Raw genomic sequence first — 57671 nt, 5'->3', positions numbered from 1 at the left:
TCTTCCTCACTGACTAAATCATACTTTTTTAGGAGGTGAAAAACATCATTTAATAATTTCTGTGAATGAATACCTTGCAAAAAACTCTTTAACTCTTTAAAGATCCCTTCAGGTAAAAAACTCTTTTGACTTTCAAGCTTATTCATCACATCTTCAATAGAATGATCAATGTTACATGCCATATTAAACTTCCCCCTCTATCCTCTATAAATAATATCCTCAGCTAACGATGTAAACACTTCTCCTACAAGAGAGTCTTCATCATATACAGATGAACCGTTATTTTCTTCTCGTTTTGCAAAAGGTATTTTCGCGATCACTTCTGTTTGCAATTGTTCTGCAAGCATTTCGCCGCCACCTTTTCCGAAGAGATAGTTTTTCGATCCATCTTGCTCTTCATAATAAGCCATATTTTCTACAATCCCTAAAATCTCGTGTTTCGTATGCTTTGCCATAACTCCTACTCTAGATGCTACGAACGAAGCTACATTGTGTGGTGTTGTAACGATAATTTCTTGTGCCTGCGGGATCATTGCTGCAACATCAATAGCAACATCTCCTGTACCAGGTGGTAAATCAAGAAGTAAATAATCTAATTCTCCCCAGTGCGTATTCGCAAGGAAATTTTGAATCCATTTATTTAACATCGGTCCGCGCCACATAACCGGGTTATTTCCTTCCGTAAAAAATCCCATCGACATAATTTTAACACCGTGACTAACGACCGGAATTGCTGTTTGATCAATCATCGTTGGTTTCTTATTCGTTTCCATCATAGCTGGAATACTAAAACCATATATGTCTGCATCTAATATCCCCACTTTTTTGCCCATACGAGCTAGTGCAGTTGCAAGATTAATTGTCACCGTTGATTTTCCAACTCCACCTTTTCCACTCGTTACAGTAATAAACCGTACTCCTGAATCAAGGCGAAGCATGCTCGGCATACCAGTTTCTGTTCTACTATTTTTCTTTAACTTCTCTGTTAAAGCTGCACGTTCTTCTTGTGTCATAGAACCAAATGTTACATCCACTTTAGAGGCACCAATTGCGTGAAGTGATTCTTCAATATCTTGTTGAATTTTTGCTTTTAACGGACAACCTTGTATTGTTAGTACTACTTCAAGTTTAACCTCTGTTCCGTTCATTTGTATATTTCTAACCATATTTAATTCTACAACACTTTTGTGTAACTCTGGATCCTCTACATGTTTTAATGCATTTATTATTTGTTCTTGAGTAAGCATAGAACTCATCCCTTCTCTTATTCTAATTTATATACAACATCTTCTTGGCGCTTCATCTGTTGAAAAAGCTTATTACCCTCCGCTAACGGGCGGGATTAATGCGACTATATCTCCTACTTTTATCATCTCTTCATTCGTTACAAACTCTTCATTAATTGCAACCATTACTGTATCCAAGGATTGCAAATGATAACTATCTTTCAACCATTCTTTTAATTGCCCAACAGTCATTTCTTGTTTTTCTGAAATTATTAATTGATCCAATCCGACTTCCTCACGCAAATTTGCAAACAATAAAATTGTAATCATTTTCTCATTCTTCCTTCTTTGGTTTTCCTTCTGGATATGGTGTGTTTTCAAGTTGATCTCCAACCCACATCGTTCCATCTTCCCGAAATTCTTTTTTCCAAATTGGAACGATTCGTTTTATACGTTCAATCGCGTACTCATTCGCTTCATAAGCTACTTTACGATGCGGTGATGAAACTGCAATGACTACCGCAATATCCATGATTTCTAGCCGCCCTACACGGTGCGTAATTGCTACTTTTGCATCCGGCCATCTTTCACTAATTTCTTCACCAATTCTCATAAGTTGTTTTACTGCCATCGGTTTATATGCTTCATACTCTAAATGTAGCGTTCGTTTTCCTTTTGTAAGTTCTCTCACGGTACCAATAAATGTTGTAATCGCACCCGCTTCCCTTCTTGCGACTTTATTCGTTACTTCTTCAACTAAAATCGGATTATCTACAATCTCAAATAACACTTGTCCCATTAGAACCACCTCTCACTTTATGAAATGTCCAAGGCCATTCACTACCTTCGTTATCTTCTAATAAAAGAACATCGACAAACATATCTTTTTTATATCCTCTTGTCCCGCCCGGCAATACGATAAACACGTTTGATTCTGCCAATGAGGAAACTGAGCTAGATTTATCAAAACCTGATGGATAAGCTATTAATTTCCCCTCATCATATTGCAATTTCGCTCGTACAAATCTTGTAAATGGATTCGGTTTTAGAAAATCTTCTCCTAATAACGCTTTTTCTCTTTTTAAATGTACTTTTTCACTAAACATATACGCCCGAATACACGGTCTTACGAATAATTCAAACCCTACATAACAAGCTGATGGATTTCCTGATAAACCAAATAATAACTTGCCATTTAATTGTGCTACAGTCGTAACACTCCCTGGCCGCATTGCAACTTTATTGAAAAGAACAGAGGCACCTAACTTTTCGTAAATAGCTGGTAAATAATCGTAATCTCCTACTGATACACCGCCCGTTGTAATTAACATATCCACTTGCCCAAGCGCTTCTTTCACAGCTGTAAAACACGTATTAAAATCATCACTAAACTTCCCAAAATATTTTACTCTTCCGCCCGCTCTTCGAATTTGAGACAATATCATGTACGTATTACTGTTTCGGATTTTCCCTGGCTGTAATGAATCATTGACATCCAGTAATTCACTCCCAGTCGCTAACAGTCCAATTACAGGCTTTCTCGCAACTGGCACTTCACTATAACCGAATGTAGCAAGAAGAGCTGAAATACCTGGATTAATGTACGATCCTTTCTTTGCAAGAACCGTTCCTTTACGAGCATCTTCACCTTGAAAAGAAATATTGTCGCCCTTTTTGAATGATCGCTTCACTTCCATATAATTGTTGCCATTCTTCTCATATTGACGAGTCAGCTCTAACATAACAACCGCATCACACCCATTCGGAATTTGTGCTCCCGTCATAATTCGAACTGCTTGAAACGGACCTACTTTCTCATGGAATAGCGATCCTGCACCAATTTCACCCACTACTTCAAATACAATTGGCGTTTCATAACTTGCTAAATTAGTATCTTCTGCTCGAATAGCAAATCCGTCATACGGCGAACGATTAAATGACGGTACATCATGGTCAGCTATTAAATCCTCTGCTAATATACGTCCATAAGCTAATTCAATTGGTAATAGCTCCTTTAAGCCTTTATCAGCAAATCCCATCACTTTACGAACAGCTTCTTCAACCGTAATTGGCACTCTTCTTTCCATTGTTGACACCCTCTCTATTAACCGAATACGCGATAATATAGTTGTTTCGCTTTCGAAATATCATTTGTACCATGAATAAAAACACGACCATCTCGAAAAACAACCACGCGGTAATCATCGAATTGGCAAGATAGTAAATACGGATTCCGATCTACTTTCCCCAGTTTTTGTAATACTTTTTCTATATCATCAAAATTGTATTTCCTATTGTCTACTGTTCTAATTTGAACTGTATTTCTTCCGCATAAAACAGCTGCTTTCGTTTGATTTTCGTATGATAAATAAGGATAAGTTCGATTCAAACCGCATGAGAGACAAGCGTCTGTTTTTATTTTCCCTAATTTTATAAAATGATTTTGATTACTCCATATATCAAACATGAAAAATGTTTTTCTAATTGCTGAGAAATCTTCCACTAAAATTTTGAGTGCTTCTGCCAATTGATATGCTGCGACGATTTGAACAGTCGGGCTAATAATTCCAGCGGTATCACATGTCACACCTGTAACAGGAATATTTTTCAGCATACAATGTAAACACGGTGTCTCTTGCGGAATAATTGTATAACTCATACCATACGATCCAACGCAAGAACCATATACCCAAGGAATATTATGTTTTTGTGATAAATCATTTATTACAAATCGAATATCAAAATTATCTGTTGCATCAATGATTACATCTACATTTTTTAATAGACCTTCCATATTTTCTGAAGTTGCATCCATTACGAAAGCATGTATTTGTACTTCCGAATTAATTTGTTCTAACCGATTTTTTGCAGCAATTGCTTTCGGCATTTTCTCTCTCGCATCTTGTTCAGAGTACAATTGTTGCCTTTGTAAATTACTCCATTCAACGTAGTCACGATCAATAATCGTCAACTTGCCAACACCTGCACGTACGAAACTTTCGGCACTTGCACTTCCTAATGCGCCTGCCCCTACAATTAACACATGTTTATTTCGAATTTTTTCTTGTCCTTTACTCCCAATTGGTTTGAACAACTGTTGTCGTGAATACCGATCAGCCATTACATACCCTTCCTCTCAAGAACTCTATTTCATATTAGAATGTTGTTTCTGATAACAAGCAAAGTAAGCAAAACCAACAAACCCAGCTCCTCCAATTACATTTCCGATAAAAACAGGAACAAAATTTTTAGCCAAATCCATCCACGTTAGATGACCAGCAAAAATAACAGCGGAAATGACAAACATATTTGCTACTACTTGCTGAAATCCAATCACTACAAATGCCATAATTGGAATCCAAATTCCGATGATTTTTCCGACAAAATCACTCGTCCCGTAAGCGAGCCAAAGAGCAAGACAAACGAGCCAATTACAACCAATTGCTAAAATTAAAGTTCTTCCAAATGATTCATGTAACTTCCCTTCCGCTATCGCTACTGTTTTATTTAAATACTCTCCCTCTGTTAATCCGCCAAGATGTCCAAAGCAATACGCAACGAAAATTGCCCCAATAAAATTCATGAGAGTAATCCAAACCCAGTTATTCAGTACACTTATCAATGTAATTTTCTTTGCATAAAGCGCCATAGACAGTGACATCATATTTCCCGTAATTAATTCTCCTCCTGCTAATACTACGAGCATAAGTCCAACAGGAAATACCGCTCCTCCTAAAACATTCACTAGACTCCCCCAGCGCTCAGGTAAATTCCCTAAAACTCGAATGTTAAGTAAAAAACCTATCGCAATAAACGCTCCTCCTAAAAAACCGAGAATAAGCATCGCTGGCAATGTCTGTCTTACTTTTTGAACACCGGCCTCAATGACAAGCTCAGCAATTTGTTCCGGCTTATGAAATGCCATTACCCATTCCTCCATTTTCTCCAAATAAAAAAGCAGCTTCAAAAAACCTCCTCAAAATAAAGGTTTTTGAATGCTGCTTAATTTCTCTGCACATCTTTTACAGAGATATCAATCATCACTTTTACTATAAAATAGAAAATCCACAACTCTTGTAAATTCCCCATTTTTCACTATGACGCTAGCTTTATATATTAACCACCGATATGTGACATTTCAATTTTAGGTATTGTATTCTTATTTTTATGATTTAAGCGTTCATCTGAATAACGATCTTCCCTATTATTCCATATATCGCGTACTACATCTGTAATGTCCTCATCTGTATGTTCAGAACGAAGCAATTCTCTTAAATCATTTCCTTTAGAAGCAAATAAGCAAGTATATAATTTTCCTTCTGCAGAAATACGAGCTCTCGTACATGATGAGCAAAAAGAATCTGTTACCGATGAAATAATACCTATTTCCTCGTCGCTTCCTATATAACGATACCTAGTAGCCACTTCACCAGAATAATTTGCTTCTATCCGTTCTAACGGCATAACTTGATGAATCGTATCTACTATTTCTTGTTTAGAGACGACCTCTTTTAAATCCCAACCATTATAATTTCCAACGTCCATATACTCAATAAAACGAAGAATATGCTTGTTTTCCTTAAAGTATTGCGCCATCTGCAAAATGTCCTGTTCGTTTTTTCCCTTTTGAACGACCATGTTTATTTTAATTTTCATTCCAACTTCAGCTGCAGCCTGTATTCCTTCCAGAACCCTTTGCACTTTGCTCCTATTACCATTTAAATAGAAAAACCGCTCTTCTTCTAAGGAATCTAAGCTAACTGTTACACGTGATAGTCCCGCCTTATATAAATCAGGAGCAAATTTTTTAAGTAACGATCCATTGGTTGTTAAACCGATATCTTCTACACCATCTATTTTATGAAGCCGCTCAATAAGCTTTGGAAGCCCTCTTCTAAGTAACGGTTCTCCGCCTGTAATCCGTAATTTTCTCACACCTAAAGAAACGAAAATACGTGTTATCCTTTCAATTTCATCAAAAGATAAAATTTTGTCATTAGACAAAAACGAGTAATCAGGACCAAATATTTCTTCTGGCATACAATATCGACAGCGAAAATTACAGCGATCAGTAACTGAAATACGTAAATCCTTTAACGGACGTTGCAACTTGTCTAATGTAACTGATTTCATCTTCATTGCCTCACTTTTATTTTATATTTAAAACACGCTCTGGATGGGTATACACATTTAAGGATTGATTACGAATAAATCCTATTGTCGTAATACCTAAATCTTCCGCTAGTTGCAAAGCTAACTCAGTTGGAGCTGATTTTGATAGTATAATTTCACAACCGATTTTTGCAACTTTCAATAATATTTCCGAAGAAATACGACCACTAAAAACAATGATTTTATCTTTTATAGAAATATCGTTTTTTAAACAATAACCGTAAATTTTGTCTAGTGCATTATGCCTACCAATATCCATTCGGCTTAAAATAATACCATTCACATCACATAAAGCTGCATTATGAACCCCGCCAGTATGATGAAACGTATCCGCAGATTGCTGCATTTCTTTCATTAACCGAAAACAATCATCGGCAGCAACCTGTACATGGACACCCTTCATCTTTTTTGCACTTAGTGCATCATTTGCAAAAACAAATCCTTGCCTACTCATACCACAACAAGACGTAATATATCGTTTATTTTGCATTTGTTCATAATACGGATTTACTTTTGTCGTTGTTACATGTACAAATCCTTCTTTCTCCTGCACCCATACACTATCAATATCTTCATACTTTCGAATGATTCCTTCAGATGCTAAGAAGCCTATTACCATATCTTCTATATATTCTGGAGTACTAACCATTGTAACAAACTCCTGTCCGTTCATTTTAATGGTGACAGGAAACTCTGTTACAATGCTGTCCTCTATATGCTTAAATACCTCTTGTTCATAACGAAAGATTTCTCTTTCTACCTGTATCGGTTTCACGATCAGTATCCTTCTCTCACGTTATATTTTTATCAAAAACAAATACCGAAACTGCAATATCTTCTTCTACTTTCATATCTGAAAACAAATTCACTAATTTCGCGCCAACAAGTTCCTCCAAATGTTCACGGGAATTCGCAGCATACACTTCTTGAATCATTTTTGTTCTAGCCATATGAACCATTTCCGCACCGTCCATCGTACTTGAAATAAATTTTTCAGTAGGTGTTAAGTTTCCATAAAGAGTCGCTATAGCCATATTTTCTGCAAAAACAGTATGAATTCGTTCCGGTCCTTTTCCGAAAAGTTCCTTTCGAAGTTTTCGGATCATATCATTAAATTCATGTACTTTTTTTGACATACAATTATACCTCCCAAAAGCCTCATTTTACTTTATTATATATTTTACCAAAATGAGCCTTCCGCCCAAACTATTTCGTACAAATATTTGGGCGAAAAGGTTCACTTCATGAAGTTTATTCGTCTTTTAACCCTTTCCCCATACCTTTTAAGAAATGAAGCCCAAACCCGATCGCACGGTTAATATCTGGGTCTTTCAATACTTTCATAAGATCGAATACCCCTACTTTTTTATTACTTTCTAGATGTTCATTACCTTCTTCTAGCCCGACTAATAAACTACCTATAAGCTTTTTCGTAAGTTCTGGGTCAAGTTCAGTTAACGCACCTGCAGCGCCCATCATATTATTAATTAAATTTGTAACAGGCTCACGAGTTACTTGACCTAGAACAATCTTCGCAATTGGTTCTTTCGCTTTTAGCATAGAATTTGCAGCTTCTAGCATTCCAATGTCATTTAATTCCCCTACTATATTAAACATCTGATTTAGAGCTTCTTCATTATTAGTTAGAAGCTCTTTTAAATCATCTAACTTTTGCTGTTTTATTTCTTCCTCAGTTAATTCTTGTTTTTGAATCATTTTTATAGGTGCAGCCATAGTTTTCTCCTCCTACTTATCCGTTAAATGCACATACCCTGTACGTGCCCACTTACGATGTACCTCAATTCCAGCTTGAGGGTGACGTTTTTTATTGCGTGGGTTCGCTTTTGGCATCGGATTTTCGCCATCAACTTCTAACACTTCCATACGTACTTTCGTTTGTTTATACGCAGGTGTATTCGTACGTACATCCACAGCAGGACCTGTTAAGAAATTAATTGCCGTTTCGTTATCTGTAGAGTTCATCGGTAAATATAACTCATTCGCTTTTACACGATCTGTAACGAGTGCACGTAATTTTAATGCTCCAAAAGGAGAGACAAGACGAACTAACGAACCTGTTTTTACGCCACGTTCTTTTGCAAGGTCTGGAGAGATTTCAACGAAAACACCAGGTACTTTCGTTTGAATACCTGTTGATTTATTTGTCATATTCCCTTCATGGAAATGCTCAAGCATACGACCGTTGTTAATGTGAAGGTCAAACTCGGCTGGAAATTCAGCTGGACGTACCCAGTCAGCAATCGCAAAACGAGCTTTTTTATCTGGGAAGTTAAATCCATCTTGGAACAGAAGTGGTGTATTCGTTCCATCAAAACTTCCCCAATGGAAACTGTTCCATCCTTCAAGTACTTCATAGTTCGCTTGCGAGAACAATGGTGATAAACTTGCCATTTCAGCAAAGATTTCACTTGGGTGGCTATAATTCCAGTTTGCACCTAGTTTATTCGCAACTTCCTGGACGATCCACCAGTCTGGTTTCGCATCTCCTAGCGTAGGAAGAACTTGATATAATCTTTGGACACGGCGCTCTGTATTTGTGAAAGTACCTTCTTTCTCAAGAGATGGCGCTGCTGGTAATACAACATCTGCATATTGAGCAGTTTTAGAAAGGAAAACATCTTGCACAACGAAGAAATCAAGGCTCGTTAACACTTCATGTACATGATTTGCATTAGAATCTACAAGAGCCATATCTTCTCCGACAAGATACATTGCTTTCATTTTTCCTTCGTCAATTGCGTGAAGCATTTCAATATTATTAAGACCTGGTTCACTATCAATTTTCACTCCGTAAGCAGTTTCAAATTTCGCACGCTCCATTTCGTTAGTAACGTGCTGATATCCTGGAAGCCATCCTGGTAAAGTACCCATATCACAAGCACCTTGTACGTTATTGTGACCTCGAAGTGGGTATGCACCTGCTCCTGGACGACGATAGTTCCCTGTTGCAAGAAGTAAGTTTGAAATCGCAGCGGAAGTATCAGAGCCACCTGTATTTTGCGTTACTCCCATCCCCCAAAGGATACATGTACCATCTGCATCACGAATCATTTCAGCCATTTGAATAAGTGTTTCTTTTGAAATACCAGTCATTTCTTCTCCATATTCAAGTGTATATTCTTTCAGGCTCTCTTTGAAATCTTCAAAGAAGTTTACATTCTCATTAATAAATTCTTGATCATGCCAACCTTGATCAATCATATATTTCGTAACAGCCATTAACCATACTTGATCTGTTCCTTGTTTTGGACTAATAAAGACATCTGATCGCTCTGCCATTTCTGTTTTACGAAGATCAGCTACAATTAACTTTTGTCCGTGTAATTTATGTGCACGTTTAATACGTGTAGCTAAAACAGGATGACCTTCTGTCGGATTACATCCTACAATAATAACAAGACCAGATTGCGCAATATCTTTAATCGTTCCTGCATCACCGCCCATACCAATTGTACGGAACAAACCATCCGTTGCTGGTGATTGGCAATAACGTGAGCAGTTATCAATATTATTCGTTTCAAATACTTGTCGGGCTAGTTTTTGAATAACGTAATTGTCTTCATTCGTAATTTTAGATGAAGAAATAAAACCGATAGCATCTTTACCGTACTCTTCTTTAATCGATCCTAATTTACTTGCAACTACATTCAATGCTTCTTCCCATGTAGATTCAACAAACGTTCCATTTTTACGAATTAAAGGTTTTGTAATTCGTTCTTTAGAATTTACGAAATCCCAACCAAATTTCCCTTTTACACAAGTGGAAATTGCGTTAACTGGTGCATCTGAAGATGGCTGTACTTTAAGGATTTTACGCCCCTTCGTCCACACTTCAAACGAACAACCTACACCACAAAATGTACATACTGTTTTCGTTTTCTTCGTACGAGTATCACGCATGGCCGCTTCCGCTTCTGATACCGCAAAAATACCGCTATATCCAGGCTCAACTTCTTTAATTAAATCTACCATCGGTTCAAGAATATCTGGTTTTAATCCAGTCATAAATCCAGCTTCACCGAGCATCGTTTTCTCCATTAAAGCGTTACAAGGGCAAATCGTTACACATTGACCACAGCTAACGCATGAAGAATCATTAATATTTACTCCTTCATCCCAAATAACTCGTGGGCGTTCCGCTTCCCAGTCTATCGATAACGTTTCATTTACTTGTAAGTTTTGACACACCTCAACGCATTGACCGCATGCAATACATTGATTAGGGTCATAGCGATAAAACGGATGCGTCATATCAACTTCACTTACATCTACTTTCGGTTCATAAGGATATTTTTGATGTTCGATTTCCATTAATTCTGCTGTATTATGCAGTTTACAGTTCCCATTGTTATTGTCACATACTGTACAGTATAATAAATGATTTTCTAGTAACCGATCCATCGCCTCTGTTTGTGCTTCTTTTGCGCGAACAGAAGCACGTTCAATGTCCATACCTTCCGTTGCTATCGTCGAACAAGAACGCATTAACTTTCCGTCAACTTCTACAATACAAGTGTCACATGTTTGAATAGGATCTACTTCTGGCACGTAACAAATTTGCGGATGTTCAATCCCGTTCTCATTAATCACACCCAATATCGTTGAACCAGGCTCCGCTGCATACTTTTTTCCGTCAATTGTAATATGAACCATGTTGTCATTCATGGTCTTTCCCCCTTTTTGAGAATAAAAAAACTCCACCACGAAAATATACGCACCACATTTTTGGCACGCTATTATCATGGTGGAGTAGTTTATTAGCACATCTTGCTAAAATACCAATCCATTTATTCATAAATAAAACGATAGATTCATAACAGGTCATATCACGATTCCATCTTTAACACTATAATTATAGCGTTAAATGTACAAATATACAATATAAATTTTAAACTGCGCATATGTCTGTATGTAACTATCCATAATAACCCATATAAAGTTCAACGAGGAATAAGGTGAATATATGGGTTCTTTTCGAAAATGGATAAGGGGCGAAAAATCTTTCTCTACACACGAGCAATCTGAAACTGTATTACATAAAGAAATTTCTTCCTCCATGCCGCTTAATCTTAAACACTTATCCAAATTATTTAGTGGTATTCCAGAATTAATTACACGCACTTTCCCGTTAAAAAACGGAAAAGAAGCTGCTCTTATATATATGGAAGGACTTGTAGATAAAACTGTTATTAATGTAGATATTCTTCGGCCTCTCTTATTTAAAGAATGGAATGAAGACGATTTTTGGGAATCTTCTGTTTCTATAGGGAATATTAAAAAAGTTCAGAAGTGGATAGACATTGAGCAATCTCTCTTACATGGCAAAAGTATTTTATTTATAAACGGTCAATTATCGGCTTTAGAACTAGATACACAAGCGGCGCCAAAAAGGAGTATTGAAGAACCTACAACAGAGACTTCCATAAAAAGCTCACACGAAGGATTTAATGAAGTGGCAAGTGATAGTATCGCACTTATTCGTCGCTATATTCCAAATCGCGAATTAAAAGTGAAGGAATTCACTGTTGGCGAACGAGCAACCTCTAAAGTTTTTTTACTTTATCTTGCAGATGTTGCAAACGAAGATGTTGTACAAGATATGGCATGCCGCATCGAATCAATCAAAGTAGATGCTATTCTTACTACCGATGAATTAGAAGGATTTGTTGAAGATAATTCCTATACTCTCTTCCCACAATTGTCTATCACTGAACGTCCTGACACAACGGCACATCATATTTTGAATGGGCGAATCGCTGTTGTTGTAGATCGCTCACCAGGCGTATTAATAGGACCTATGACCTTTTCATCCTTTTTTCAGACGATAGATGATTACAGCTTCAGACCTATGATTCCATCTTTTATACGACTTCTTCGTTTCACTGGGCTATTTATTGCAATATTTGCTCCTGCTCTTTATATTGCTATGATTTCCTTCCATTATGAAGTAATTCCGCTCAAATTGTTGTTAACGATTGGAGAATCTCGAGCCAAAATTCCTTTCCCCCCCATATTAGAAGCTTTATTAATGGAATTAGTTCTCGAAATGCTCCGAGAAGCAGCGATTCGGCTTCCTGGGCCTGTTGGACAAACAATCGGCGTCGTAGGAGGAATTGTAATTGGACAAGCTGCGGTTCAAGCTGGGATTGTTAGTAACGTTATGGTTATCGTCGTATCAATTACTGCGGTTGCCTCTTTCATTATTCCTAACTTAGAAATGTCAGCAGGAATTCGGCTTCTTCGATTCCCAATGATGATAGCAGCCTCTTTATTTGGCGTCATTGGAATTATGGTTGGAATGGCAATCATTATCATCCATATTCTTTCTATGGAATCACTTGGTGTGCCATATGGTAGTCCTTTTTCTCCGTCATATGCTTCGGACTTAAAAGATACCCTTGTACGTTTCCCATGGAAAATCATGAAGAAACGGCCACTATCTCTACAATTAAAACAAAATAACCGGCAAAGCGATGTTGAGGAAAAGGAGGAGAATAAGTGACAAAACGTGCAAAGAGGGAAATCACTTTATTTCAATACATTTTAACTATTAGTGGTGTTCAAGTCGGATTCGGCGTACTTACACTCCCGCGTGAAGTTGCACAAGGGGCGAATACAGATGGCTGGATGTCTATTATTATCGGATGTGTCATTACTACTTTAGTCAGTCTATGTATTGTAAAAATTATGGAAAAACATCCAGGATATACTTTACTTGATGTGCTGATACGCTATCTTGGAAAATGGCTAGGAAGAGTAGTAATGATTTTTTGGATTTTATATGCTGTACTCGCAGCTGTTTCCTTAATTTTTTCCCTCTTATACGTTATTCACATTTGGATTTTACCTAGATCTCCTATGTCTTTAATTATGATTTTGCTATCTATTCCAATGCTTATGCTTGCATGTAAAGGAGCACTTATTATTAGTCGTTTTGCTGTTTTCACTGTCATCTTTACACTTTGGATGCCATTATTATTATTTATTCCTCTTAAAGATGGGCATTTTATATATCTACTTCCTCTTATCAAGGAAGGATGGCTACCAATTATAAACACCGTGAAATCAACTATCATTGCGTTTCTCGGATTCGAGTTTTCGTTTGTCCTTTATCCTTATTTAACTAACAAAGCATCTGCAAAAAAAGGAATCGTTATTGCGAATTTGATTACGTTATTTATTTATCTTCAAATCACGTTCGTTTCTTTTATTTATTTTAGTCCAGATGGTATAACAAAGTTTTTATGGCCGACACTTTCTCTTGTTACACCGTTTCACTTCTCATTTCTTGAGCGATTTGAAATTATCTTTTTGTCATTTTATCTCTTTATTATTTTTGATTCCTGTATTCCTTATATTTTCACTGCTTCAGATGGAATTAATCAATTACTTAACAAAAAAGGCAGTTCATTACCTATTTATTTTTTATTATTCGGATGTATTTTCATCTTATTCTTTTATATCCCTTCTTCTTATCAGATAAGTGCGTTGCGGGAATTTTGGGGAACTGCTAGTTATTTTATCGTTTTTCTATTCCCAGTGGTATTTCTCTTATACATGACACTTTATCAGCATTGGAAAAGGAGAAAAATTTAAATGAGACGTTGTATTCATTTTATTATATTTTGTTTCCTCATAATTTTTTTAGTAGGCTGTGAAGATCGGCTTGATTTAGAAAAACAATCCATCTCATTAATTTACGGTTTTGACGCAAAACCAAAAGGAAAATTAATTGTGTATCACGTAAACCCTATTTTTAATGAAGATGTAGAGAAAAAGTACGAAATTCATGAAGCGAAAGTACATACACCCCGAGAAGCAAAAGATACGTTTAACAGTTCAAGCAGCGGTTTAGTGTCCACAGAAAAGTTACAGCTCATATTGTTTAGCACAAATTTTTTAAAACAAGAAGGAGCTATGCCTTATCTGGATGTTTGGTATCGCGATCCTAAAAATACAGGAAATATGCGCATGGTTGCAGTAGATGGCCCCATTTCTTCTGTTATATATAATAATTTCAAAGATAAGCCTGCTCTTCCTGAATATTTAACAGATTTAATTAATACGAACAAACTATACAATCGGACCGTGTTTACGACATTCCATGAATTTCATAGACAAACTTTTAATAAAGGCGTAACTCCTGCTATTTCAGAAATAAAAAAAGGGAAGAAAGATGTTATTGTTACCGGTTCGGCACTATTAACTTCTCGTGGAACTTATAAGATGTCTTTAAATCGCTATGAAAGTGCCCTTCTTCTTATGGTGCAAAAGAAAGCTAATATACCCGTTTCACTTACAATGAAAATCCCCTCTAATTTAGTTGAAAGTAATAGCCATCTAAAAGATACAAAAGGCGACGATTTCATAACAATAAACGTTCTTAGTATGAATCATGATATCGATACAGACTATAGCGATAACCGCTTCAAATTTAATATTAAAATGGATTTAAAAATTGCCGTATCTGAACTTACATTCAACATGGATATAGATAAAGATAGAAAGAAATTAACTTCTCTTATTACAAAACAACTAAACAAAGATTTAAACGAATTAATCTACAAAATTCAAAAACAGCAACTCGATCCATTCGGATTTGGTGATTATGCGAGAGCATTTCACTATAAAGAATGGAAACAAGTTGAAGATGATTGGCCACGTGCCTTTTCAAAAGCTAATGTGAAAGTAGCACCAACTATTAAAATTTTAGAAAATGGGATTATTAAATAGAAAAAACACACTACTTGTTCTTATATGAATAAGTAGCGTGTTTTCATTTCCATTACAAGTATTATTTCAATGGACTATACTCTATTTCCATTTCTAACATTACTATGTTTTTTAGCATATACAAAATATATGAAAACGCCTATTATAATCCATGCCACAAAACTAATTAAAGTAAGCTTAGAAAGGTTCAAAGCCAAATATATACAACTTACTATTGAAACAATAGGTAAAAAAGGTACTAGAGGGGCACGGAATGGCCTCTTCATATCAGGATGTGTCTTTCTTAATACAATGACAGCTATAGATACAAACACAAATGCTGTTATCGTTCCCATATTCACTAAATTAGCTAATAAATTCAAATCCACTAATCCCGCTAATAAAGCTGCTAGTATACCTGTAACCCACGTATTAAAAAATGGAGTTTGTAAACGTTTATGGACACTTGAAAGTCTTTTTGGTAACAGTCCATCTCGACTCATCGAATAAGATACACGAACAAATGCAAACATAGCTACTAACAGAACTGTTGTTAGCCCTGCTATCGCTCCCACCGATAACAACCCAGCAATTCTATCTTCTCCTACAGTGCGCAACGCATATGCAACCGGATCAGCAACATTTAATTCCGTAAACGGAACCATTCCAGTTAGCACGAATGAAACACCTACATATAGAACGGTACAAATGAACAAGGAAACAAGTAGCCCAATTGGCACGTTACGTTGTGGACGCTTCACTTCCTCTGCGGCTGTTGCAACTGCATCAAATCCTAAAAAAGCAAAAAATACAGTAGCAGCGCCCCCTACCACACCGTGAAAACCAAACGGTAGAAATGGTTGCCAATTCTCTGGTCTTACATATTGTGTCCCTACAACAATAAATCCTACAATAACAGCCAGTTTAATAATAACCATTATATTATTAATTCGTGCACTTTCTTTTGCACCACGGCTTAATAAAAATGTAACAACTAAAATAATAAGAACTGCTGGTAAATCAATGATTCCACCCTTCTCCATTCCTGGTGCCGAAGCAAAAACCGTAGGAATGTGAATATTAAAACCTAGTAGCAGTGACTGAAAATATGCTGACCAGCCTGCTGCAACCGCAGAAGTCGCTAATAAATACTCCAGCATAACACTCCAGCCAACTATAAATGCAAAAATCTCACCTAGTGTCATATATGTATATGAATATACACTTCCCGAAACTGGAACTGTAGATGCAAATTCAGCATAACAGAAAGCTACACATGCACATATAATTGCCGCTAATACAAAAGATAATACAATCGCCGGACCAGCATGTTTCGCTGCTACAATACCAGTTAATACGAAAATACCTGTACCAATAATTGCTCCAATACCTAAAAGAGTTAAATCAATCGCTCCTAAAGTTTGATTCAATACTTTTTTCTTTTCTTCATCCATTGCTTTCTTTATGAAAAGACTCATTCTTTGAAACCTCTTTTTCAAGTTTATCTCTTACTTGTTACATTCTTTATTACTGTTCTATTTTAAAAATAAAAATATACATAGTTCACTTCCCTTATAGACTTAGTAACCCGTCTCAATAAAAACAGAAAAATCAATCTCTTTATACCGTATTGAATTTTCAAAATATTAATCATACCAAAAAACCATTAAGAATGCTGATTGAATTTATCATACAATTAATTATATTGTCAATAATAAATCACTCAAAAATAATCGGTTGATTATGTATCAAATGTTATTTTTATACATAATCATTTTCTCAAAAACATTGTTGTTTCCCACCTTAATATTCATATTCATTTTATTACATTGATTTTCATACAACCTTCATTACATACAATGTAATGAAAATCATAATAACCTCAAATTAATTATTATTCAAAAATAATAATTAATTTGAGGTTATTTCACCATTTTAATACTAACAAAAAAGTGTAGATTATCATGTAATGAAAATCATAATAACCTCAAATTAATTATTATTCATAATTAATTTGAGGTTATTTCACCATTTTAATACTAACAAAAAAGTGCAGATTTTCATCTGCACTTTTTTTATTCTTCCACTTCAGCTTCTGCACTACTATTTTCAAGATGCTCCTTCTGAGCTTCCTCTTGCAACTCTGCTGAAATCATCCCATAATAAAGTTCCGGATATAACCCAAATATTTGATATACACTTCCTAAAAACGGCATCAGAATCCCTCTTTTCTAAAGTTGTATTGCCACTTTTAAGGATTCCCTTTTCATTCACTATACATTCGTTTTTGGCGTTTCTTCTTCATCTTGAATACTTAATAAATTTTGCCATTTTTTATACGGAGCGCTATTTGGATCTACATATCCTTTCGCATGCGAGCGATCCCACAATTGTTTAATAAACATTTCTTTCTCTTTCTTTGCAACCATATCAGCACCTGTACCGTAATAGTTCTGGAAATACAACTCGATTTCATCAAGGAATAGTCTTAATAATTCATCTGATGTTTCTTCTAACGTCGGATCATACTTCGCTTCACGGTCATACATTAAAATCATGTCTAAAAGATTGTGGACATGTTCTTTTCTAAGCCATCTTACATCTTGGGCTCCTAATACGAACGGATGTGTATATAAATGTCCCCCTTGTATCATCGCCTTTTCTTGCTCTTCTTCAAATCGTGACAAGATGTTTTCATAAATAAACGGATTATGAAGCAATGCTCTGTGTAATTTATAACTTTCGCTTGAAATATTTTTCCCCATCGACTGAATTAAAAAGCTACGTCCCACACCGTTATATTGATACACAAACTGTCCATCAACAGCAACTAAACTAATCCAGCGATACATATATGCGTATAGTAATGCACGATTACATTTATCATAATCTAATTTTGTTTGAGTCGCATTCAAATCTGGCATAAAGGCTGGTAAGTGCCAATACTTATCTAAATGCGGCGTTAAACTAGATTTTTTACTATTTAATTTGTTTACACGGCGATAATACGATTGGAAATAGTCCCCTTTATCATTCATAAATCCGTTTGAAATATGTCCTGATGATAATTTAGGAAAGTCTTGCAGCGATAAGCCGTAATGTGCTCGATAACAGATCACTTCAAATGGCGAAAAGGCTTCATGTACTGTATCTTTTTCTTTAAACATTTCTTGAATTAATTCCTCTTGCAGCTCTTTCTTTAAAGAAGGATGTATACCCCAATATTGTAATTCCCTATGATGAGCAACTTTCGGAACGAATGGACTCGCTAAATGGAACAGGTCTTCAATTTTTTCACGAACGTATTCATCGCGATCACGTTTCTTATAATCCGCTTCTTTTCGCAACGCCTCAATGATATTCAGTTCTAATTTATCACGATAGCGTACTTGCAGTTCGTCATAACAATAGCTCAGTATATGTTCTCGGTAGAAATCCTCTACCTTTTTCGACTGAATCTCTTCTGATTTCGCATCACGACAATATTCCCCGTACAAACTCATATAAATTTCCGCTGATATATCTTTCGGTAGTACACCTAAATTTAAATGTTGCTGCATATCTTGCCATATCTTTTCTTGCAGCTGTTCCTCAGCTAATACATATACATTCGTCGGGTTTGTTTTCCCTTCAAATTCCTTACTGCGCTTTTGGATTTCAAACAATAAATTTTCACGTGTTTCATGTAAATTATCAAAAAACCTTTCCCAATATTGAATCATTTTATTAACTGTTTGATATAGCGATTGATACACAAGTTCTAATAGCATTTCTTTTCGATATTCATTTAATTTGTGTACATATTGCGTTACGATGTCTTCAAATTCTCTTTTGAATAAACGTTGCTGATTATTAATCATTTTTCCAAACCAGCCTTGTTGTTGAGCAATTTCTACTCGGCGTACAGCCGTTACCGTTCCATCGATATTACCCACATTAAATTTTTTATCGTAGTTTTGAATTACATTACGCTTTTGTTCATTATTTTCATGTAGTCGATTCATTTTTTCTACTAACTGCTTTCGAATTTCATATAACATAAAACGTGCTGCTACTGGGTGAACTGGATCTGTTTTCTTTAAAAACCATGTATTTAGTTGATAGGACTGCCCTTCAGAACCACTTGGTGAAAAGCGGTCTGATTCAATCATGTCATATAAAAGTGTCGTTACATGTTCATGTACACGGCTCGGAATCGCATACGCATATAAACGCACCGCATGATCCACTCTTGCCACTTCACCTTTCATTTGTTCCATCATTTTCAGCTTCGCAGCTGAAATTTTACACTCATGTTGCAGACGATTTAATTCCTCATCTTTTTGCACCGTGCGTTGTACATAACTTTCTACAGCTTCTAAAAACAGTTTTGATTTCGCAACTCCGAGCTTACCACCCTCTGCTCCTTCACGCGTTTCATTGTACATTTGTCTATAGAAAATATGAGCTTGCTCTGGACGGGTAGCAAGATGTTCCAAGTCCTCTAAATAACTTTTACCTCTCTCCGGCTTTTCACGCTGCATCCCACGTTTTACATCTTGGTCATATCTTTGCTTCTTCTCTTGAAACAGTTGATCTAAATGAAGCCACGATTCATCTAAACCTTGCACAGCCCATTTTAAAGCACAATATTTTAACACATGCTCATACGGATAAATGAGTTTTGCCGTTCCTGCCCCGCAATATCGTCCTTTTCCGCTTGATTCTGCTAATTGCTGAATTTGATTGTCTTCCTGTGCAAAATGACTTGTAGACATCGGGCTAAATAACTGTAAATAAATTGTATTTGCCATTTGCTCCATATAATCTGATAAATTGTGCAAATGGTGTCCATGTAGGTTTTCGTAGTCGTATAAGAAACAATAATTGTACGGTAAATGATGTTGTTTAATTGTATGATTCGTTCTTCCGTCTTCATCTACTTGATCAGGGCGATACTCTAATTCAATTGTTACCCCGCCGCGTTTTGATAATTCCCCAGTAGAACCGAGCGTAATAGCATGTAATTCTTTTAACGATGCATATCCGTTTGCTTGCACCGTCTCAAACTCTTTCGCACTAACTGTTCTCGTCTTTACTAAAACATCAGGCATTAAAAACGCACCGCGTATTAAAATGTTATGATGCTGCAATTTTTTCCGAAGCATTTCACGTAAATATAATGCAATTTGTAGAAACATCCCCGAACCTGTTCCGCCTGCTAGTGATGTTACTATAATGACACGCACACCATATTCTGTTTGATCACTTGTAACTGGAAAAATTTTCTCAATTTCTTGCCAAAAAGAGGTCAATTTATCTTCTTTCATCGCAGCACGTAATGCTAAACGTGAAATGACGCGTAACTGTCCTGCTCCTTCTGTTAATGGTTTATCAAGTATAGTCGGATCCATCGGAAACCACTCTGGAATCGTTGGATCTCCCGCAATATACTCCCTAGGCGTTTTACTAGAACTTGTTTGTGTCTTAAACTTTCGAATATGATCAAATTTACTCAAAGTATTCACATCTGTATCAAATACGTGCATTGCTACCTTTTTTCGGCGCTCTTCAGGCAGTTTTTCATATATTTGATGCGTCACAGTACTACCGATTCCACCTAAACCAATTAATATTGTTGGAACTTGTAATGTCATGTGAACCACCTTCCTATTCTTGCTTGTTTGAAAAAAGGGAAAGAGAATCAATACTCCATCCCCTTCTTTTCCCTATCTACTATTCACATTCGTATTTGTAAATCTCCTTACCATATCCTCTATCAATTAGTAAAAGTTCATTTGGATATAGTGTCTTATGTTCCATTCCTACTTCATCCTCTGTTATAAACATTCCATCAATAATCATTCCAACTACTTGTGATTCTTTCGCTACAAAGACAGATTTCGAACCTTTCTTCGCTATAAATGTAACAGATTGCACCGTTTTTCTTTCTGCTCTAAATGGGATACCAAAATAATGGTTCCACCATTTATTTCGAAGTAATTCTGGTTCAGATTGATATAGCCAATCTTTCGCTACCTCTTGATCCCATTCATAATACAGTAGTGCCTTCCGGTGAAATCTCGGCCGAACAATCCATCCTAAAACAATGATTCCTACTACTAGCAGTAATAAAGTGATAGGAATGACAAACTTAAAAATGAGCGCATATTTTTCATAAAACGAAGCATCTTGAATATGGAATGTTATGTTTTTCTTTACTTCTTGTAACTTTGAATCCTGCATTACGATGGTAGCTTCTACGGTGCCGGTATCTGTAAAATTAAATGTGTCGGAGTAATAGGGACGAGGATAAACATAGATCTGATTTCCATGTTGCTTTATTTCATAATTGATTGATTGTTTAGATGTGACACCAGTAGATTTTAATAGTTTTTTTACAGCTTCTTCTGTCATCGGCTTACCATCTAACTGTGGTTGTAAAACAAATGGTTTACTCTTCTCTAAATTTGTTACTTTTTCTTTATAATCTTTTGTAACAGTTTGAAGTGATAATTTCGGTTTCTCAGCTGTTTCAATTTTAAATTCTTTCGTCTGTCTATAAAACCCCTTTATATTCATATGAACTTTCCCGCGTACTAACCCTTTACCAAGCTTAGTTTCGTAATAAAACACATGCCTTTTATCGTCCCACTTCATCGGATATTGTTTTCCGTCTATTTCTACTTCTGCCTGAAAGTAAGAAGACTGAACTGGCAACTCCGTAGGCTTCGCTTCAATAACAGCAGTAACCCCTTCGTGCATTTCCTCTACATTTTTTTGACTACTATCATCTTTGTCATAAGTAGAAACCGTATAATTAAGCGCCGGTTCAACTAGTACTTGTAGTCCTTCTTTCTCAATGTCCTGGTCGACTTCTATCGTATAAGTTCCTGGTTTAATAACTTCCTGATTTTCCGTACTTATATGAACTATATTTCCGAACAATTTTGCTTCTCCTGGTGCATGTATGGAAAAAGAAGATTGTAATTGTAATGGTTTAGAAATTTGTGCGACCTGATAATCGGGCAGAGAAGGCGATTGTCGTACAAGCGTCATACGCTTTAACGGAAACGGTGTTGTAATCTCTACTTTTTTCCCCACTACTTTCGTTTTTACAATCGATTCAACAGAGGAGAATGGATCACGATTTGCAACTAATGCTGCCACTTGATTTACACTTTTTACAATGCCATCTTCTCCGCTTGACGGCATCGTAACACCATTTATCTCTTTCTTCCATATTTCCTTGAACGTATTTAATTGTTCTTTTTCTTGTTGTCCTAAATCTTCTTCCATCGTAATTAAGACTGGATGTAACGATATCTTTTTTGCATCCATTTCTTTCTTAAACTGGGCTAATTTCTGTGTAATTTGTTCTTTTCCGCCAATCTTATCTTTCTCTAAATCATTAAATGCCCCGTCAGTTAATACAATAAGCCAAAATTCACGTTTTCCATCTATATCTGCTTCCTTTTTTATAGATTGCATCGCCGTTTCTACCGCGCTAAATGGAGTATTTAAATACGTTTTCCACGCTCCAATTCCCTCAATTTCTGTTTGCCTTTTATCCTTCGTTAACGAAATATTTAATGGATCATTTGGCTTACTCATTGGAATGTAAGAAAATTTATCTTTTTCATCTAATAGCGCAACTAAACTTTGCAAAGCATAATTGGCATATTTCCAGCGATCGTTATTTCTCATGCTGCCCGAATCATCATATACAAGTGAAACGACCCTTTCCTTTGCCTCCTCTCCTTTTGCAAAAGCTGATAAAGGTAAACATATAAATAGAAATAACATGAACGTGGCACAAATTCGGATTTTCATGATGAGGCTTCGCCACCTTTGTAGACAAATTCCTATGTTTAAATTTATGAGAGGAAACAAGATATATGACTTGTATTTTAGGACAACTAACCCACCATAACTTTATTATGTAAACAGATCATACACTTGGTAATATTCCTTCTAGCATTCTCTATCCAATTATATAAGTAAAAAAGCCTGTTTAAGCTCCACACTTAAAACAGACTTTTCCTACTTTTTATTTTAAAAACACATAATAAAAAGTTTGATTTTTGATTTAACACATCACTTCTATTGTAAATCCACCAGGTGCTTCAACGTAAAATGTATATGCATGGGCATGCTTAGGAGGCTCCACCAAAAATCCATCTTTCTTCAATCTTTGATTTATCTTATCTACATGTTCTTCACTTCCTTGTGGAAATCCTACATGAAATGTTTTTGGATACTGAACTTCTTTTCCCTTCATTAAAGTTAGTATAAATCCATCATTATCACGCATAACTGCAAAGGCATTCCCCCTTGTTCCACTACAAATTAAACCAAAATACCTCTCTAAAAACTCTCTAGATGCTGTTACATCTGTAACTGTTAAATTGAGATGTTTAATTCCCAATCCTCCACCTTCTTTCTCAATTTTCTAACATTTTATCATACAAATAAAAAACACGCCTTTCACAGCGTGTTTCATTGCTTTACATACACTTCAACAATCGGATTCTCTTTATTATCCGCATGCAAGCGTATATTCTCTTCACTTGCATTATAAATACTAGCTAGTAACATTATCGTTAACACATTAGGTGTCTTCGCATCACTTCCGTATTTTCTCTCAAGCGCTTCCTTATATTCAAAATCTAAATCCCCCTGCACATATGTATACACTTCAAAACCATCTTCTAAATTGCAAACTACTGTATCAATAATATCTGCTCCTACTTGCTTCTTCATTTCCTCTCGCAACGCTTCAATAAATTCTTCCCACGGTACTTCGTATGTCTGAAACTGATCTGTAGATTTCATGCCTTTTCCTCCTTATATATCCTCTTCTTATATTTCCCCTTTCCTATAACAATTATAATAGATAGGGCATTCGTACAAGCCGCACTTGTCCCCCTTACATATCGTATTACTGTAATGCGGAAGGAGGAAAGAACATGCATAGACAAAAATGTTATGATACATGCCGACGTTACTTCGGAAAAGTTGTTCGGATTGAAGACCGTGATGGCCGTATACATTTAGGTAAAATAATCGATGTGACACAAAGCTCTGTATGGATCGAACCGGTGCAACAGCGCTCATCTTTTGATTCAGGATTCGGATACTACGACGCTTATGCAAACGGTGGTTGTGACCTTTGCGGCGGCCTTAGCAGATGTGATAGTTGCGGATTTGGATGCGGTGGCGGTTGTGGATTCAGCAGCTGCGGCTGTGGTGGGCGTGGTTGTAGTAGTTGTGGTTGCGGCGGCTGGGGTGGCGGCGGTTGTGGCTGGGGTGTTGAACTCGGATTTGGTTTCATCTTCGGAATTGCATTAGCTGCATTATTTTTCATTTAACATAGTAAAGAGTTGACTACCTTTAGCCAACTCTTTTTCTTTATTTTTCACATATAAAAATACGATGCCCTAAAATATGTTGGTACATAAGCCGTACATTTTCATGCTGTACCCATGCCTCATATAACTCATTTGGAATATGTGAGGATACATTCCATTCCGGCTCTTCTACATAGCTAGAGATCGTTTCTGCAATTGTACCACCGCCAGCAATTGTAATTCTTTTAAAATTTGCTTTCTGAAATAATTGTACCCATTCATTCTCAGTTAATAGTTCTTTCATGCCATATAATTGAGCTATTTTTTCTTCCTCACCCTTATCAATGTGCCTATCAATAATCATTTCAATAACAACAAGCTTACCGTCCTGCTGTAATACACGGTAACACTCCGAGATAGCTCTTTCTTTCTCTGTAAAAGCGATGATTGATTCTCCAAGTACGAAATCAAATGAGTTATTCAAACAAGGTAATTGCTCTACATTTCCTTCAATTAATTGTATATCTAATCCTTCAAACAACCATCTATCTTTTGCCTTTTGAATCATAATTTTATTCTTTTCAACCGTTGTTACTTTATAACCAAGTTCCCTTGTCATATACGCCGCTGTTTTCCCTGTTCCACAACCTATCTCAAGAACATTCGATCCATGTCTAAAAGGCAGTTGTGCTAGCAATTGTTTTGTTAACGTAAACCCGCCAGGATGAGCACTTCCTATTCCGTAATAAGCTAGGAAATCGATGTATGTGTTTCGTTTCATGGGATTCTCCCTTTTTTATTTTATATATTCGAGGACGGAAGAAAAGTGCATAGAAAAAGGGGCGTATTGTACGCCCCTCATCTTACTTATCCTCTGTAATATATGCCCATTTATAGCTATAGTCTCCACCAACTGGATGATGAACGATACCTTTTACTTTAGGTCTTTGAACGATAGCATCACCACGTTGATATAATGGTGCAATTGCTGCATCTTCCAGTAACATTTTCTCCGCTTTCAGTAAGCTATCCCAACGATCTTTCGTTTTCGTTAATAGCTCGCCTTTACCTTTTTGCACAATTTCATCATATTTAGGATTTGAATATCCTGTTTGGTTATGAGGACCATTTGTAACGAACATATCAATGAATGTCATTGGATCTAAGTAGTCAGGGCCCCAACCAGCGTAAGATAAATCATAATCTAGATCTGATTCTAATTTTAACTTTTGTTTAAATGGCTGGTTTTTCAAATTCACTGTTAAGCCTGGTAAGTTTTTCTCAAGTTCTCCTTTTAAGAATTCTCCTACTTTTTTCGCACCATCACCATCATAGTTTAATAGTTCTACTGTAATTGCATCTTTTCCAAGTTCTTTTTTCGCTTTTTCCCAATGCTCTTTTGCCTTTTTCACATCTGTTTTTAAAATATCTCCATTTTCTTTACGGAAGTCTTTTCCATCTGGGCTCTTAGCAAATTCTTTTGGTACTAAGTAATCTGCAGGTGTAGAACCATCATTTAAAATTACATTCGTTAAGCCTTTTTTATCATACGCTTTTGCAATCGCTAAACGTAAATCTTTGCTCTTTAGCACTGTATCTTGCCCACCACGTTTTTGGTTTAAGCGTAAGAAGTACGTTGACGGTGTTTTTTGTGTAAAGAAATCGGGGCTTGATTTATATTTGTCAACAAATTCAGATGTAAGTCCTGAGCGATCAATTTGTCCACTTTCATATAAATTGACACGTGTACCGCTATCTTTTACCACATTAAAGTTAATTTCTTCCAACTTAACTGTTTTATTATCCCAGTATTGTGCATTTTTCTTTAACTTCCAACCTTCTTCATGTTTCCAGTCTGTTAATGTAAATGGTCCGTTGTATAACGTTGTATCTGCTTCTAAACCGTACTTTTCTCCTTTTTCTTTTACAAACTTCTCGTTTAATGGATAAAATGTTCCAAATGAAGTTAATTCTACAAAGTAAGGAACTGGATTTTCTAATTCTACTTCTAACGTATAGTCATCTACAGCTTTTACTCCTAACGTATCTAGTTCAGCTTTTCCTTCATTAATCGCTTGTGCATTTTTTAAATCAAACATAATGTATGCATATTCTGCTGCTGTATTTTTATCTATCGCACGTTTCCAAGCAAACACGAAATCTTTTGCTGTTACAGACTCTCCATTTGACCATTTTGCATTTTTATTTAATGTAAATGTATATTTCTTACCGTCATCACTCTTTTTATATGATTCAGCAACCCCTGGTGTTGCTTTATTATCTTTATCAAGTCTATACAAACCTTCCATTACGTTGTTTAAAGCGAGAAACGATACTTGGTCTGTCGCTTTAGCAGAGTCCATAGATGGAATCTCTTGAGACTCTGTTAAATTAAGCACTTGCTTCGCCGCTAGCTTTCCGCCTTCTTTTTCACCGCTTTTTGGTGTTGTGCTTGCTTTATCTTTTTCCCCAGATCCAGAGCAAGCTGTTAATGCCATACTCATTACTAGAACTGGTGCTACTACCGCTGTTAATTTTTTCATCTTTTTTCTCTTCATTTTTGTACCCTCCCCAATTATATGTACGCTATTAACATTTAGAGATTCCCTACTAACTTTCGTTATCAGAAAATTCTTATTAATTAATATTCTACTGTTTTTTCTGGTTTTGTAAAGTATTTTTGTAAATTTTCTAAAAATTTATTTTTTTATGATAGTAACTTGTTGTTTTAACTACTATATGAATTATCCCCCGTCTACTATATGTAAACATCCATTCCCTTATTCCACTCTATTACTACGTTCTATATTTTTCTTATTAGCATGAGGTCTCTTACTATCATTCATCTTTCTTACTACTTACTGACCTCTCTAATTTCCTCGGATAGAACCTTCCTTATTACCTATCCGATTCTCAATAGGCTAACGAGATTTATTCCCTTATACATACTAAAAAGCATTTCACTTTATTTTTTTCCGCATCCTCAGTTACATACGCCCACTTAAAACTATATTCTGAACTGATGTTATGTTTCACAATTCCTTTTACATTCGGTTTCATTACGTACAATCTTCCTGTTTGATATAAAGGAACTAACCCTGCATCTTCTTCAAGGAATAATTTCTCAGCTTTCCCTAACGTTTCCCAGCGTTTTTTCGCATCACTCATTAATTCATTACCTGCTTTTCCTACCATTTCATCGTATTTTGGATTTGAATAACTCATTTGGTTGTACGGGCTCTTCGATTCAAACATATCAATAAATGTCATTGGATCCGCATAGTCTGGACTCCAACCTGCATAAGAAATTTCATAATCTTGCGCAGTTTCTAATTTTAATTTTTGTTTGAACGGCTGAATTTTCGTATTAATTGTTGCACCTTTTAAATTTTTCTCAATTTGATCTTTTACATAGTCAGCAATCTTTTTCGCAGTTCCATCATCATAGCTTAGCAATTCAATTGTAACTTGATCTTTTCCAAGTTCTTTTTTCGCTGCTTCCCAAGCTGCTGCACCTTTTTTCGGATCATATTTTAGACCATTTTTAAATGCATCTTGGTAATATTTACCAAAAGGACCTGTCGCAAGCCCTTTTGGTACTAATTGATCTTTTGCTTTTGAACCGTTATTTAAAATAACGTTCGCTAAGCCTTTTTTATCAACTGATAATGCAATTGCTTCACGAAGTTTTTTGCTCTTTAAAGGCGTATCTTGTCCGTTACGTTTTTGATTTAAACGTAAGAAGAATGTACTTGATTCCGCATACTCACCATATTCTTCTTTGTTCGATTTATATTTATCTACAAACTCTCCTGATAGTAATGTAAAATCAATTGATCCTGTATCATATAAGTTTACTTTCGTTGCAACCTCTTTTACTACACTATAGTTAATTTCTTCTAATTTCACAGTCTTTTTATCCCAGTACTTATCATTTTTCTTTAGCTGCCAACCTTGTTCATGTTTCCATGAAGACATAACGAACGGTCCGTTATACAACGTTGTATCTGCTTCTAAACCGAACTTATCTCCTTTTTCTTTTACGAACTTTTCATTTAAAGGATAGTACGATGGGAATGCCATTAAATTCAAGAAATACGGTACTGGCTTTTCTAATTCTACTTCTAGTGTATAATCATCTACCGCTTTTGCTCCTAAATCTGGTAGAGGTTTTTCACCTTTATTAATTGCTTCTGCATTTTTAATATAGAAAGCGATAAACGCATATTCTGCCGCTGTATTTTTATCAAGTAAGCGTTGCTATCCATATACGAAATCTTTCGCTGTTACAGGATCACCGTTTGACCATTTTGCATCTTTACGTAGTTTAAATGTATATTTTTTGCCATCCTCGCTTTTCGTACTAGACTCTGCCGCTGCTGGAATTGGCTTATTATCTTTATCAAGGCGATATAGGCCTTCCATCGTGTTCCCTAAAATTTGCGCACCTAATGTATCAGTAGATTTAGAAGTATCCATCGTCGGAATTTCTTGGTTTTCCGTACGATTTAATACTTGTTTCGCTGCATATTTAATATCAGATTTTTTTCTTCCCCACTATTTGATGTAGTAGTCGTTTTCTTTTCCCCACCTGATCCAGAACATGCTGTCAATGCAACACTCATCGCTAAAACTGGTATTACAACTGCCGTTAACTTTTTCATTTTTTTCTCTTCATTTTTGTACCCTCCCTAATTATATGTACATTACCAACCCTTGAGAGACCCCTTACTAAAGACTTTTTTTTAGAAGATTACAACTAATGTCATTCTACTCTTTTTTCCCTAATTGCAAATATTTTTATTTTAAATATTCTGATTTCTTAGTAGGATTTATCTCCCATCTACTATATGTACATACTATACACCTTATTCTCCTCTATTTAACCATACTAAAAATTAGTATTTTAAGCTCACAAAAAAAGCATTTAAAAGTAGCTAAGCCACTTTTAAATGCTTTTTCAACTCTATTATTTTTCAGTTACATATGCCCACTTAAAGCTGAATTCTGGACTGATATTGTGTTTTACTACACCTTTTACATTTGGTTGTAAAACATAAGAATCTCCACGTTGGTATAAAGGTACAATCGCTACATCTTCTTCAAGTAATGTTTTTTCAGCTTTTCCTAACTCTTCCCAACGTTTTTTCGCATCACTCATTAATTCCGTCCCAGCTTTTTTCACCATGCCGTCATATTTAGGGTCAGAGAAGCTCATTTGGTTATGTGAATGTCCAGTCTCAAACATATCTAAGAACGTCATTGGATCTGCATAATCCGGATTCCATCCGCCATACGAAATATCATATTGTTGTTCAGTTTCTAATTTTAGTTTTTGCTTAAATGGTTGAAGTTTAATATTAACTGTTACACCTTTTAAGTTTTTCTCAATCTGATCTTTAATATATTCGCCAACTTTTTTCGCATTACCAGTATCGTAGTTTAAGAATTCGATTGTAACTTGATCTTTTCCAAGTTCTTTTTTCGCTTCTTCCCAAGCTGCAGCAGCTTTTTTAGGATTTGGTTTCAAACCGTTTTTAAATGTTTCTTGGAAATCTTTACCGTCTGGTCCCGTTGCTAATCCTTTTGGTACTAAGAAGTCAGCTTCTTTTGATCCATCATTTAAAATTACATTTGCTAAATTCTTTTTATCAATTGATAGCGCAATTGCTTCACGTAATTTTTTGCTCTTTAATGGCGTGTCTTGTCCATCACGTTTTTGGTTCATACGAATGAAATACGTACTCACTTGTGAATATGTGCCAAATTCATCTTTCTTGCTTCTATATTTATCAACGAACTCTCCATTTAATAAAGCAAAGTCAACTTGACCGCTATCATATAGATTGACTAAAGTTGCAGCCTCTTTAACAACACTAAAGTTAACTTCTTCAAGTTTTACAGTCTTTTTATCCCAATATTGATCATTTTTCTTTAATTGCCATCCTTGTTCATGCTTCCAATCTTTAAGAACGAACGGTCCGTTATAGACAGTTGTATCAGCCTCTAAACCGAACTTCTCGCCCTTTTCTTTAACAAACTTTTCGTTTAATGGATAATATGATGGGAATGCTACTAAATTTAAGAAGTACGGTACCGCTTGCTCTAACTCAACTTCAAGTGTAAGATCATCTACCGCCTTCACACCTAATTCAGTTACAGGTTTTTCTCCTTTATTTACTACTTCTGCATTTTTAATCGGGAATGCAATAAATGCATACTCAGCAGCCGTTTTTGGATCTAACAGACGTTGCCAAGCATATACGAAATCCTTTGCAGTTACTGGATCTCCATTTGACCATTTTGCATCTTTACGTAGTTTGAACGTATATTTTTTACCATCTTCACTTTTCGTACTAGATTCTGCCGCTGCTGGAATCGGCTTATTGTCTTTATCAAGACGATATAAACCCTCCATCGTATTACCAAGCATTTGTGAAGATACTGTATCAGTTGATTTAGAAGAATCCATAGTTGGAATTTCTTGTGTTACTGTTCGATTCAGCACTTGTTTCGTTGCTAATTTTTCCCCTGACTTACTATCTCCACCAGAGCTAGAATTTGTGCTTGTCTTCTTATCTCCACCTGATGTAGAACATGCTGTTAACGCCATGCTCATTGCTAAAACCGGTGCTACAACTGCTGTTAGTTTTTTCATTTGTTTCTTTTTCATTTTCTGTACCCTCCCTAATTCTAAACGATAGCTATTCAAGAATTTTCTGATAATTCTGTTTTTCTCTATATATTTATCAGACGATTCTTACTACTTCTTATTCTACTAATTTTTTAAAATTTGTAAAGTATTATTATTGAAAATTTTTAAAAAATTATTTTCTTACAGTAATATTCATAAAAATTCCATATGATCTTCAAATTCTATTTCTCTTTCATATAAATGTACCACTTTAATGGTATTTATCATATTTACACATTAAATATCTATGAGCTCTTGTTAATAAATAATGTATATTTTTAGAAACTCCTTTCCTACAAAAATAAAAAAAGTCAGCAAAACTGACTTTTTACCCGGCTATTTTTTCTCTTTTCATTTCCTCTATTACTTTCGTATACTTCTCATCATCAAATTCATTTTCACTTTTTGCAACAACTACAGTTGCAATACCGTTACCAATTAAATTAACGATAGCACGTGCTTCTGACATGAAACGATCTACACCAAGTAATAGCGCTAAACCTTCTAATGGGATAACATTCATTGCAGATAAAGTAGATGCTAGCACAATAAAACCTCCACCAGTTACTGCTGCTGCTCCTTTAGATGTAACTAACAAAATAGCTATTATAGTTAATTGTTGACCTAGTGAAAGATCGACGTGAAAAACTTGAGCTAAAAATATAGTTGCCATTGATAAATAAATCGTTGTTCCATCTAAGTTAAAAGAATAACCTGTTGGAATGACTAAACCTACTACTGGTTTCGAACACCCGAAGTCTTCCATCTTTGTCATCATTCGCGGCAGTACTGATTCTGACGATGATGTCCCAAGAACAATAAGTAATTCTTCTTTAATATGCGCTAAATATTTCCACAAACTAAATTTGTACAGTTTACAAATAAAATTTAAAACAATAAAAACAAATAATGCCATTGTCGCATATACACAAATCATTAATTTGCCAAGTGGTATGAGCGTGCTTAAACCATACTTCCCAATTGTAAATGCCATCCCACCGAATGCTCCAACCGGTGCTAATTTCATTACAATTGATAAAATGTTAAAAAATACTTTCGATAATCTTTCAAAAAAGTCAATAACCGGTTGTCCATTTTTCCCTAACATCGTTAACCCTGCGCCGAATAAAATGGAGAAGAACAGAACTTGTAAAATATCACCTTTGGCGAATGCTTCAAACATGTTAGACGGCACGATATGTAAAAAGAAATCCATCCATTTCATTTCTTGTCCGCTTTGTACATATTGCGAAACATCTCCGCCCTTTAGTTTTGAGGGATCTAATCCGTCTCCGGGACGCACAACATTCGCTACGATGATACCAATAATTAAAGCCGCTGTTGTAACAATTTCAAAATATAATAGTGCCTTCCCACCAACACGGCCTACCTTTTTCATACTTCCCATACTTGCAATACCGAGCACAATTGTTAAAAAGATAATCGGTGCAATTACCATTTTAATCATATTGATGAATGTTTCACCAATTGGCTTCATTTGTTGTCCAACACTCGGCCAAATTGCCCCTACTGCAATACCACAAATAATGGCCACTATAACTTGGAATGTTAAATTCTTTGCAATTCTCATTTTTGCTACTCCCCTGTATTTTCATTTCTCCCAAACTATTTTAAGCAATAACATTTATTCTATGTGATAGCCCCCTTGCTATTTAACTTAAACCACAATTTTATGTTACACTATTATCTTTAATTTGAAAATAGTATATAACATTTAAAAATAAATGACATACTATTATACACAATAAAAAGCAGACATTACGTCTGCTTTAATTCTCCTCAATTTGCTTTTCACTTAACCCTAGATGTGTTCTAAGAGTATTACTCAAACTCTGCAAATCTTTTTTATTAGGATTATAATAATATACACGTTGCCCATTTGGACCATTAGGTAAATATAAATCATCACCAGCTAGTTGTATTTTTTCAACTGAACCGTTTAAACCGTATTTATAAAAAGATAAAATATCATCCATTACTAAGTTTGTTTTAAAATCGTCGTCAACTGCCTCAACTATTTTTTCTAGCTTCGTAATCGATCCTATACTTTTTAATTTACTTAAAATCGATTCAATAACAAGTTGTTGCCTCTGCCCTCTCATCGCATCACTATCAATATGGCGCGTTCTTGCTAGTGCAAGTGCTTCTTCCCCATTTAATTTTTGCAATCCTTTTTTCAAATGAATCGCATCAGGTTCATCTTTACTATTTTGCTCCGTAAATTCAACTGGGACATCTACTTCAATACCATCTAACCCATCAACAATTTTAGTAAAGGAACCAAAATTAAATTTCACAAAATAATCAACGGGCACTTGTAACAATTTTTCTACCGCTTCCACAGAAGCTTGCGGTCCTCCATCTTTACCATTTTTAACGAAACCACTTCCATATGCATGGGTTATTTTATCTTTTTTCTTTTCAACTGGAACGTATGTATATGTATCACGCGGTATGCTCGTTAATTTCACTGTTTTATCGTCTTTATTAAAAGTCGCTAACAATAATGCATCTGTATGAAATGCACCATTATACTCCTTTTGTCGTTCTTGATTTTCATCAATTCCCATAATTAAAAGTGAAACATGATTTGCAATTGGCTTTACAGATTTCTCACGTAAATTGGATTTTTCACCTCGTGCTAAATTCAAATTAGATTTTTGTACGAGACTAGAAGTTTTCATATATACATAGGCTCCATAGCCAATTCCACCAAATAGCAATACCGCTAGTAGTAAACTTATTATCGTTTTCTTTTTATATTTTTGCTTATTTTTCTCTTCTCTTAAAGATGAATGATTCCCCATTTACTCTCCTCCTGTTTCTATTCATCCAATATGTTTTTCATATTTAGCGCTATCCTTTTGAAACATACTTTCTTTCAATCCCTTATCTATTTGTATCCATTCTGTCGTAAGTGAATATTGAATCAAGCCTTCTTGAAAACTAAGAAATTTCAACATAATCCCTGTATTTTTCTCCACAACCATTTCGAATTTCCCTCTTAAATCTTCAGAGGTGCTAACAGGCATCTCTATATTGATGACTCCTTCAATTTTGTAACAATCTAATCCAAGATATTTCGTTTCTTTATAATTCCAATCTTTATATCGAATTAACAAATCTGCGAATTCTGATTGAATACTATATTTCGCTAGTCCTACATATTCATCATCATATCGCTTTTTTTCACCTGATTTTCTCAATAACCTTTCCGTAGGATTTAACTTTAATAATTCATTGTTTCTTTCTTTCGGGTTCCATTTTGTCTCTTTATAGGTATACTTCTCATCATCAAACTCTTTTTTCTTGCCCTCGTTATATATAATTGTTCGTTTTTTCGCTAGTTTATCTTCTTTCGAAGAGATACCTCTTTGTTTTTCCGTATCAATTGCATACTTATATGTTGTAGCAATTCTTGATGAGCTAGAATATTCCTCAAATTGTCCTGAACTATTTTTAAAATAATCAATAGAATCTAGCATCTTTTGATGAATCTTTTCTTTATCTGGATAATGTACATTTGATTTTATTTCTTCTTCATTTTCATAATCAGAAAACGCTTTTTTCTTTACATATTCAAATACTCCACCGTTTTGCGCGAAACTTTGTATAGAAAACTCAGACATAGATACCACTGAAAGTATACAAACCGCTGCACTAATTATCATCATATGGATTTTGTAACTCTTCTTTTTTACCTGAAGATTATGTAGTGTACCATTAATCTTCTCATTTAACTCTGGAGGTACTATAACATTTTCATTTTTTATTCTCTTTTTTAATTTCTCATCAAATAATTTTTCACTATCCACCCTTTACACCCCCTATTCCATCTTTAATCGTTTTTGTAGTTGTTCCCTCGCACGCGATAATCTTGATTTCACTGTTCCTTTCGGTATTTCTAACAGCTTCGCAATACTATCTTGATTCATATCTTCATAGTAATAAAGCACCGTAACAGCTCTTAATTCTTCATGTAACGATTGAATCGCATTATACAAATCTATATCTTCATACTGATCACACGCACTCATATTGTAATCATTCTCTTCTGTCACAATTACATTTTTATACGCTCTAATAATATTGTTACACTCATTCATTAAAATTCGAATTAACCAAGTTTGAAAAAACTCTTCTTTTTTTAGTTTTTTTATATTTTCATAAGCTTTTAAAATTGTTGTCTGTATCGCGTCCTCTATATTTGTCTCATCACGTAACATCGCCTTTGCTATTCGATACATCTTCACTTTTTCTGTATGTATAAGCGTTATAAAGGCTTCATGATCGCCTTTTTTCGCTAAAGAAACATCGGTTTCTTCTTTTATAATCATTTTATATAAAGGGATTACTTTCACAATTGCTCCTCCTGTTTCATCCTCACTTCAAATTTAACTTTACATGTATTAGACGTAGGAACCTAGGAAAAGGTTCATTTTTTTGAATATTTTTGTAAATAAAAAGACAAATATCCTTTATAAGTGTTATGTAATAAACATACTAGATTTAATTTACAAATAAAAAAAGCCCACTTTCTCAGTGGACTTTCTACTTTACAACGGTAAATCCCTCTTCTTAAAAACTACAATTGCTACTATGAAAATACAAAGTGCTCCAGCAGTTAAACCTATACTTACCGGCCATATATTATACGTTCCTTCAGCAATTTCTTTCGGATGAAACAGCGTGAATAATGATAGACTTCTCATCCACTCTAACTTATCACTTAATTTACCTACCATATCCAATACGAAAAATAAGATAGTTAAACTCGCTGAATAACTTAGTGCCTTTCTTTCGTCATTACATATACAAGAAAAGAAAAATGAATACGCACTAACGACTAAAAATATGAGCCCTCCGACTACATTTATCTTCAAAAATAATTCTTTATTTAAGTTATTATCTTGTAAAAACCATTCTGCACCTACTAACCCAGCTACATACGTAACAGATACAATAATCAGAAGTCCCAATATGAGAACAGCAGCTTGTGTAATAGCAATTTCCACTCTAGATACAGGTGTTGCTAACAAGTATGCCATTGCTCCTTTATCTACATGACGAGCAATTAAATGTGTTGCAACTGTTACACAAAAAATTGTTAAAATGATAATAAACAATAGACTATAGTATTCACCAGCTAAAAAATCCATTACGTTTTGAATCGGACTTTCCATACCAACGATTTTTTTCACACTATCAGGCATGGCAGCTATTAGTTCATTTAGCCCTTTCGCTGATACCATTGACGGGAATATCCAAATTAATAACCACAAATATAAAGCCGCACCAAACGCATAACTCAAAATATTTTTTTGTGTTTCTTTCAAACTAGCTAAAAATAATTGCTTATTCATGCGTTACCCCTTCTTTCTTATCGTAATAATGCATAAATAAATGTTCTAAATCCATCGCTCTCGTTTGAAGTGCCGTTACATTATAGTTTGAAATTGTTTGTAAAACAGTTTGATAGTTTCCTTGTACAATGATAGATGCCTCTCTACCTTTTACCACTTCAAATTGCAAATTACACTTTGTAAGAGATTCAATCTCTTCTTGCGATGATACGGTTACATCTATTACCTGTCGTCTCATACTTTGTAAATCGTGAATATTTTCAACCGTTACGAGTCGACCATCTTTAATAATCGCTACTCGATCACACGTACGCTCAATTTCAGTGAAAATATGTGATGACATTAGGATTGTTTTTCCTCTTTGCTTTTCCTCTAATATTAATTCTATAAATACTTGCTGCATAAGTGGATCAAGTCCAGATGTTGGTTCATCTAAAATTAACACCTCTGGATCGTGCATAAATGCAGCAACTATCCCCACTTTTTGCTTCATTCCTTTAGACATTTTGCGAATCGGTGTTTTCACATCAAATTGCAGACGATCTATCAGTTCATCTCGTCTTTTCGTATCCTTTAATCCACGCATTCCTTGCATTAATTTTAAAAACTCTAATCCGTTCATTCCTTCAATAAAAGAAATTTCACCCGGTAGATAACCAACTTCCCTTTGAATTTTCGCTGCTTCATTCCAACAATCTAATCCAAAAATTGTCGCTTTACCAGCTGTCGGTTTTATAAATCCCATTAAATTACGAATCGTCGTTGATTTCCCGGCACCATTCGGTCCTAAATAACCAAATACTTCTCCCTCTTTTACATCAAATGTAATATGAAACAAACCTTTTCCATTCGAAAACTGTTTTGTGACATCCTGAACTGAAATCATAATTCCACCTCATTTTTTGAAATATTTAATATGTGATATTTCAAAATCATTGTACTCCTCATCTTTCATATTCGCAACAACTTTTTGAAATATTTATTAGTCCATATTTCAAAATTATTGTTTTCCATTATTTTTTCTTGTATATTTTAAGTGAGGTGATTGCATTGAACGGATTTGAAAGAGTAAAAGAAAAGAAAAAACGTGCCATTAAAGAAGCAGCATTCGTATTATTTTCAGAACGTGGATTTAATGAAGTGAAAATAGAACATATCGCAAAAGAAGCGAACGTTTCTCAAGTTACAATTTATAATCATTTCGGAAGTAAAGATGCGTTATTTAGGGAGCTTATACAAGAATTTATCATATCTGAATTTCAATATTATAAAGAGCTTGCAGAAGAAAAATTACCTTTTCATGATATGATGCAAAAAATGATTGTAAGAAAAATGAATACTGGCGGGTTATTTCAACCTGATATGTTACTACAAATGATGCAAAGGGACGAAGAACTCCGGAAGTTTATTTATAGTTATCAAAATGAAAAAATCCTGCCCTGGTATTTAGAAATATTAGAACGAGCGCAGCGCAAAAACGAAATTAATCCTCACCTTACTAAAGAAATGATGTTACTTTACATTCAAATGTTTACAAAATTAGGTGATGAATTTGGAGCACAACTTCTTGAAGGAGATCGTGAAAAACATATACAAGATATCGTTACGATGTTCTTTTATGGACTCTCCGTCCCAGAAAAATAATTTTTCTAAAGAACAAATAGAATTACCAAAAAGCCCTTTGGATATTTAAATCGCAAGGGCTTTTTCATATCAAAAAATGTCTAAAACTAACTTTATCTTAAAGAAGTTAAATGCTTCTTTATAGATAACACCTTATTATAGATTAACTCTTTTAGCATAACAGGCTGAATTGAAATAATCGTTTCACCGAAATTCAGAAAATAATTTGAAATAAAATCAAATTCTTGCTTGTTAAAATAGCCTGTTATAATGTAATTTTCATTTTCCTTTTGCATCCTCATGGAAGGGTAATTCTCTTTATCAAAAATGTCTTTTCCTTTTTGATTAACAATGACGCTAAAATTAATTGCATCCGGCTTTCTGTGAAAAGTAGTAAGATAACTTAATAATTCTTCAAGATTTTTTGGATTAATATTGCTCGTTTCCACAATAGAAAGAATTTTATCACATCTAATTATTTGAACATTATTCGTCTCAAAATTAAAGATTTTAGCATACCACTGGCCAAATTTAGATTCTATTCGAATAAATTGGGCAACCAATGCTTTCTCCTCACCTTTTTTTAAATATGTTAAATGATAAACTCGCTCAGCAAAAATCCCCTGTAAAATTTCTTTTAAGAACGGACTAAAATTACTATGATTTGTTACTTCAAAGGAAAGCGTTCGTTCCATAATTGAAATATTTTTACTCGCATTATCAGGTAATACATGTTTAAATTTATTTTCAAGCGCAATACTTTCTACATTAAATGGTTTTGTCTTGTATCCATTTAGCGTAAGAATTGAAAAATATAAGGCATACATTTCATCCACACTAAAATAAATTGGCGATAAAACACTATTTTCTATAATTTTATAACTTCCATTTCTACCCAATTCAGAATATATGGGTACACCTATTTCTTCCAATGATTGAATATCTCGCAAAGCGGTACTTTTAGAAATATCATATCTAACCATTAAATCTTTTAAATTAAAATATCTTTTATTATTTAAGAAAATAAGCATATCATTTATTCGTTCCGTTTTTTTCATATTTCCCTCCCAAAAAGGTGTCATGTATTGAAACCCTTTTAATCTATATTATAATTATCAACTAATAAAGGAGTTATATATTTATGACATTAGAAATAGCTATTTTTCTTTCAATGAATGGGCAAGCAAAGGAGGCAATTAACTTTTATACACGTCATTTAGAAGCCAAAAAGTTAATGGTTGTTACGTATGAAGAACTGGCGAAAAGAGATAGTTCTTTTAAAATTAAAAGTGAAAATAAAGATCATATTGCTCACTCTGTTTTACAAATTGGGAATACAAAGCTAATGATAGCAGAAGATACAATGAAGCCTAATGAACGTTATAACGTTGGAAATAACATGTCACTTTGCATTCAAAGCGCTAATTTAGAAGAAATACAAAGGTTTTATAATAATTTAATTTCCGATAAGCATGTGAAAATAATCTCTCCCCTAGAAAAAAATATATTTAGTGAAGCATATGGTATTATTGAAGATCCTTATGGCATACAAATCCAATTAATGTATGATAAACGACTAAACTAAATAATTAATCATATTCACATATTCCTAATAAAAAAGACACGAATTTCGTGTCTTTTTTATTTTATAGAAATGACTCTACCCTTTTCACTGCTTTCAATCGCTAATTGAATCAGTTTAATAACATCTAAGCCTTCTTTTGCTGTTACAGGTAGTTTCTCACCATTTAATATACTATCTCGTACACCTTTATAATAATTGTCATAACAACCGACTTCTGTTGGAATGTGCTCTAAGCTTTCTTCTGTTTCTAAAGTAGCAAAATTCTCTTCATCATCTACTCCATAACCATTATCACCTGGCTTCATTCCATTTTTTAATTGCTCTTCCTGCGAATCCATACCGTACTTCACGATAGAACCTTTCTCTCCATGCACTATAAAATGCGGTCCAGCTTTTTTCACATAACTGCTACTACGTAAAATGACACGTTTAGCTCCGTAATGCAGTACTATGTGGAAATAATCATCCACCTCTGCACCTGGTCGTTGTTTTATTACATCTGCACTTATCGCATCTGGTTTCCCAAATATTGATAACGCTTGGTCAATTAAATGCGATCCTAAATCGTATAATATACCGGAACCTGGTAGATTTTTTTCTCTCCATCGATCACGCACATGTGGACGGAAACGATCAAAATTTGATTCATATGCGTATACATTCCCTACTCTGTTTTCTCCTAACAATTTCTTAATTGTTAAGAAATCATTATCAAAACGACGATTATGATATACGCTTAACATTACATTATGCTGCTCTGCTAATGAAATAAGCTCTTCCCCTTCTTCAATTGAAACAACAAATGGTTTTTCTACAACAACATGCTTACCGTTTAAAATTGCTTCTTTTACATATGGAAAATGAGTTGTATTAGGTGATGTAATAACAACTAAGTCAACATCAGCTCGCTTCACCAATTCATCAATTGTACTAACAACATTAGCGTTTGGTAATGTTTCTTTTACTACCTCTTCTTTTGAGGATAATACAGCACGAATATCATATTCTTCTATTGTTTGTAATAGTGGGATATGAAATGTCGTACTAGAAAAACCAAATCCTACAATCCCTACACCTATTTTTTTCATGTTGCCCCTCCATTTGTCCAGCTTTAACGGGCAGTAAGATTCCTAACTCAAAATCCAGCGAAAGCTAAGAAATTAGGTGAGGAGTCAACTGCTCGTTAAAGCCCGATTGGTTCAACTAATAATCAGTGGGGATAAAGAAAATCCCCATTGATTAAAGTTTCGTTGGGGATAAAGAAAATCCCCATTGATTAAAGTTTCGCTTTATGAGAACGATTTCATCCAGTTATTATAACAAGATTATTATTATTTACATAATAAATTGCCTAGAAAAAAGCATCTTGCTACTATTCATAGCAAGATGCTTTTTTTAACCCGATTGAACGGGCAGTAAGGCTCCCGACCGCGAAGGAGTTAGATGGGAGACCAACTGCCCGTTAAAGTCCGATTGGTTCAACTAATAATCAGTGGGGATGAACAAAATCCCCACTGATTATAGTTTCACTTTACTCCGGTCGTTTTTTCGTCCACGTTTCTACTACTTCACCAGTATCATTAACATCTAGCACTAGGCTACCATTACTATACCGGTCTTTATTTCGATACGCTTTCGGATCAATCTCTTCTACAATATTTTTCTCTGTCTTCATATAAACTAATTCATCGTCCCGAACAATTTCAATACCGACAATGCGGTATGGATTACGTTTTAACTCTTTGAAAATAACAAGACCTCGTTTCGCCCTCGTTGATTTCTCAATTTCTGATGCTTTTAGACGTTTTACAGCACCGCGCTGCGTTACGAGAATAAGTTGATCTTTGTCACCATTTAACGGTTTACCAGAAGCGACATAGTCATCTTCTTTTAAATTAATTGCTTTCACACCAGCAGCTCTTACACCGACTGGACTTACTTCATCTTCATGGAAAATAAGTGCATATGCACCATGTGTAGCAAGAACGATATCACTCGTTCCATCTGTCGCAAATATATCGACAACTTCATCACCTTTTTTCAAGTTTACAGCAACGAATGCCCTTGAATAACGCTGAACTTTATATTGATTTAATTCTGTTTTCTTTATCATACCATTTCGTGTTACAAATACGATAAATCGTTTTTCTTCCTCAAAGTTCGGTACAACCGTTACCCAAATGATCGTTTCATCTCGGTCGAGTGAAACGATATTTGCAACGTGCTGACCTAAATCTTTCCAACGAATATCTGGCATTTCGTATACTGGAAGATATATATAGTTCCCTTTACTTGTGAATAAAAGAACTGTTTCAGTCGTATTCGTATCGAATCGTTCAAGTAAGATGTCACCCTCTTTCATACCGAAGTCTTTGCCGTTTGATGCATTATGTGAGCGCCATCCAGTACGTTTCACATATCCTTCTTTCGTTACAGTAACGATGACATCTTCTTGTGGAATCATCACTTCTACGTCTATTTTAATTTCTTCAATTTGTTCTTCAATAATAGCACGGCGATCATCACTATATGTTTTCTTAACTCTCTTCAAATCAGTTTTAATGACTTGAAGTAATCTTTTTTCACTTTGTAAAATTGACTGTAGCTCTAGAATTTTCTTATTAAGCTCATCTGCTTCTTCTTGTAACGCCGTAATGTCTGTATTCGTTAAGCGATATAATTGCAAGGATACAATTGCTTCTGCTTGTGCTTCTGTAAAGCCAAATTTTGCACTTAAATTATCTTTCGCATTACGTTTATCTTTTGAAGCTCGAATTGTCTCGATTACTTGGTCTAAAATCGATAATGCCTTCTTTAAACCTTCTACAATATGTTGACGATTTTCTGCTTTTCTTAATTCATATTGTGAACGTCTCGTAATAACCTCTTTTTGATGTCCAATATAAGCATCCAAAATTTTCGGTAATGTCATAAGTGTTGGACGGCGATTATTGATCGCTACCATATTAAAGTTATATGGAATTTGTAAATCTGTATTTTTATATAAATAATTTAAAATACCTTCGGCGTTTACTTCTTTCTTTAATTCAACAACGATTCGTAAACCAGTACGATCCGTCTCATCACGTACTTCAGCAATGCCATCTAACTTTTTATCTAGACGTAATTCATCCATTTTCTTTACAAGGTTTGCCTTATTCACTTCGTAAGGAATTTCAGTGATTACAATTTGTTGTTTCCCACCGCGCACTGTTTCAATTTCTGCTTTTCCGCGAATAATAATTTTACCTTTTCCTGTTTCATACGCCTTTTTAATACCATCAATCCCTTGAATAATACCGCCTGTTGGGAAATCTGGTCCTTTCATAACTGTTAATAAATCATCAACAGTACTATTTGGCTTATCAATACGCATCATTGTAGCGTCAATAACTTCTCCAAGATGATGCGGAGGAATTTCTGTTGCATAACCAGCGGAAATTCCTGTAGATCCGTTTACTAATAAATTCGGGAACGCTGCTGGTAATACAACCGGTTCTTCACTCGTATCATCAAAGTTTGACACGAATTCAACTGTTTCTTTATCAAGATCACGTAATAATTCAGATGCGATTGGTGATAAACGAGCTTCCGTATAACGCATCGCTGCCGCTGGGTCCCCATCAACACTACCGTTATTACCATGCATTTCAACTAAAACATTACGTACTTTCCAAGTTTGGCTTAAGCGAACCATTGCTTCATATACAGAGGAATCTCCATGTGGATGATAATTACCAATAACATTACCTACTGTTTTAGCTGATTTACGAAACGCTTTATCATGTACATTACCTTCTACATACATAGAATATAAAATACGTCTTTGTACTGGCTTTAAGCCATCACGTGCATCTGGAAGTGCACGATCTTGAATAATATATTTACTATAACGTGCAAAGCGGTCACCTAACACGTCTTCAAGCGGGAGGTCATGAAACTTCTCTGCTTGCATGTTATTCCACCTCCGTCTCCATAATCATTTCATTTTCTAAAATATTTCCTTCTTCTTGCATACCAAACTGTACATTACGTTCAATCCATTTACGGCGCGGTTCTACTTTATCGCCCATTAATGTTGTAACGCGACGCTCTGCTCTTGCTGCATCATCAATTTTCACGCGAATTAATGTACGCGTTTCAGGATTCATTGTTGTTTCCCATAATTGATCCGCATTCATTTCACCAAGTCCTTTATAACGTTGTAACATATAGCCTTTGCCAACTTTTTTCGTTACACCGTCTAATTCCTCATCTGACCAAGCGTATTCAATTACCTCACTCTTACCTTTCCCTTTACTTACCTTGTATAAAGGAGGAAGTGCGATAAACACTTTACCGGCTTCGATAAGTGGCTTCATATATCTGTAGAAGAACGTTAATAACAATACTTGAATATGAGCTCCATCCGTATCTGCATCGGTCATAATAACAACTTTATCGTAGTTAATATCTTCAACAGCGAATTCATTTCCTACACCGCCGCCAATTGCATAAATAATTGTATTAATCTCTTCATTCTTAAAAATATCAGCAAGCTTTGCTTTCTCCGTATTAATTACTTTACCACGCAATGGTAGTACCGCCTGAAAACGACGATCTCGCCCTTGCTTTGCTGAACCGCCAGCCGAGTCACCCTCTACTAAATACAATTCGTTTTTCTGAGGGTTACGTGATTGTGCAGGTGTTAACTTCCCACTTAAAGTACCTTCTGATTTTTTCTTTTTCTTACCACTACGTGCTTCTTCTCTCGCTTTACGAGCAGCCTCACGTGCTTGCGCTGCTTTAACTGCCTTTCTCACAAGAAGTGTAGCTACATCCGGGTTTTCCTCTAAAAAGTAAGCTAGATGCTCTGATACAATGGCATCAATAGAAGAACGAGCTTCACTTGTACCAAGTTTCCCTTTCGTTTGTCCTTCAAACTGCAGTACTTCTTCTGGTACACGTACAGAAACGATAGCCGCTACACCTTCACGAATATCTGTACCTTCTAAATTTTTATCTTTTTCTTTTAATAATGAAACTTTACGAGCATACTCATTGAACACACGCGTCATTGCTGTTTTAAATCCAGCTTCGTGTGTTCCACCATCTTTTGTACGTACGTTATTTACAAACGAAAGAATATTTTCTGAGTAACCATCATTAAACTGGAATGCTAGTTCTGCTTCAATCCCGTTTTGTTCACCAGTGAAATATACAACCGGGTGAATTGAATCTTTTTCTTCGTTTAAATATGAAACGAAAGCTTCAATTCCTGTTTCATAATGAAATATATCTTCTAAATCATTACGTTCGTCTTTTATTGAGATTTTCATTCCTTTTAATAAGAATGCAGATTCACGTAATCTCTCACATAATGTTTCATAATTGTAATTTGTCGTACTAAAAATCGTTGTATCTGGTTTGAAATGCATTGTTGTACCAGACTCTTTTGTTTTCCCGATTTTCTCTAACGTTGTTGCAGGAACGCCACCATTTTCAAAGCGTTGTTCATAAATGTTACCATCACGTTTAATTGTTACTACTAACCATTCTGACAAGGCGTTTACAACTGATGCCCCAACACCGTGTAAACCACCACTCGTTTTATAGCCACCTTGACCAAACTTACCACCTGCATGAAGTACAGTTAAAATAACTTCAGGTGTAGGTTTCCCAAGTTTATGCATTCCCGTAGGCATTCCTCGCCCTTTATCTATAACGCTAATACTATTATCTTTATGTATTACGACAGAAATTTCGTCGCCAAATCCCGCTAACGCCTCGTCAACGGAGTTATCTACTATTTCATATACTAAATGATGCAATCCACGGCTATCCGTACTCCCGATATACATACCCGGGCGTTTTCGAACGGCTTCAAGTCCTTCTAACACTTGAATCGCATCTTCATTATATTGGAACTGATGCTTCGCCAAACTCCTTGCCCCTTTCCTAATCCAAAATCAGAACATATGTTTCTATTATAGAATAACGCCTCGACTATAGTTTTGGCAAGTTATCTTATCTCTTTTATATACCATTTTCAATAGAAAAATCCTTGTTTTCTCACAAGGATTCCTCTAGGCTACTATTTCAGAAAAATAATCGTTTGTCAACGAGAAATGGATATGTATTCCAAGATTACACATTCCAAACCTTTATTATGATCCAAATGATCAAAATCCAAAATGGGATTACAAATAACAATCCCCAAAAACAGCCTTTAAAAAATCTCATGATGAACACCTCGTTCATCGGCCCTACTTATCTATAATGAGGGCTGAATCAATCTTTCTAACTTTAAGTCTATACTATTTTGTCATCGCATGTTCTACTTTAATACAACGATCCATTATTACAGTATAGTCTTTTTCTTTTAAAAGTTTATATGTATCTTCATCTTGTACTCCTAATTGTGCCCAAAAAACATCTGCATCAATCTCGACAAATTCTTTTGCAACATCCATTAAAAACTCTGAGCGACGAAATACATTTACAATGTCAACGTGTTCCTTAATATCCTTTAGTGAAGAAACTGCCTTTTCTCCAAGCACCTCATTTACTGTTGGATTAACTGGAATAATGCGGTATCCAGCATCTTGCATTGCTTTTGAAACCATATACGATGTACGTTCTGGCTTATCTGATAATCCAACAACCGCAATTGTTTTGCTTTTCTTTAACACTTCACCAATTTCCGTACGAGTTGGGTTTTCAATTGTCATAATTAATCCCTCCTATTCCTTTAGTATAGCCGATAAAGAAAGTCTCTTTCAATATGAAAGAGACTTTCTTTTATTTCGATTATTGATTCTTTGTAGCTGAATTATCTGCTAAAGTAGCTGTTTTCGTCATTTTTTGACCGTTACGGTAGAATGTGACGTCTACTTTCTCGCCTACTTTTTTCTCTTCATATAAATATTTACGGAATTGAAGTGAATTTTCTACTTTTTGATCATCTAATGCTACGACAATATCATATTGCTCTAAACCAGCTTTTTCTGCCGGTGATATTGGGTAAATTTTACCTAATACAACACCATTAGTTACTTCTTTCGGTACTTTCAATTGATTGACTGCATAAGCTTGCACATCTTCTAACGAAACGACACCTACTCCAAGAGCTGGACGTTTTACTACTCCGTCTTTTTCAAGTGATTCAATAACTGGCTTTGCGATATTAATTGGAATAGCAAATCCAATTCCTTCAACTTCTTGTTGTGCAATTTTACTTGAATTAATCCCAATTATTTCACCGTTTTGGTTAAATAATGCACCACCACTGTTACCAGGATTAATCGCTGCATCTGTTTGAATAACTTGTGCTTGCCAATCTGGGCGTTTATCCCCATCAATATCAACTGGGATTTCGCGTTCTTTACTACTGATTATACCTTCCGTTACACTTCCGTCAAATCCAAGTGGGTTACCGATTGCAATCGCTTTTTCACCCGCACGAAGTTTACTTGAGTCACCTAAAGTTGCAACTTTATTTACATTAGCCCCATCAATTTCAACAACAGCTAAGTCTAACCAAGGATCTTTCCCTACTAACTTTGCATCTACCTTTTTACCATCACTTAGCTTTACAGCAAGTTTATTCGCTCCATCTACTACGTGGTTGTTTGTTACAATATATGCTTTATTTCCTGCTTTTTTATAAATAACACCTGATCCTGAACCAGCTTGTTGTTCTTGACCTGTCGGTTGCATTGCAAATGGATCAACGCTTTGTTGCATATTAATAACGCCTACAACAACATCTTTCGCTCCTTCAATCATACCAGGTAAATCAGTTTCATTTTTCGCTTTATTTACAACAGGAACTACAGTACCTTCTACTTTTGAATCCGAACTAAATGATGATACTGGTGCTCCATTATTTTGAGCCCATGGCATATATGGTGCTGCAAAACTAATCGAAACCGCTCCGACTACAGCTCCCACTAAACCTGTGAAGAAATAGCCTTTTTTACTACCTGATTTTCTCACTTCTCTCGTTTCACTATGCTCTTCATTTAAATTTGGTCCGTCGTAATATCCCATGTTTTATTTCCCCTCTCTGGTGAATTCGTATTTTCAGTATAGTCACGTTTTGTGTCCTTCTTGTGAACTCATCGTGAAATCCAATTAAAAAAATACTCCTATCTAACATTGTAGACAAGAAAAGTATTTTTTGTACATTCTACCTTCAAAAGAGAGTATAAAATCGCCATTTTCCTAGGCTAAATTACACAAATTGTTCTAGATTATTCTTCAAATTTATAACCAACTCGAATAACAGTACCGATATGCTTCGCTTTATCTCCTAACTTATTTCGAAGTTTTTTAATATGGGTATCAACCGTTCGGTCATCACCGTAATAGTCATATCCCCATAACTGGTCTAATAAATGTTGACGTGATAATACGATTCCTTTGTTCTCCATTAAATAAACGAGAAGTTCAAATTCTTTATGTGTCAATATAATTTCTTCTCCATCTACTAAAACAGTTCTAGATAGACGATTCACTTCAATTCCAGCTAAAGACATAGCATTTTCTTCCGCTACTCCTACCGCGCCATCCGCACGTTTCAATAACGTCTTTGCACGAGCTACTAACACTTTCGGACTAAATGGTTTCGTTACATACTCGTCTGCACCTAATTCGAAACCTAGCAATGTATCATCCTCATCCGAACGTGCTGTCAACATAATAATTGGTACTGCTGATTCTTTTCTAATTCGTCTACAAACAGACCATCCATCTATTTCCGGTAACATAATATCTAACATAATTAAATCAATTTCATGCTCTGCAAATAACTCTAACGCTTTCTTTCCATCTTCTGCTTCGATTACTTCAAAGCCTTCATTACGAAAATAATCACTAACAATTTCACGTAATCTTCTTTCGTCTTCAACAAGCAATACTGTTTTATTCATATAATCTATCCCGCCTTTTTACTCTTTCAATCGAATAATACGTTGATTGGAGCTTCCGCGAAATGGAAGTGTTAAATCTTTTTTCTCAATTTCAAACCTTCCATCGACTAAAACATCCCCATAATGTAACAACTCTATCATATCATTATTTTGGGAACTCTGTATCTCTTCTAACGTATAACCTGTATACATCCATAGGTTTTTTTTCAAATCTTTCACGATTTTTGCTACCTTTTTCACTTCAGCAGCTTGAAAAAATGGATCTCCACCTGAAAATGTTACATCAGTTAATGGATTACTTGCAATCTCTTTCACAATTTCTTCTACTGTCATTTCCGTTCCGTTGCAAATATTCCACGATTTCGGATTATGGCAACCGACACAACGATGCGGACAGCCCGCAAAAAACACGACTGTCCGCAATCCTTCTCCATCTACTACACTATCATGAATAATATTCATCACTTTCATTTATGTTTCACCCGATCTATCTCTTCACTACGTTTCGCACTATTCCACTTCGACATATCTCCTACAAGATAGCCTGTTATACGGCGAATTCTTTCTATATTAGCCTCATCTTCATTCCCGCAACTTGGACATTCATTTCCAATAACCCCGTGATAACTACAGCACTTACAACGGTCAACAGGATGATTAATTGAACCGTATCCAACGCCATGTTCTGCCATGGCTTGTACAATTTGTTTTAATGCCTTTTTGTTATGCATCGCTGCTCCGTCCAGTTCAATATACGTAATGTGTCCTCCATTACAGAGAGCATGGAACGGGCCTTCTAAACGGATTTTATTTATCGCTTGAATGTTATAATAAACTGGAATATGGAATGAATTCGTATAGTAATTATGGTTCGTTATACCGCTAATCACGCCAAATTCTTCTCTATCTTTTTTCACAAACTTTCCTGATAATCCTTCTGCTGGAGTTGCAATTATCGAGAAATTTAGTTGATGTTCTTCTGTCGCTTTATCCATTCTATCTCTCATAAAGGAAATAATTTCGTACCCAAGTTTCCATGATTCTTCATCTTCCCCATGATGCTTTCCTGTTAAAGCTACTAAACATTCCGCAAGACCGATAAAACCAACACTTAACGTCCCTTGTTTTAAAATCGAAGCTACGGAGTCTTCAGGCTGCAATGCTTCTCCACCACGCCATACACCTTGTGAATATAAAAACTGAAAATCTCTTGCTCGCTTCGTACATTGATACGCAAATCTTTCTAATAACTGCTTAATTCCTAAATCTAAATAGTAGTTTAGCGCTTCAAAAAATGCTTCTTTTGAACCACTAATTAACGCTAATTTCACTAAATTGATAGACGTAAATGATAAATTCCCTCTACCAATCGCTGTTTCTTCTCCATGTATATTAGACATAACACGGGTACGACATCCCATGTAACATACTTCACTTTCTGGTCTTCCATCATAATGCACTGTATTAAACGGAGCATCTAAAAATGAAAAGTTAGGGAATAATCGCTCTGCAGTTGTCTCTAATGCTAATTCAAATAAATCGTAATTCGGATCACTTTCTTCAAAATTCACACCTTTTTTCATCTTGAAAATTTGAATCGGAAAAATTGGTGTCTCTCCTTTACCAAGTCCAGCTTGTGTTGCTTTTAATAGTTGTTTAATTAACATTCTTCCTTCTTTTGATGTATCTGTTCCGTAATTAATAGAAATAAACGGTACTTGTCCTCCGCCCCTACTATGCATACTATTCGAATTATGAACGAAAGCCTCACACGCTTGATACGTATCATTTTCCGTTTCTTTCCATGCAAATTCTTCTATTTGTTCTTTCGTAAGCGGATATGATTGTAATCGTTTTTTATGTCTCTCAATTGTTTTTCGTACATAAGGTGCTAAATCAATATCAAAGAGTGCAAACGATTGACCGCCATGCTGCATATTTTGATTCGCTTGAAAAATAATAGACGAAAGAGCCAATGCACTTTTAATGTCTTGTGGTTGTCTCATATGTCCATGTCCAGTATGAAAACCGTTAGCAAGCATTTGCGCTAACGGAATTTGCGAACAAGTCGTCGTTCCTGTCGCATAAAAATCTAAATCATGTGGATATAATATATTTTCATTTATCGCTTTTTTCACTTGATCTGACAATAAATTCTCAACAGCATAATATTTTGCACTCTCAGATGCGAACGTTCCCATTACACCCATTGGAGAGCGGCCGTCTACATTTGCATTTTCTTGCATTAAATCTTGTTCATTGCCGTGGACTATCGTCTCGAACACTTTCATTAATTCTTCTCCACGTGTATTATTTTGTAACATTTATAACCCTCCACCAATATGTTGTTGTCTTTTGATTAAAATGTTACTACATATAGTCTTGCTGTTTCTGTGAGAAATGTAACATTACTGTGAAATTTTTTTCACGAAATAATGAATTTTTCATTTACAAAAAAGAAATGTGCTCTTTACAAATGTATGGTACAATATACGGGAAAAACTCTTTTTACCCTTTATCAACACATTTGAATAAAGGAGACTGAACTTATGGTTACTACATATCTTTTATTTATCGTTGCCTACTTGCTTGGCTCGATTCCATTTGCACTAGTTGTTGGAAAAATTGGCTACGGAATCGATATTCGTGAGCACGGGAGCGGTAATCTAGGCGGAACAAACACATTCCGTACATTAGGGAAAAAAGCAGGTTTTACCGTTACAATTGCTGACATTTTAAAAGGGACATTAGCAACAAGTCTACCAATGATTTTCGGATTAGATATTCACCCACTATGGTTCGGGTTAGCGGCTGTTCTTGGACATGTCTACCCGATCTTCGCGAAATTCCGTGGTGGTAAAGCAGTTGCAACTTCTGCTGGGGTGCTATTATGCTATTCACCAGTTGTTTTTGCAATATTGGCTGTTGTATTTTTCACCCTTTTATTTACAACAAGATACGTATCACTTTCTTCTATGGTAACAGCAGTTGTTGCTGTTATTGCATCCATTGTTAGCGGGGATAAAATCTTCATTATTGCGATGTGTTTATTAGCAGGTATGGTTATTTATAAACACCGTGCAAATATCGGACGAATTATAAATAAAACTGAACCAAAAGCAAACTTTTCAAAAAAGCAAAAATAAGATCGTAACCCACATAACGCAAAAAGAAAACGTGAAGCATATTAATAGCGTCTTTTTGCGTTATTTTTTATACTAAAGAAAAAGCAACATAACTTGGAGGAACTATACATGAATCTTTCCGTAACAAAAGAAGCAGCACAATGGTATAAAAATGAATTAAACTTACAATCAAATGAAACACTACGCTTTTTCGTACAATACGGTGGTTGCAGTACTGTGCAAAAAGGACTTTCTTTAGGTATTCGTAAAGATGATCCTGCACACCCTGCTGTTCAAATTCAAGAAGAAGGTATTAACTTCTTTATTGAAGGCGATGATGAATGGTTCTTCGATGGACATAATTTATCTGTTACACTTCATGAAGGTGACGACTTCCCACAATTTAATTATGAAAAATAAAAAAGCGCGGCTTCTGCCACGCTTTTTTATTTTTTCTTAATTTCCTCATATTTCGCATACCACTCAGGATATAACTTTTTAAATGATACAGGGCGGAACCCTTCTTTTTTCGCACAAATATTCGTCGTACTTGCAGTAATACAAAGATCACCATCACCATTATATATTTCATATCCATATACAACGCGAAGCGGGCTCACAGTATCGACCCATGTTTTTACGATTGCCTTTTCTCCATAACGCATCGCTTTACGATATGAAATTTGTAAATCTAACACAGGAGAAATAATTCCTTCTTTCTCCATTTCAACATATGAAAAACCTAAATCTTGTATAAGTTTCGTGCGACCTAACTCAAGCCACACTAAGTAGTTTGAATGGTAAACAACACCCATTTGATCTGTTTCCGCATAACGGATTTCAACTTCATGTTCTGCTACAAACATATGTATTCGCCTTCTTTCACTTCTGCTACCTTGCATACATTTAATCATAATACAGTAACATCAAAAATAAAATAAAAACAGTGAATCTTTTACTGAAAGGAGCCAGCATATGATTCAAATTGTAACTGTTCGTAGTGGTGATAGCGTATATAGCTTGGCATCAAAATATGGATCAACACCTGACGAAATAGTAAAAGACAATGGACTAAATCCAGCTGAAACGCTCGTTGTTGGTCAGGCACTTATCGTTAATACGAAAGGAAATAATTATTATGTACAGCCTGGTGACAGCCTATATCGAATTTCTCAAACATATAATGTCCCCCTCGCTAGTTTAGCTAAAGTTAATAATTTATCTTTAAAATCTATTCTCCATGTCGGACAACAATTATATGTACCAAAAGGCACAAAACGAGCTGTAGAATCCATCGCTTATTTACAACCTTCAACTATACCGATTAAAGAGAGTTTAGTTAATGCGACACGCGCCATCAATCCATTTTTAACATACTTAGCCTATTTTAGTTTTGAGGCAAAAAGAGATGGCACATTAAAAGAACCTACTGAAACAGCTAAAATTGCTAATATTGCAACGCAAGGTAAAACAATCCCTATGCTCGTTATTACAAATATTGAAAATGGTAATTTCAGTGCCGATCTAACATCAGTTATTTTACGCGACGCAACGATTCAAAACAAATTTATTACTAACATTTTGCAAACAGCTGAAAAATATGGCATGCGAGACATTCATTTCGATTTCGAAAGTGTAGCACCTGAAGACCGCGAGGCGTATAATCGCTTTTTACGAAATGTAAAAACACGCTTACCTAGTGGGTACACATTGAGCACAACTCTCGTACCGAAAACAAGTTCCAATCAAAAGGGCAAATTTTTCGAAGCTCATGATTATAAAGCGCAAGGGCAAATTGTTGATTTCGTCGTCATTATGACATATGACTGGGGATGGCAGGGCGGGCCACCGATGGCGATTTCTCCTATCGGTCCAGTGAAAGAAGTACTTCAATATGCAAAATCTCAAATGCCTCCACAAAAAATTATGATGGGGCAAAATTTATACGGGTTTGATTGGAAACTTCCATTTAAACAAGGAAATCCACCTGCAAAAGCAATTAGCTCCGTCGCAGCTGTTGCACTAGCTCGTAAATATAATGTTCCTATTCGTTATGATTTCACAGCCCAAGCTCCTCATTTTAATTATTTTGATGAAAACGGCGTGCAACACGAAGTTTGGTTTGAAGATTCACGGTCTGTTCAAAGTAAATTCAATTTAATGAAAGAACAAGGTATAGGTGGTATTAGTTACTGGAAAATCGGTTTACCATTCCCGCAAAATTGGCGTTTACTCGTTGAAAATTTCACGATTACGAAAAAGGGCTGACAAAAGTCAGCCCTTTTTTTCATATTACTGCTAAAAACTCATCTTTCATTTCCTCACAAAAAAGAAGAATGATAACATTCTCCTTTTTAACCGTTATCAACAATCGGTTGTTTACCTGTTTGATCTTGCATTTGCTTTCCTTTATTTCCACCAGCTTTTTTCGATTGTGTTCCAATATGATTTGGTGCAAAGTCTTTTGAATTTTTTTTCGGATTACCCATTACTATCGCCTCCTTAACACTAGTATCGTACTAGTGTTAAGAATTATTCAGCTTGCTTAAAAAGTTTCATTTCATAACGTTTTTCGATGCGCTCTTCAATGCGATCAATTGCATCACGATCGCTTAATAATTGTTGTTTATTTTCATTTACAAGTTCTTCAAACGATTTACGGCGACTTCTTCTCATGTTGTTCACCCTCTCTCCTTCGCTTTCTTATTACATAGTATGAGCAAACGAAAAACTCTTTAATCAGATTTGTAAGAAAATTTTATGTTTTAGTACTCCTAAAAAAACTCCGTGTACAATATATTGCACACGGAGTTTTTCATACCATAATATTTAAATACTCTTTCAACTTTTCATCTGCATTCATTTCATTTTCTTTATAATCATGAAGCGCCTGTAACACAAAATCATACTGTTCTAAAATATAACTTTCTAATTTCATAACATCCTCTAAGCTATTAAGCATAATTCTCGTATTACCAACTTCACTTTTTAACGCTGGTTCACATTTTAAGCTTGTACATATTTCTTTCACATCATCTTCTAATATTTCTGTTAATACATATTTCTTTCGCCCTTTTACCTTTACTCTCATAACTGGATAAAAAGCTTTTATATCTAAATAACTTCCTACATTCATACAACGTAGCCATTCTACATTACGTTTATTACATACAAGCATTTCTTTCACCGCTTCGTATACCGCAGTTTCATCAAGCACAGCCTTATTTACTTTTCGGTTCCCTTCTTCTTCAATAGCTGCACACTTTTGATAAACAGCGGCACACGTAATACAATCGTCAAATGCATTATGAGAACTTAAACGAATGCCAAGCATTCGCTTTAACGTTTCAAGTTTATGATTAGGCGCATGCTTCATGTATTTCTTCGCTAAAAATACAGTATCAATTACTTTATTTTTAGGTTCAGGTAGCCCTAGCATATTTACATTACTTTTCAAAAAGCGCATATCAAAAGAAGCATTATGGGCCACAATAACATTTGTATGTAAAAATGCTAAAAATAAAGGTAACACTTCTTCAATCGTCGGTGCATCTGAAACGCGATAATTAGTAATACCTGTTAAACTCGTTATTCGGTCCGGAATTGGCCGCTCTGGATTCACGTATGAAACAAATTGATCTACTAATTCATGATTACGATATTTCACTGCTGCAACTTGAATAATTTTATCATTATAAGGGTTAAATCCTGTTGTTTCAAAATCAATTACAACATAATCTAACGGTAAGGATACATTCCCCACTCCATACACTCCTTTATCTCTAAACGTTTATATTTCTTACATCATATCATGAAGTTATTACTACTTGAAAAAGAAAAGGCAGAAATGGGAACTCTCCACCTCTACCTTTTCACCATTATTTTAATTTAGCAACTCTTTTCTCCATCTCTTTTTGCGTCATCGGCCCAATAAACTTATCTTGAATGACACCTTTTGTATCTATAAAATACGAAGTTGGAATCGTAATTACTTTATACGCTGTTGTCACATCAATGTTCTTGTCCAATAAAATAGGAAAAGTAATTCCTTTTTCTTTAACAAAATTGCTTACCTTTTCTACTCCCCCACCTTTTTCTGAAGGCGTATAATTTATTGCTAAAATTTCTACGTTCTCTTTATGTTCTTTATAGAAAGCTTCCATATCCGGCATTTCTTGCTGACATGGTCCACACCACGTTGCCCAAAAGTTTAAAATCACTTTCTTTCCTTTTAAATCCGATAACTTTACATTCGTTCCATCTAACTTCGTTAATTCAAAGTTTGGCGCACTCTTCCCTATTTCGATACCATTACTTGCAATCATCTCTTTCATAGCAGCTTCACTTTTTTCTTGCTCCCCTTGTACCGCCTGATCTTTTTTACCAAATTGTTCATAAGCTGCATATCCCGCTAAACAAAGTAACACTACAATAATCGTAAGCTTCCGCCACATTTTATATCACCCTAACGTATTTATCTTCTTATTAACCTAATTACCCAAATACTATATACCTTATTTTAGCTTATACGGACGAGCTTGGAAATATTCACAGTCGAAATAATTAGAATATTCTTATTTAAAGTGAAATTTTTTCCTTTTTATCATATAATTAGAAAAATAAATGAAGTGTTGCTTATCTTCTTATGGACCCATTCACCTTTTTACTCTCGTAGTTATAAACCTACAACAAAAGGGGGATTTTTTATGAATTCATTCGAAAAAACAACATTATATATTCTTAGTTTTCTTTTATACCCAGTCGGTATTATTACATGGATCATTTCACTCTTTAGTAAAGACCTTAAAAAAAAGAAAGTAGGGCGTATTTGTCTCTACGTCTCTCTAGTCTCATTCGTCCTTTTCTTAATTCTTGGAATTGCCACTTTCCTTACGACCGCTACCTTTAACGTTGATCTGAATCATTCAGAATCTATCGAGTATCAAATAAATGATGCTGAATAAAGATAAGAGCAGTACTCTTATCTTTATTCACATCACTTGCAAAACGAATGACTATTTATTAATTTTTTAGGACTTCCACATGCAACAATACGTCCTTCTTTCATTATGACAACACGATCTGCTAGTATCGCTTTCTCTACATCATGTGTTGCCACAATTCTCGTGACCTCTCTTCCTAATCCTTCTATCATATTCCAAATAGTTTCTTGGTTGCTCGGATCTAATCCCGCAGTTGGTTCATCTAAAATAATAAGATTCGGATTTGAAACAATGGCACGTAATAATGCAAGACGTTTTCTTTCCCCCCCCCCGAAAACTCTTCACCGCTTTTATGTAGTACAGTTTGAAGCCCTTCCGATAAACCTCTAATTATCGGCTTCACATTTACAAGCTCAATATTTTTTTCTAACTGGTTTTCTAAACACTTTTCCTCGAAATACATATTCTCTTTTACTGTCGTCCGAAAGAAACGAGGTTCTTGCCACACTGTAGTCATACGAGCCTCATCACCATAATAAACAATGTTACCATTAGATGGTTTATACAACCCTGTCATTAATTTTAAAAGCGTTGTTTTTCCTGCGCCACTTTCTCCTACAATAATAACGAGTTCACCTGGATTAATTTGCAAATCAATATTATGAATTCTGCATTTCTCTTCATCATTCTCCTGAAATGAAACATTTGTTACTGTCATCCCCATCGCTCTTTCTACCTTACTATCTGCCACTCGTTTATCTAAAAAGGAAAAAATTCTATTTGCCGAAGCGACTGCAACTTGTGTCATCATTAATAAATCGCCAACGTAACGGACTGGAAAAAAGAGCATTTCAATTGTGGCTAACACGGCAACAATTGAGCCAACTTCCATTTCTCCCTTCATTATTTTTTGCGCGCCTATAATGAGAACAACGATATATGCCC

Annotated in this window: 51 protein-coding genes and 2 pseudogenes (2 of these 53 cut by a window edge); 10 read left to right on the top strand and 43 right to left on the bottom strand. The window is 35.2% G+C overall.

Translation table 11 applies throughout. The features are described 5' to 3' along the window. The 12 genes from DN403_RS09015 to fdhF form a co-directional block, all read right to left on the bottom strand. Nucleotides 1-182: the 5' portion of a hypothetical protein gene (locus tag DN403_RS09015; protein ID WP_000752380.1), read on the bottom strand. The gene continues 43 nt to the left of window position 1, outside the view; the window shows 182 of its 225 coding nt (coding positions 1-182); its start codon is at nucleotides 180-182; the stop codon falls past the left edge of the window. A gap of 15 nt (nucleotides 183-197) precedes the next feature. Beyond that, nucleotides 198-1247: a P-loop NTPase gene (locus DN403_RS09010; protein WP_000957495.1), complete on the bottom strand. Its 1050-nt coding sequence runs from the start codon at nucleotides 1245-1247 to the stop codon at nucleotides 198-200. Nucleotides 1248-1319: 72 nt separating this feature from the next. After that, nucleotides 1320-1556 (bottom strand): molybdopterin converting factor subunit 1, encoded by a 237-nt coding sequence (gene moaD / locus DN403_RS09005; protein WP_000628473.1) that lies wholly within the window; start codon nucleotides 1554-1556, stop codon nucleotides 1320-1322. 4 nt (nucleotides 1557-1560) lie between these two features. Continuing rightward, nucleotides 1561-2025, bottom strand: a complete 465-nt coding sequence (moaE, locus tag DN403_RS09000; protein WP_000531883.1) for a molybdopterin synthase catalytic subunit MoaE — start codon at nucleotides 2023-2025, stop codon at nucleotides 1561-1563. Beyond that, complete coding sequence (locus DN403_RS08995; protein WP_149185397.1) at nucleotides 2006-3313, bottom strand: molybdopterin molybdotransferase MoeA; 1308 nt, start codon at nucleotides 3311-3313, stop codon at nucleotides 2006-2008. Before DN403_RS08995 ends, moaE begins: the two co-directional genes overlap by 20 nt. A gap of 17 nt (nucleotides 3314-3330) precedes the next feature. Continuing rightward, nucleotides 3331-4347 carry a molybdopterin-synthase adenylyltransferase MoeB gene (locus DN403_RS08990; RefSeq protein WP_000785263.1) on the bottom strand — a complete coding sequence of 339 codons (1017 nt, stop codon included), beginning with the start codon at nucleotides 4345-4347 and terminating at the stop codon, nucleotides 3331-3333. A 24-nt stretch (nucleotides 4348-4371) separates the two neighbouring features. Further along, entirely contained in the window at nucleotides 4372-5151 is a 780-nt protein-coding gene (locus tag DN403_RS08985; RefSeq protein WP_000863998.1) for a formate channel, read from the bottom strand. 191 nt (nucleotides 5152-5342) lie between these two features. Next, nucleotides 5343-6359, bottom strand: a complete 1017-nt coding sequence (gene moaA, locus DN403_RS08980) for a GTP 3',8-cyclase MoaA (RefSeq protein ID WP_000844115.1) — start codon at nucleotides 6357-6359, stop codon at nucleotides 5343-5345. 16 nt (nucleotides 6360-6375) lie between these two features. Next, on the bottom strand, nucleotides 6376-7173 hold the full coding sequence (fdhD, locus tag DN403_RS08975; protein WP_086397752.1) for a formate dehydrogenase accessory sulfurtransferase FdhD: 798 nt from the start codon (nucleotides 7171-7173) through the stop codon (nucleotides 6376-6378). Between the two features lie 16 nt (nucleotides 7174-7189). Next, a complete protein-coding gene (locus DN403_RS08970) occupies nucleotides 7190-7534 on the bottom strand; it encodes a Na-translocating system protein MpsC family protein (protein ID WP_000039582.1) in 345 nt (114 codons plus the stop codon). A gap of 115 nt (nucleotides 7535-7649) precedes the next feature. Continuing rightward, entirely contained in the window at nucleotides 7650-8132 is a 483-nt protein-coding gene (locus DN403_RS08965; RefSeq protein ID WP_000729897.1) for a helical membrane plugin domain-containing protein, read from the bottom strand. A gap of 12 nt (nucleotides 8133-8144) precedes the next feature. Further along, on the bottom strand, nucleotides 8145-11084 hold the full coding sequence (fdhF, locus tag DN403_RS08960; RefSeq protein WP_098437522.1) for a formate dehydrogenase subunit alpha: 2940 nt from the start codon (nucleotides 11082-11084) through the stop codon (nucleotides 8145-8147). A 298-nt stretch (nucleotides 11085-11382) separates the two neighbouring features. Here fdhF and DN403_RS08955 point away from each other — a divergent pair, with 298 nt between their 5' ends. The 3 genes from DN403_RS08955 to DN403_RS08945 are packed head-to-tail and all read left to right on the top strand — an operon-like array spanning nucleotide 11383 to nucleotide 15152. Continuing rightward, nucleotides 11383-12921: a spore germination protein gene (locus DN403_RS08955; protein ID WP_149185396.1), complete on the top strand. Its 1539-nt coding sequence runs from the start codon at nucleotides 11383-11385 to the stop codon at nucleotides 12919-12921. Continuing rightward, a complete protein-coding gene (locus DN403_RS08950; RefSeq protein ID WP_000166526.1) occupies nucleotides 12918-14015 on the top strand; it encodes an endospore germination permease in 1098 nt (365 codons plus the stop codon). The genes DN403_RS08955 and DN403_RS08950 overlap by 4 nt, the downstream gene beginning before the upstream one ends. After that, nucleotides 14016-15152: a Ger(x)C family spore germination protein gene (locus DN403_RS08945; protein ID WP_001250481.1), complete on the top strand. Its 1137-nt coding sequence runs from the start codon at nucleotides 14016-14018 to the stop codon at nucleotides 15150-15152. It begins immediately after the preceding gene. A 74-nt stretch (nucleotides 15153-15226) separates the two neighbouring features. Here the strand turns inward: DN403_RS08945 and bcaP are convergent, their stop codons facing one another. The 6 genes from bcaP to DN403_RS08915 form a co-directional block, all read right to left on the bottom strand. Beyond that, nucleotides 15227-16609 (bottom strand): branched-chain amino acid transporter BcaP, encoded by a 1383-nt coding sequence (bcaP, locus tag DN403_RS08940; protein ID WP_149185395.1) that lies wholly within the window; start codon nucleotides 16607-16609, stop codon nucleotides 15227-15229. A gap of 597 nt (nucleotides 16610-17206) precedes the next feature. Beyond that, nucleotides 17207-17347, bottom strand: a complete 141-nt coding sequence (locus DN403_RS08935; RefSeq protein ID WP_001116193.1) for a hypothetical protein — start codon at nucleotides 17345-17347, stop codon at nucleotides 17207-17209. A 57-nt stretch (nucleotides 17348-17404) separates the two neighbouring features. Then, complete coding sequence (locus DN403_RS08930) at nucleotides 17405-20767, bottom strand: tubulin-like doman-containing protein (protein WP_016077391.1); 3363 nt, start codon at nucleotides 20765-20767, stop codon at nucleotides 17405-17407. A gap of 79 nt (nucleotides 20768-20846) precedes the next feature. After that, a complete protein-coding gene (locus DN403_RS08925) occupies nucleotides 20847-22943 on the bottom strand; it encodes a vWA domain-containing protein (RefSeq protein ID WP_000702057.1) in 2097 nt (698 codons plus the stop codon). 256 nt (nucleotides 22944-23199) lie between these two features. Next, the gene (locus DN403_RS08920) at nucleotides 23200-23538 is read right to left on the bottom strand and encodes a VOC family protein (protein WP_000511530.1); all 339 of its coding nucleotides are present in this window, start codon (nucleotides 23536-23538) and stop codon (nucleotides 23200-23202) included. Between the two features lie 71 nt (nucleotides 23539-23609). Continuing rightward, nucleotides 23610-23945 (bottom strand): hypothetical protein, encoded by a 336-nt coding sequence (locus DN403_RS08915; protein ID WP_000842899.1) that lies wholly within the window; start codon nucleotides 23943-23945, stop codon nucleotides 23610-23612. Nucleotides 23946-24079: 134 nt separating this feature from the next. Here DN403_RS08915 and DN403_RS08910 point away from each other — a divergent pair, with 134 nt between their 5' ends. After that, on the top strand, nucleotides 24080-24481 hold the full coding sequence (locus DN403_RS08910) for a hypothetical protein (protein WP_000554986.1): 402 nt from the start codon (nucleotides 24080-24082) through the stop codon (nucleotides 24479-24481). Nucleotides 24482-24521: 40 nt separating this feature from the next. Here the strand turns inward: DN403_RS08910 and DN403_RS08905 are convergent, their stop codons facing one another. The 10 genes and pseudogenes from DN403_RS08905 to DN403_RS08855 form a co-directional block, all read right to left on the bottom strand. Continuing rightward, entirely contained in the window at nucleotides 24522-25241 is a 720-nt protein-coding gene (locus DN403_RS08905; RefSeq protein WP_000828269.1) for a class I SAM-dependent methyltransferase, read from the bottom strand. An 82-nt stretch (nucleotides 25242-25323) separates the two neighbouring features. Then, nucleotides 25324-27018, bottom strand: coding sequence for a peptide ABC transporter substrate-binding protein (locus tag DN403_RS08900; RefSeq protein WP_000823457.1), 1695 nt, complete (start codon nucleotides 27016-27018; stop codon nucleotides 25324-25326). A 373-nt stretch (nucleotides 27019-27391) separates the two neighbouring features. Then, nucleotides 27392-29124 (bottom strand): annotated as a pseudogene (locus DN403_RS08895) (peptide ABC transporter substrate-binding protein). A 305-nt stretch (nucleotides 29125-29429) separates the two neighbouring features. Continuing rightward, nucleotides 29430-31133, bottom strand: a complete 1704-nt coding sequence (locus DN403_RS08885) for a peptide ABC transporter substrate-binding protein (protein ID WP_016077387.1) — start codon at nucleotides 31131-31133, stop codon at nucleotides 29430-29432. 349 nt (nucleotides 31134-31482) lie between these two features. Continuing rightward, nucleotides 31483-32745, bottom strand: coding sequence for a dicarboxylate/amino acid:cation symporter (locus tag DN403_RS08880; protein ID WP_001216970.1), 1263 nt, complete (start codon nucleotides 32743-32745; stop codon nucleotides 31483-31485). Between the two features lie 199 nt (nucleotides 32746-32944). Beyond that, entirely contained in the window at nucleotides 32945-33982 is a 1038-nt protein-coding gene (locus tag DN403_RS08875; RefSeq protein WP_016077386.1) for an LCP family protein, read from the bottom strand. A gap of 21 nt (nucleotides 33983-34003) precedes the next feature. Continuing rightward, the gene (locus tag DN403_RS08870; protein ID WP_000376636.1) at nucleotides 34004-34990 is read right to left on the bottom strand and encodes a hypothetical protein; all 987 of its coding nucleotides are present in this window, start codon (nucleotides 34988-34990) and stop codon (nucleotides 34004-34006) included. 12 nt (nucleotides 34991-35002) lie between these two features. After that, nucleotides 35003-35536, bottom strand: coding sequence for an RNA polymerase sigma factor (locus DN403_RS08865; protein ID WP_000864724.1), 534 nt, complete (start codon nucleotides 35534-35536; stop codon nucleotides 35003-35005). A gap of 195 nt (nucleotides 35537-35731) precedes the next feature. Continuing rightward, nucleotides 35732-36538, bottom strand: a complete 807-nt coding sequence (locus DN403_RS08860; RefSeq protein ID WP_001041417.1) for an ABC transporter permease subunit — start codon at nucleotides 36536-36538, stop codon at nucleotides 35732-35734. Continuing rightward, on the bottom strand, nucleotides 36531-37424 hold the full coding sequence (locus DN403_RS08855; RefSeq protein ID WP_000626561.1) for an ABC transporter ATP-binding protein: 894 nt from the start codon (nucleotides 37422-37424) through the stop codon (nucleotides 36531-36533). The genes DN403_RS08860 and DN403_RS08855 overlap by 8 nt, the downstream gene beginning before the upstream one ends. 155 nt (nucleotides 37425-37579) lie before the next feature. Between DN403_RS08855 and DN403_RS08850 the strand changes: the two genes are divergently transcribed. Beyond that, a complete protein-coding gene (locus DN403_RS08850; protein ID WP_003309799.1) occupies nucleotides 37580-38182 on the top strand; it encodes a TetR/AcrR family transcriptional regulator in 603 nt (200 codons plus the stop codon). Nucleotides 38183-38274: 92 nt separating this feature from the next. Here the strand turns inward: DN403_RS08850 and DN403_RS08845 are convergent, their stop codons facing one another. Next, nucleotides 38275-39243, bottom strand: a complete 969-nt coding sequence (locus DN403_RS08845) for a helix-turn-helix transcriptional regulator (RefSeq protein WP_000187492.1) — start codon at nucleotides 39241-39243, stop codon at nucleotides 38275-38277. 59 nt (nucleotides 39244-39302) lie between these two features. Here DN403_RS08845 and DN403_RS08840 point away from each other — a divergent pair, with 59 nt between their 5' ends. Continuing rightward, the gene (locus tag DN403_RS08840) at nucleotides 39303-39746 is read left to right on the top strand and encodes a VOC family protein (RefSeq protein WP_000171340.1); all 444 of its coding nucleotides are present in this window, start codon (nucleotides 39303-39305) and stop codon (nucleotides 39744-39746) included. A 56-nt stretch (nucleotides 39747-39802) separates the two neighbouring features. On the opposite strand, the gene DN403_RS08835 is transcribed toward DN403_RS08840, so the two are convergent. The 8 genes from DN403_RS08835 to DN403_RS08800 form a co-directional block, all read right to left on the bottom strand. Beyond that, nucleotides 39803-40834, bottom strand: a complete 1032-nt coding sequence (locus tag DN403_RS08835) for an oxidoreductase (protein ID WP_000719767.1) — start codon at nucleotides 40832-40834, stop codon at nucleotides 39803-39805. Nucleotides 40835-41277: 443 nt separating this feature from the next. Further along, on the bottom strand, nucleotides 41278-43701 hold the full coding sequence (parC, locus tag DN403_RS08830; RefSeq protein WP_001147460.1) for a DNA topoisomerase IV subunit A: 2424 nt from the start codon (nucleotides 43699-43701) through the stop codon (nucleotides 41278-41280). 1 nt (nucleotide 43702) lies between these two features. Further along, nucleotides 43703-45667 (bottom strand): DNA topoisomerase IV subunit B, encoded by a 1965-nt coding sequence (gene parE, locus DN403_RS08825; RefSeq protein WP_001062195.1) that lies wholly within the window; start codon nucleotides 45665-45667, stop codon nucleotides 43703-43705. Nucleotides 45668-46042: 375 nt separating this feature from the next. Then, on the bottom strand, nucleotides 46043-46456 hold the full coding sequence (locus DN403_RS08820; protein ID WP_000151394.1) for a CoA-binding protein: 414 nt from the start codon (nucleotides 46454-46456) through the stop codon (nucleotides 46043-46045). Nucleotides 46457-46535: 79 nt separating this feature from the next. After that, on the bottom strand, nucleotides 46536-47777 hold the full coding sequence (locus tag DN403_RS08815) for a S1C family serine protease (protein ID WP_149185394.1): 1242 nt from the start codon (nucleotides 47775-47777) through the stop codon (nucleotides 46536-46538). 203 nt (nucleotides 47778-47980) lie between these two features. Beyond that, nucleotides 47981-48658 carry a response regulator transcription factor gene (locus DN403_RS08810; protein ID WP_001044679.1) on the bottom strand — a complete coding sequence of 226 codons (678 nt, stop codon included), beginning with the start codon at nucleotides 48656-48658 and terminating at the stop codon, nucleotides 47981-47983. An 18-nt stretch (nucleotides 48659-48676) separates the two neighbouring features. Beyond that, nucleotides 48677-49129, bottom strand: coding sequence for an anaerobic ribonucleoside-triphosphate reductase activating protein (gene nrdG / locus DN403_RS08805; RefSeq protein WP_000867078.1), 453 nt, complete (start codon nucleotides 49127-49129; stop codon nucleotides 48677-48679). Continuing rightward, nucleotides 49126-50982: an anaerobic ribonucleoside triphosphate reductase gene (locus DN403_RS08800; protein WP_016098807.1), complete on the bottom strand. Its 1857-nt coding sequence runs from the start codon at nucleotides 50980-50982 to the stop codon at nucleotides 49126-49128. The genes nrdG and DN403_RS08800 overlap by 4 nt, the downstream gene beginning before the upstream one ends. Nucleotides 50983-51207: 225 nt before the next feature. On the opposite strand from DN403_RS08800, the gene plsY reads away from it, so the two are divergent. Together plsY and DN403_RS08790 are read left to right on the top strand one after the other, a co-directional pair. Beyond that, the gene (gene plsY, locus DN403_RS08795; RefSeq protein ID WP_000258974.1) at nucleotides 51208-51804 is read left to right on the top strand and encodes a glycerol-3-phosphate 1-O-acyltransferase PlsY; all 597 of its coding nucleotides are present in this window, start codon (nucleotides 51208-51210) and stop codon (nucleotides 51802-51804) included. A 108-nt stretch (nucleotides 51805-51912) separates the two neighbouring features. Beyond that, complete coding sequence (locus DN403_RS08790; protein ID WP_001054452.1) at nucleotides 51913-52203, top strand: HesB/YadR/YfhF family protein; 291 nt, start codon at nucleotides 51913-51915, stop codon at nucleotides 52201-52203. A 26-nt stretch (nucleotides 52204-52229) separates the two neighbouring features. Here DN403_RS08790 and DN403_RS08785 read toward each other — a convergent pair whose 3' ends face one another. Next, complete coding sequence (locus DN403_RS08785; RefSeq protein ID WP_000495808.1) at nucleotides 52230-52649, bottom strand: acyl-CoA thioesterase; 420 nt, start codon at nucleotides 52647-52649, stop codon at nucleotides 52230-52232. Between the two features lie 109 nt (nucleotides 52650-52758). Between DN403_RS08785 and DN403_RS08780 the strand changes: the two genes are divergently transcribed. Then, a complete protein-coding gene (locus DN403_RS08780) occupies nucleotides 52759-54051 on the top strand; it encodes a glycoside hydrolase family 18 protein (protein ID WP_000614855.1) in 1293 nt (430 codons plus the stop codon). Between the two features lie 86 nt (nucleotides 54052-54137). On the opposite strand, the gene sspN is transcribed toward DN403_RS08780, so the two are convergent. The 4 genes from sspN to DN403_RS08760 form a co-directional block, all read right to left on the bottom strand. Further along, nucleotides 54138-54272 carry an acid-soluble spore protein SspN gene (gene sspN, locus DN403_RS08775; RefSeq protein WP_000527987.1) on the bottom strand — a complete coding sequence of 45 codons (135 nt, stop codon included), beginning with the start codon at nucleotides 54270-54272 and terminating at the stop codon, nucleotides 54138-54140. A gap of 43 nt (nucleotides 54273-54315) precedes the next feature. Beyond that, nucleotides 54316-54459, bottom strand: coding sequence for an FbpB family small basic protein (locus DN403_RS08770; protein ID WP_001254699.1), 144 nt, complete (start codon nucleotides 54457-54459; stop codon nucleotides 54316-54318). Between the two features lie 139 nt (nucleotides 54460-54598). After that, entirely contained in the window at nucleotides 54599-55546 is a 948-nt protein-coding gene (locus tag DN403_RS08765) for a 3'-5' exonuclease (RefSeq protein WP_000528760.1), read from the bottom strand. 115 nt (nucleotides 55547-55661) lie between these two features. Continuing rightward, entirely contained in the window at nucleotides 55662-56237 is a 576-nt protein-coding gene (locus DN403_RS08760; RefSeq protein WP_000269061.1) for a redoxin domain-containing protein, read from the bottom strand. A 252-nt stretch (nucleotides 56238-56489) separates the two neighbouring features. On the opposite strand from DN403_RS08760, the gene DN403_RS08755 reads away from it, so the two are divergent. Further along, nucleotides 56490-56747, top strand: coding sequence for a hypothetical protein (locus tag DN403_RS08755; RefSeq protein ID WP_001083890.1), 258 nt, complete (start codon nucleotides 56490-56492; stop codon nucleotides 56745-56747). A gap of 32 nt (nucleotides 56748-56779) precedes the next feature. Here DN403_RS08755 and DN403_RS08750 read toward each other — a convergent pair. Further along, nucleotides 56780-57671: pseudogene (locus DN403_RS08750) on the bottom strand (ABC transporter ATP-binding protein) (it continues 751 nt past the right edge of the window).

It is taken from the genome of Bacillus sp. AY2-1 (assembly GCF_008368965.1).
Classification (GTDB): Bacteria; Bacillota; Bacilli; order Bacillales; family Bacillaceae_G; genus Bacillus_A; species Bacillus_A thuringiensis_S.
Note: the sequence above shows the minus strand (reverse complement) of the source record. Positions and strands in the feature narration are given on the sequence as shown.

Bases quoted from the DNA above. Each gene is read 5' to 3' on its own strand.
- moaD (WP_000628473.1), bottom strand. From the start codon at position 1,556: ATGATTACAATTTTATTGTTTGCAAATTTGCGTGAGGAAGTCGGATTG.
- fdhF (WP_098437522.1), bottom strand. From the start codon at position 11,084: ATGAATGACAACATGGTTCATATTACAATTGACGGAAAAAAGTATGCA.
- DN403_RS08785 (WP_000495808.1), bottom strand. From the start codon at position 52,649: ATGTTTGTAGCAGAACATGAAGTTGAAATCCGTTATGCGGAAACAGAT.
- DN403_RS08810 (WP_001044679.1), bottom strand. From the start codon at position 48,658: ATGAATAAAACAGTATTGCTTGTTGAAGACGAAAGAAGATTACGTGAA.
- DN403_RS08905 (WP_000828269.1), bottom strand. From the start codon at position 25,241: ATGAAACGAAACACATACATCGATTTCCTAGCTTATTACGGAATAGGA.
- sspN (WP_000527987.1), bottom strand. From the start codon at position 54,272: ATGGGTAATCCGAAAAAAAATTCAAAAGACTTTGCACCAAATCATATT.
- DN403_RS08965 (WP_000729897.1), bottom strand. From the start codon at position 8,132: ATGGCTGCACCTATAAAAATGATTCAAAAACAAGAATTAACTGAGGAA.
- DN403_RS08900 (WP_000823457.1), bottom strand. From the start codon at position 27,018: ATGAAGAGAAAAAAGATGAAAAAATTAACAGCGGTAGTAGCACCAGTT.
- DN403_RS08925 (WP_000702057.1), bottom strand. From the start codon at position 22,943: ATGAAAATCCGAATTTGTGCCACGTTCATGTTATTTCTATTTATATGT.
- DN403_RS08875 (WP_016077386.1), bottom strand. From the start codon at position 33,982: ATGGGGAATCATTCATCTTTAAGAGAAGAGAAAAATAAGCAAAAATAT.
- DN403_RS08840 (WP_000171340.1), top strand. From the start codon at position 39,303: ATGACATTAGAAATAGCTATTTTTCTTTCAATGAATGGGCAAGCAAAG.
- DN403_RS08860 (WP_001041417.1), bottom strand. From the start codon at position 36,538: ATGAATAAGCAATTATTTTTAGCTAGTTTGAAAGAAACACAAAAAAAT.
- DN403_RS08845 (WP_000187492.1), bottom strand. From the start codon at position 39,243: ATGACACCTTTTTGGGAGGGAAATATGAAAAAAACGGAACGAATAAAT.
- DN403_RS08760 (WP_000269061.1), bottom strand. From the start codon at position 56,237: ATGTGGCGGAAGCTTACGATTATTGTAGTGTTACTTTGTTTAGCGGGA.
- moaE (WP_000531883.1), bottom strand. From the start codon at position 2,025: ATGGGACAAGTGTTATTTGAGATTGTAGATAATCCGATTTTAGTTGAA.
- DN403_RS08800 (WP_016098807.1), bottom strand. From the start codon at position 50,982: ATGTTACAAAATAATACACGTGGAGAAGAATTAATGAAAGTGTTCGAG.
- DN403_RS08880 (WP_001216970.1), bottom strand. From the start codon at position 32,745: ATGAGAATTGCAAAGAATTTAACATTCCAAGTTATAGTGGCCATTATT.
- DN403_RS08945 (WP_001250481.1), top strand. From the start codon at position 14,016: ATGAGACGTTGTATTCATTTTATTATATTTTGTTTCCTCATAATTTTT.
- moaA (WP_000844115.1), bottom strand. From the start codon at position 6,359: ATGAAATCAGTTACATTAGACAAGTTGCAACGTCCGTTAAAGGATTTA.
- DN403_RS08935 (WP_001116193.1), bottom strand. From the start codon at position 17,347: ATGCCGTTTTTAGGAAGTGTATATCAAATATTTGGGTTATATCCGGAA.
- DN403_RS08780 (WP_000614855.1), top strand. From the start codon at position 52,759: ATGATTCAAATTGTAACTGTTCGTAGTGGTGATAGCGTATATAGCTTG.
- bcaP (WP_149185395.1), bottom strand. From the start codon at position 16,609: ATGAGTCTTTTCATAAAGAAAGCAATGGATGAAGAAAAGAAAAAAGTA.
- DN403_RS08985 (WP_000863998.1), bottom strand. From the start codon at position 5,151: ATGGCATTTCATAAGCCGGAACAAATTGCTGAGCTTGTCATTGAGGCC.
- DN403_RS08955 (WP_149185396.1), top strand. From the start codon at position 11,383: ATGGGTTCTTTTCGAAAATGGATAAGGGGCGAAAAATCTTTCTCTACA.
- DN403_RS08995 (WP_149185397.1), bottom strand. From the start codon at position 3,313: ATGGAAAGAAGAGTGCCAATTACGGTTGAAGAAGCTGTTCGTAAAGTG.
- DN403_RS08835 (WP_000719767.1), bottom strand. From the start codon at position 40,834: ATGAAAAAAATAGGTGTAGGGATTGTAGGATTTGGTTTTTCTAGTACG.
- nrdG (WP_000867078.1), bottom strand. From the start codon at position 49,129: ATGAAAGTGATGAATATTATTCATGATAGTGTAGTAGATGGAGAAGGA.
- DN403_RS08820 (WP_000151394.1), bottom strand. From the start codon at position 46,456: ATGACAATTGAAAACCCAACTCGTACGGAAATTGGTGAAGTGTTAAAG.
- DN403_RS08755 (WP_001083890.1), top strand. From the start codon at position 56,490: ATGAATTCATTCGAAAAAACAACATTATATATTCTTAGTTTTCTTTTA.
- DN403_RS09010 (WP_000957495.1), bottom strand. From the start codon at position 1,247: ATGCTTACTCAAGAACAAATAATAAATGCATTAAAACATGTAGAGGAT.
- plsY (WP_000258974.1), top strand. From the start codon at position 51,208: ATGGTTACTACATATCTTTTATTTATCGTTGCCTACTTGCTTGGCTCG.
- DN403_RS08855 (WP_000626561.1), bottom strand. From the start codon at position 37,424: ATGATTTCAGTTCAGGATGTCACAAAACAGTTTTCGAATGGAAAAGGT.
- DN403_RS08970 (WP_000039582.1), bottom strand. From the start codon at position 7,534: ATGTCAAAAAAAGTACATGAATTTAATGATATGATCCGAAAACTTCGA.
- DN403_RS08915 (WP_000842899.1), bottom strand. From the start codon at position 23,945: ATGAAATCTACAGATCAGTTTCAGACATACGAAGTACCGTGGGAAGAA.
- DN403_RS08930 (WP_016077391.1), bottom strand. From the start codon at position 20,767: ATGACATTACAAGTTCCAACAATATTAATTGGTTTAGGTGGAATCGGT.
- DN403_RS08770 (WP_001254699.1), bottom strand. From the start codon at position 54,459: ATGAGAAGAAGTCGCCGTAAATCGTTTGAAGAACTTGTAAATGAAAAT.
- parC (WP_001147460.1), bottom strand. From the start codon at position 43,701: ATGCAAGCAGAGAAGTTTCATGACCTCCCGCTTGAAGACGTGTTAGGT.
- DN403_RS08990 (WP_000785263.1), bottom strand. From the start codon at position 4,347: ATGGCTGATCGGTATTCACGACAACAGTTGTTCAAACCAATTGGGAGT.
- DN403_RS08815 (WP_149185394.1), bottom strand. From the start codon at position 47,777: ATGGGATATTACGACGGACCAAATTTAAATGAAGAGCATAGTGAAACG.
- DN403_RS08885 (WP_016077387.1), bottom strand. From the start codon at position 31,133: ATGAAAAAGAAACAAATGAAAAAACTAACAGCAGTTGTAGCACCGGTT.
- DN403_RS08910 (WP_000554986.1), top strand. From the start codon at position 24,080: ATGCATAGACAAAAATGTTATGATACATGCCGACGTTACTTCGGAAAA.
- DN403_RS08790 (WP_001054452.1), top strand. From the start codon at position 51,913: ATGAATCTTTCCGTAACAAAAGAAGCAGCACAATGGTATAAAAATGAA.